Annotated in this window: 35 protein-coding genes, 2 tRNA genes and 1 pseudogene (1 of these 38 running past the window's edge); 28 read left to right on the top strand and 10 right to left on the bottom strand. The window is 42.4% G+C overall.

Going from position 1 to position 48,132, the window contains the following annotated elements; all coding sequences use genetic code 11:
* The 5 genes and pseudogenes from BSAG_RS01385 to BSAG_RS01400 all read left to right on the top strand — a co-directional run.
* Window positions 1-224, top strand: a 224-nt coding sequence (locus BSAG_RS01385) for an ISL3 family transposase (RefSeq protein WP_008997767.1), incomplete at its 5' end; no start/stop codon positions are given.
* A gap of 22 nt (window positions 225-246) precedes the next feature.
* Window positions 247-384, top strand: a pseudogene (locus BSAG_RS25085) (type II toxin-antitoxin system RelE/ParE family toxin); the annotation flags it as partial.
* The gene (locus BSAG_RS01390; protein ID WP_004302297.1) at window positions 350-652 is read left to right on the top strand and encodes a helix-turn-helix domain-containing protein; all 303 of its coding nucleotides are present in this window, start codon (window positions 350-352) and stop codon (window positions 650-652) included. The pseudogene BSAG_RS25085 and the gene BSAG_RS01390, both read left to right, overlap by 35 nt.
* Before the next feature lie 97 nt (window positions 653-749).
* The gene (locus BSAG_RS01395) at window positions 750-1,043 is read left to right on the top strand and encodes a type II toxin-antitoxin system HigB family toxin (protein WP_004316673.1); all 294 of its coding nucleotides are present in this window, start codon (window positions 750-752) and stop codon (window positions 1,041-1,043) included.
* Between the two features lie 4 nt (window positions 1,044-1,047).
* A complete protein-coding gene (locus BSAG_RS01400) occupies window positions 1,048-1,413 on the top strand; it encodes a type II toxin-antitoxin system HigA family antitoxin (RefSeq protein ID WP_004305829.1) in 366 nt (121 codons plus the stop codon).
* A 242-nt stretch (window positions 1,414-1,655) separates the two neighbouring features.
* Here BSAG_RS01400 and BSAG_RS01405 read toward each other — a convergent pair whose 3' ends face one another.
* Window positions 1,656-3,773: a BT4734/BF3469 family protein gene (locus tag BSAG_RS01405; RefSeq protein WP_004316671.1), complete on the bottom strand. Its 2,118-nt coding sequence runs from the start codon at window positions 3,771-3,773 to the stop codon at window positions 1,656-1,658.
* 87 nt (window positions 3,774-3,860) lie between these two features.
* The gene (locus tag BSAG_RS01410; RefSeq protein WP_004305834.1) at window positions 3,861-4,091 is read right to left on the bottom strand and encodes a DUF4248 domain-containing protein; all 231 of its coding nucleotides are present in this window, start codon (window positions 4,089-4,091) and stop codon (window positions 3,861-3,863) included.
* Window positions 4,092-4,284: 193 nt separating this feature from the next.
* On the opposite strand from BSAG_RS01410, the gene BSAG_RS01415 reads away from it, so the two are divergent.
* From BSAG_RS01415 to BSAG_RS01425, 3 genes are read left to right on the top strand one after another with little or no spacing between them, the layout of a single operon-like run.
* Window positions 4,285-4,788, top strand: a complete 504-nt coding sequence (locus BSAG_RS01415) for an HU family DNA-binding protein (protein WP_004305836.1) — start codon at window positions 4,285-4,287, stop codon at window positions 4,786-4,788.
* On the top strand, window positions 4,785-4,976 hold the full coding sequence (locus BSAG_RS01420) for a hypothetical protein (protein WP_004302306.1): 192 nt from the start codon (window positions 4,785-4,787) through the stop codon (window positions 4,974-4,976). The genes BSAG_RS01415 and BSAG_RS01420 overlap by 4 nt, the downstream gene beginning before the upstream one ends.
* On the top strand, window positions 4,963-5,406 hold the full coding sequence (locus BSAG_RS01425) for an N-acetylmuramoyl-L-alanine amidase (RefSeq protein ID WP_004308787.1): 444 nt from the start codon (window positions 4,963-4,965) through the stop codon (window positions 5,404-5,406). Before BSAG_RS01420 ends, BSAG_RS01425 begins: the two co-directional genes overlap by 14 nt.
* 27 nt (window positions 5,407-5,433) lie before the next feature.
* On the opposite strand, the gene pflA is transcribed toward BSAG_RS01425, so the two are convergent.
* Together pflA and pflB are read right to left on the bottom strand one after the other, a co-directional pair.
* Window positions 5,434-6,162 (bottom strand): pyruvate formate-lyase-activating protein, encoded by a 729-nt coding sequence (gene pflA, locus BSAG_RS01430; RefSeq protein WP_004308786.1) that lies wholly within the window; start codon window positions 6,160-6,162, stop codon window positions 5,434-5,436.
* 15 nt (window positions 6,163-6,177) lie between these two features.
* A complete protein-coding gene (pflB, locus tag BSAG_RS01435; RefSeq protein WP_004308785.1) occupies window positions 6,178-8,406 on the bottom strand; it encodes a formate C-acetyltransferase in 2,229 nt (742 codons plus the stop codon).
* 241 nt (window positions 8,407-8,647) lie between these two features.
* Between pflB and BSAG_RS01440 the strand changes: the two genes are divergently transcribed.
* Both BSAG_RS01440 and BSAG_RS01445 read left to right on the top strand, forming a co-directional pair.
* A tRNA-Ser gene (locus BSAG_RS01440) sits at window positions 8,648-8,732 on the top strand.
* Window positions 8,733-8,798: 66 nt separating this feature from the next.
* Window positions 8,799-8,886: transfer RNA gene (locus BSAG_RS01445), tRNA-Ser, on the top strand.
* A gap of 87 nt (window positions 8,887-8,973) precedes the next feature.
* Here the strand turns inward: BSAG_RS01445 and nuoE are convergent.
* From nuoE to nuoF, 3 genes are read right to left on the bottom strand one after another with little or no spacing between them, the layout of a single operon-like run.
* Window positions 8,974-9,450 (bottom strand): NADH-quinone oxidoreductase subunit NuoE, encoded by a 477-nt coding sequence (gene nuoE, locus BSAG_RS01450; protein WP_004316059.1) that lies wholly within the window; start codon window positions 9,448-9,450, stop codon window positions 8,974-8,976.
* Window positions 9,451-9,469: 19 nt separating this feature from the next.
* Window positions 9,470-11,236, bottom strand: a complete 1,767-nt coding sequence (locus tag BSAG_RS01455) for an NADH-dependent [FeFe] hydrogenase, group A6 (protein ID WP_004316058.1) — start codon at window positions 11,234-11,236, stop codon at window positions 9,470-9,472.
* 13 nt (window positions 11,237-11,249) lie between these two features.
* Window positions 11,250-13,157: an NADH-quinone oxidoreductase subunit NuoF gene (nuoF, locus tag BSAG_RS01460; RefSeq protein ID WP_004310195.1), complete on the bottom strand. Its 1,908-nt coding sequence runs from the start codon at window positions 13,155-13,157 to the stop codon at window positions 11,250-11,252.
* A gap of 162 nt (window positions 13,158-13,319) precedes the next feature.
* On the opposite strand from nuoF, the gene BSAG_RS01465 reads away from it, so the two are divergent.
* From BSAG_RS01465 to BSAG_RS01545, 17 genes are all read left to right on the top strand, one after another.
* Complete coding sequence (locus BSAG_RS01465) at window positions 13,320-16,073, top strand: heparinase II/III family protein (RefSeq protein ID WP_004310196.1); 2,754 nt, start codon at window positions 13,320-13,322, stop codon at window positions 16,071-16,073.
* A 240-nt stretch (window positions 16,074-16,313) separates the two neighbouring features.
* Complete coding sequence (locus tag BSAG_RS01470; RefSeq protein WP_004305849.1) at window positions 16,314-16,859, top strand: DUF3575 domain-containing protein; 546 nt, start codon at window positions 16,314-16,316, stop codon at window positions 16,857-16,859.
* A 26-nt stretch (window positions 16,860-16,885) separates the two neighbouring features.
* Window positions 16,886-18,919: a tetratricopeptide repeat protein gene (locus tag BSAG_RS01475; RefSeq protein ID WP_004310198.1), complete on the top strand. Its 2,034-nt coding sequence runs from the start codon at window positions 16,886-16,888 to the stop codon at window positions 18,917-18,919.
* A 24-nt stretch (window positions 18,920-18,943) separates the two neighbouring features.
* On the top strand, window positions 18,944-21,310 hold the full coding sequence (locus tag BSAG_RS01480; RefSeq protein ID WP_004316053.1) for a hypothetical protein: 2,367 nt from the start codon (window positions 18,944-18,946) through the stop codon (window positions 21,308-21,310).
* 219 nt (window positions 21,311-21,529) lie between these two features.
* Entirely contained in the window at window positions 21,530-22,900 is a 1,371-nt protein-coding gene (locus BSAG_RS01485; protein ID WP_004316051.1) for a DUF5690 family protein, read from the top strand.
* Between the two features lie 13 nt (window positions 22,901-22,913).
* The gene (locus BSAG_RS01490; RefSeq protein ID WP_004302334.1) at window positions 22,914-24,059 is read left to right on the top strand and encodes an OprO/OprP family phosphate-selective porin; all 1,146 of its coding nucleotides are present in this window, start codon (window positions 22,914-22,916) and stop codon (window positions 24,057-24,059) included.
* 336 nt (window positions 24,060-24,395) lie between these two features.
* Window positions 24,396-25,808, top strand: coding sequence for a glycosyl hydrolase family 28 protein (locus BSAG_RS01495; protein WP_004325484.1), 1,413 nt, complete (start codon window positions 24,396-24,398; stop codon window positions 25,806-25,808).
* Window positions 25,809-26,255: 447 nt separating this feature from the next.
* The gene (locus BSAG_RS01500) at window positions 26,256-28,169 is read left to right on the top strand and encodes an alginate lyase family protein (RefSeq protein WP_004316050.1); all 1,914 of its coding nucleotides are present in this window, start codon (window positions 26,256-26,258) and stop codon (window positions 28,167-28,169) included.
* A gap of 59 nt (window positions 28,170-28,228) precedes the next feature.
* Window positions 28,229-32,305, top strand: a complete 4,077-nt coding sequence (locus tag BSAG_RS01505; protein WP_008770871.1) for a hybrid sensor histidine kinase/response regulator transcription factor — start codon at window positions 28,229-28,231, stop codon at window positions 32,303-32,305.
* A 114-nt stretch (window positions 32,306-32,419) separates the two neighbouring features.
* Window positions 32,420-32,794 carry a hypothetical protein gene (locus BSAG_RS01510; RefSeq protein ID WP_008770872.1) on the top strand — a complete coding sequence of 125 codons (375 nt, stop codon included), beginning with the start codon at window positions 32,420-32,422 and terminating at the stop codon, window positions 32,792-32,794.
* A gap of 237 nt (window positions 32,795-33,031) precedes the next feature.
* Window positions 33,032-33,562: a sigma-70 family RNA polymerase sigma factor gene (locus tag BSAG_RS01515; protein WP_004302348.1), complete on the top strand. Its 531-nt coding sequence runs from the start codon at window positions 33,032-33,034 to the stop codon at window positions 33,560-33,562.
* A gap of 49 nt (window positions 33,563-33,611) precedes the next feature.
* Window positions 33,612-36,860, top strand: coding sequence for a SusC/RagA family TonB-linked outer membrane protein (locus BSAG_RS01520; protein WP_004316048.1), 3,249 nt, complete (start codon window positions 33,612-33,614; stop codon window positions 36,858-36,860).
* A 33-nt stretch (window positions 36,861-36,893) separates the two neighbouring features.
* Window positions 36,894-38,690, top strand: a complete 1,797-nt coding sequence (locus BSAG_RS01525; protein WP_004316047.1) for a RagB/SusD family nutrient uptake outer membrane protein — start codon at window positions 36,894-36,896, stop codon at window positions 38,688-38,690.
* Between the two features lie 36 nt (window positions 38,691-38,726).
* Window positions 38,727-39,920 carry a DUF5013 domain-containing protein gene (locus tag BSAG_RS01530; protein WP_004302353.1) on the top strand — a complete coding sequence of 398 codons (1,194 nt, stop codon included), beginning with the start codon at window positions 38,727-38,729 and terminating at the stop codon, window positions 39,918-39,920.
* Between the two features lie 49 nt (window positions 39,921-39,969).
* Window positions 39,970-42,009 (top strand): IPT/TIG domain-containing protein, encoded by a 2,040-nt coding sequence (locus BSAG_RS01535; RefSeq protein ID WP_008997765.1) that lies wholly within the window; start codon window positions 39,970-39,972, stop codon window positions 42,007-42,009.
* A 58-nt stretch (window positions 42,010-42,067) separates the two neighbouring features.
* Window positions 42,068-43,366 carry an alginate lyase family protein gene (locus BSAG_RS01540; protein ID WP_004316044.1) on the top strand — a complete coding sequence of 433 codons (1,299 nt, stop codon included), beginning with the start codon at window positions 42,068-42,070 and terminating at the stop codon, window positions 43,364-43,366.
* Between the two features lie 115 nt (window positions 43,367-43,481).
* On the top strand, window positions 43,482-44,888 hold the full coding sequence (locus BSAG_RS01545; protein ID WP_008020328.1) for a glycosyl hydrolase family 28 protein: 1,407 nt from the start codon (window positions 43,482-43,484) through the stop codon (window positions 44,886-44,888).
* Between the two features lie 84 nt (window positions 44,889-44,972).
* Here BSAG_RS01545 and BSAG_RS01550 read toward each other — a convergent pair whose 3' ends face one another.
* From BSAG_RS01550 to BSAG_RS01560, 3 genes are all read right to left on the bottom strand, one after another.
* Entirely contained in the window at window positions 44,973-45,818 is an 846-nt protein-coding gene (locus BSAG_RS01550; RefSeq protein WP_008997763.1) for a hypothetical protein, read from the bottom strand.
* 77 nt (window positions 45,819-45,895) lie between these two features.
* Window positions 45,896-47,083 carry a mannonate dehydratase gene (uxuA, locus tag BSAG_RS01555; RefSeq protein ID WP_004316041.1) on the bottom strand — a complete coding sequence of 396 codons (1,188 nt, stop codon included), beginning with the start codon at window positions 47,081-47,083 and terminating at the stop codon, window positions 45,896-45,898.
* Between the two features lie 29 nt (window positions 47,084-47,112).
* Window positions 47,113-47,928 (bottom strand): SDR family oxidoreductase, encoded by an 816-nt coding sequence (locus tag BSAG_RS01560; protein ID WP_008020332.1) that lies wholly within the window; start codon window positions 47,926-47,928, stop codon window positions 47,113-47,115.
* Window positions 47,929-48,048: 120 nt separating this feature from the next.
* On the opposite strand from BSAG_RS01560, the gene BSAG_RS01565 reads away from it, so the two are divergent.
* Window positions 48,049-48,132 carry the beginning of an AraC family transcriptional regulator gene (locus BSAG_RS01565; RefSeq protein WP_008020334.1) on the top strand. 798 nt of this gene lie beyond the right edge of the window, so the window shows 84 of its 882 coding nt (coding positions 1-84); it begins with the start codon at window positions 48,049-48,051; its stop codon lies off the right edge, out of view.

Raw genomic sequence — 48,132 nt, 5'->3', positions numbered from 1 at the left:
TTAAGAAGTGGATTGAAAAAGCGAAGGCAACACGGAATATGGCACTGACGAACTTTGCATATGGTATTGAAAAAGACTGGGAGGCAGTACAGGCAGCTATTGATATCCCCTTCAGTAACGGATTACTGGAGGGGACAGTGAATAAAATTAAAGCGGTAAAAAGGCAGATGTACAATAGGGCAGGAAGCAAACTACTGAGAGCCAAGATTCTTTATTCACAATAGAAGAAGTACCACCAAATTTGACGAAGAACCAAATATTGTAGTGTTGTTTAATGGCTTTCAAAAGAAGGCGCAAAAAACACCGGGTAGTGAAATAGATAAAGCATTAAAAATAAAGGAGGAATATTATGCAGATAAACAATCATCAAATAGTAGATTATGACGCTGTTCTTGATGCGAAATTTGGAGCAGAAGGTACTCCCGAACGTGCGGAAGCAGAAGAAAAAGCGTATGCTTTCTACACCGGGCAAATTATCGAAGACGCAAGGAAAAAGGCTAAGATTACTCAAGCAGAGTTAGCCCGGCGTATCGGTTCCGACCGTTCTTATATTTCAAGAGTGGAAAGTGGTCAGACAGAACCTAAGGTTTCTACTTTCTATCGCATCATGAATGCGTTAGGTTGTAGGATCGAATTTTCGATGTCTTTATAAGAAGCGAATCTTTTTATCCATAATTACAAATATCGGAATATAATTTTGAAAATTGGAATTATATTCTTATTTTTGTTGCATGATAAGTGAGTAACTAATGAGAATATTTACAGAACAAGCGTTAAAAGAATATGCAGAGGAGCATCCCGATTCAAAAGTTGCTTTGCAAGAATGGGTTACTATAGTAAAGAAAAGTGAATGGGCTTGTTTCGCTGATATAAAGAAGACCTTTAATAGTGCCGATAGTGTAGGTAACCAGCATTATGTTTTCAATGTTAAAGGGAATAATTATCGCTTGGTAGTAGTGGTGAAGTTCACTGTAAAGTTTGTATATATTCGCTTTATTGGTACTCATAAAGAATATGATAAAATAGATTGTGCTAATATTTGAAAATATGACAAAGATAGAAAACCAAACCCAGTATGAATGGGCTGTAAAGAGAGTGGAGGATCTTCTTCCGTTAGTGAAGGATGATACTCCTTTGAATGACCCTAACAGCATCGAGTTGGAACTTCTTTCTAATCTTGTTGCCGATTATTCAGAGGAACACTTTTCTTTGGGAGAACCTTCGCTTGTGGATGTTCTGAAGCTTCGTATGTACGAAATGGGGCTCAATCAGAAATCACTATCACAACTGATAGGAGTTAGTCCTTCGCGTCTTAGTGACTACATTTCCGGAAAATGTGAGCCGACATTGAAAGTGGCTCGTGAAATAAGTAAAAAACTGAATATTGATGCTAGTATTGTGCTAGGAGTATAACTTCGATTCAGATTAAAAAAACATGGTGGGAAATTTGAAAAAGATAACTGTCTTTTTCAAATTTCCCACCGTTTTTTTGAGGAAGAAAAAGGAAAAGGTGAGGGTAGGTGAGGGTAAATTTCTAACATTCGTATTTTTTTTTAGAAGAAAATAGAAGAATAGAAATAAGAAATATAAAAATGAAAAGTTGCAAAAGTACCCTCACCAACCCTCACCTTTTTGCGTGCGAAGGAGATGAAATCTTATTCATATAGCCTGTTTGATTTCACCTGTTCCGTATCAATAATGAATACAGTGTATCTTCTCCCGTTTTTTCCCTTATGAAATTCGAAGCCGTGTTTGGACATCACTTTTCCTAGTTGGGCTTTGGTTCCGTGAGAATATTGATACCCCGTCCGTTCGCGAATCAATTCCGCAATTTCAGTGACCGTCAGATAATGCACCTTTTCGAAACGTTCCGGTTTGCGGATATGTGTCAACACCAGTTCTTCTTCCGGTGAGTGGAAAATGAAATCCTCGTTGTTTTCTTCAATCCGTGAGTTTTCCGACTGGGTGAACCAATACTGATACCCCGGCTTGTTGAGCAGATACTTGATTTGTGCATACAACTGCGCGTAGTTTATTTTGATAAACTCCATCGAGTTGACATGAAAGCAGAGAAAACGGCGGTTACCTGTGGTGTCGTGAAGCACTTCCTGATAATTGCATGTGCCGGCAAAAGAAGCCGTGTGAGGAAAGTTCTGCGAACGCCGCGCGTATGGCAGGCGGATGCTGATTACTTTGCGGGTAACTAAATCCTTGAAGATATTCAGTTCCCGTCCGTTCATCCCTTCAAACTCATCCAGATTGATAAGCATTGCCTGCGCTATTTTGGCTAGATCATCCTTGTTGCTCGGGTTGATAAGACCGGTAGAAAGATAGGCGCGCAATTCGGGCGGCAGCAGGTTGTTGATAAACGTAGTCTTTCCGATGTTCTGTATTTCGCTGCAAAGCAACAAAACAGTGTGGTTCACCACATCATCTTGTGTGGCGGCAGCGCACATTCCCACCAGATAACGTTCCAGACATTCTACCCAAAATTTCTGGTGACTAGTATGCACGCTGTTGGCAAGGATACCGATATAATCCGTTCCGTCCCATTCAGGCAGCGAGTCTAAATACTCGCGAATAGGATGGTAGGTGATGCTGAAGTCGGAGTAGATCAGATTCTGAATCGTCTTGACGGTGCACGAATAGCCCAGTTCGTTCATCTCCATCCAAATGCTGTTTTCCATCATTTCGTCGAGAATATGGAAAGGTTCCGGTTGCTCCGTGTCCGTTTTCCTTCTGCGATATTCCATGATATGAAGCACTTCGTTGTAGCGTGTATCGTAATTTTCTTTGATATGTTGCTCAATCTGTAATATTCGCTTCTGCGTACTATTCAGCTTGCGGGTGTCGAATTCCTCATTGTGTCCGTAAGCACTCCCGATCAGTGCGTCCATTTCATCCGCGGGAAGATCGGTGAACTGGCTCTTGATAAAAGCTGCCGCCTCTTCCTGGGGGACGCCGTAGCGATTGTACATACAAGCCAGGCAATGCAGGTAGTTGTTCCGGTTGCCGGTGACGTACTTTTCGGATTTATTGTGATAATAGTTCAGAGTCACCATTAAGGAAGCGTGCGAGGAATGGTAGTTGAGGGCCACTTGTTCGGTGAGGGGATTGTTGTCTGGTGCTGTCGTCTTTTTCTTTTTGCCGGATGCCCTTTTCTTCTTTTGAGACTTGAAGAACATCGGTGGCTGTTCCACGATGACAGCTGTGGCATCGGGATTGAAATAAATATCCGGATCGTAAGAGAACAGGCAAGTGCGGCTAACATCCTGCCCGGAAGTGTCGACCTCAACTCCGCAGAGCTGGGCATAAAAGGAAGCGATTTTGTGATAAGCAGCATGATGGAAATCTTCAATTTCCTGAATTGTTTCGGGCAATGTCCCGTCTGTCCGGCATACACGTACCACGATTTTCAGTCCCATTCCTTTGGGGCTGATGAAAGCGATGCGGGTGTGGGCACACTTTTTTGCCAGTGCGAGGATGCGTGCCAATGCTTCCTGTGTCTGATGGTCGATGTCTACCACGATGTATCCCAGATACTTGACGAGAGTTGCGTTTGAACGTCCTCCCCGGTAGTTGGCTGAAAAGGTGATTTCCGGTAGTTCTATTTTCTTTTCGTTGGCTGCTTTCTCGCCTTGTTCCGCGAAGATTCGGCGCACGTCCTCCACCGTTTCCCGGTATGTGCCGTTGCTGATGGCCGATACGATTTCTTCTTCTGTCATTTCGGCTATGACGCGGTAAAAGTCTTGAAAGATGGTAAAATGATCCATGTTGGTTTGTTCTTTTTAATTTGCGGTTGCAAAGAAATTTGTTTGTAAAATAATAGAATGGAACTTTTCGTTTTTTTGATTAAGTTCCTAGGGTTCTCCCAAATAGCGTATGATCGTTGCCACTTGCCGGGGAGAGAGAAGGCGGTTGCGGGCACGATAGCCTTCTTGTTCGAGTTCTTGCAGGAGCGGAAGGTTGTAGACAATCCAACGACGTAGTATTTGTAAGGCTACTTTGAGACATACATTGGGGTTGTAAAGATGAGCTAGTTCCGACTTTTTATAAGTGCGGATATGAAACGGCTGATCCGGATAATACATGATGAATGATATTTGGTTTATGCTATAAAGTTACTGAAAATTAATGGTTTATTAAAAGAATAACGTCATTATTATTCATAGAATATCAGGAAACTTCGTTGGGGAATCCGGAGGGTGAAAAATGTGTTATCTTTATGTCGTTAACAAATAAGGAACGCGTTCGAAATGTGTGAAATCTTAAAATTATTTTATTATGGCAATGACAGTAACTTATTCAGTAGTGCCGCGCAAGAATCCTGCCAAAAAGGATGAGTCGGCAAAGTATTACGCGCAGGCACAGGCTTCGGGAGAGTTGGATTTTGAAGAGTTGTGCGAGGGAATCACGAGTCGGTCTACCTGTACGGAGACAGATGTGCGTGCCGCCATTTCGGGTATTCTTTATGAGGCGAAGCGTGCGTTGAAAGCGGGAAGAATAGTCCGGCTGGGTGATTTGGGCAGTTTGCAGATCGGGTTGAACAGTGAAGGAGCTGTGTCGGTCAAGGAGTTTTCAAGTTCGCTGATTACGGCTGCCCATATTATTTTCCGTCCCGGAAAGACGTTGGCGGACATCACGAAGATTCTTAGCTACCAACAGGTAACGACGCGTGCGGTGGCCCAAACGGGCGGTAGCGGCAATGAAGGAGAAGACGATGACAAAGGTTCCGGTGGCGGTTCAGACGGTGGTGGAAGCGGAGAAGCTCCGGATCCGGCAGCATGATAACTTTAATATTAGATCAAATGAAAGAAATTGTAACTAAGATTTTGGATGTAATCATGTTCCTTGTGCCTTTCTTCGGAAAAAGAAAGCGGAACAGAATTGTGAGAGAGGTGCGCTTCAATGCTACCCATAAGGAAGTGTGTAATGTGAAAACAACGGAAAGGGAAAAGGACGATGAGAAAGATTAGTCTGATTGTGATTCACTGCTCTGCTACCCGTGCTGATCGCGACTTCACGGCGAAGGATGTGGACACTGCCCATCGCTTTCGGGGCTTTTCTTGTTGGGGGTATCATTATTATATCCGCAAGTCGGGACAGATAGAGCCGATGAGGGATGAAGATACGGTGGGTGCTCATGCACGCGGTTTTAATGCGATTAGTTTAGGAGTGTGCTATGAAGGCGGGCTGGATGAGAACGGAAAGGCAGCAGATACGCGTACTTCCCGCCAGAAAGAGGCGATGCATCGTCTGGTAAACGAGTTGTTGCAGCGTTATCCGGATGCAAAGGTGGTCGGTCATCGGGACTTGAGTCCTGACACCAATTATAATGGAATTGTTGACCCTTGGGAGCGGATCAAAGAGTGTCCCTGTTTCGAGGTGAAAGCAGAGACATGGTGATTTTTATCCTATTTATTACTGTGGTGGTTAATTGACCACCACAGTAGTGAAATACTCTTTAAATACCTCCGCGGCTTTTTCAAGTTGTTCGGGGGTATTTTCTTTTACGTCTTTCAGCTTGTATTCCTGCTCCATCGCTTCATACTTATGTACGCCTAATGTATGATAAGGCAGGATTTCCACTCGTTGCACCATCTTATATTTTCCCAGAGCCTCTCCCAAGCGGCGGATATCCTCTTCGAAATCGCTGTATCCGGGCACTAATACATAACGCAGCCAGAAAGGTTTCTCGTTTTCTTCCAGCCATGCTGCCGTGCGGATGGTTTGCTCGTTACTTCTTCCGGTCAGTGCTTGATGGCGTGCCGGATTGAACTCTTTAATATCCAGCAATACAAGATCCGTCAGTTTGAAAAGTTCTTCTACTTCTTCGTTCCAGATACCGCCGTTGCTGTCTATGCATACATGTATTCCCTTTTCTTTCAGTTCACGCACTAAAGGGACTAGTGCTTTGGCCTGAAACGTAGGTTCTCCTCCGGAGAAAGTGACTCCTCCGCGTTTCCCGAAAAAAGGACGTTGGCTCATAGCCATGCGGACGATTTCTTCCGGTGGGGTAGGTGTGCCTCCTTTTCCGGCTATCGTGTCGGGGTTGGCACAATACAGGCAGCGGAAATTGCATCCTTGAAGAAAAACGACGAGCCGTAAGCCCGGCCCGTCGAATGTTCCCATACTTTCGTATGAATGTACGTTTATCGTCATATTGAGTAGATCTGATTACATACGTTCGTGGAAGCTACGGCTGATAACTTCCAATTGATGTTCGCGGCTCAACTTCACGAAGTTTACGGCATAACCGGAAACACGGATGGTGAGTTGCGGATATTTTTCCGGATGTTCCATGGCATCGTAAAGCATTTCACGGTTCAGTACGTTCACGTTCAGGTGGTGAGCGCCTTTGGTGAAATAGCCATCCATCATTGTCACCAGATTTTCTACGCGATCCTCTTCAGTAGCTCCCAGTGATTTGGGGACGATGGAGAAAGTGTTGCTGATACCGTCCTGTGAGTCGCGGTAACGTAATTTCGCTACGGAACTCAAAGAGGCGATGGCACCGTTCTTGTCACGTCCGTGCATAGGGTTGGCTCCCGGAGCAAAAGCGACACCTTTGGCGCGTCCGTCGGGAGTAGCACCTGTCTTCTTGCCATACATCACGTTGGAAGTGATGGTGAGCAAAGATAAAGTAGGACGGGCATTTTTGTAAACCGGAAGTTTCTTCAATTCTTCGCTGAAGAAATAGACCAGGTCAACACCCAGGTGGTCTACCTTGTCGTTGTCATTACCGAAGCAAGGGAATTCGCCTTGAATATCGAAACCTTCTGTCAGACCGATGTCGTTGCGGCGTGCGGTCACTTTGGCATATTTGATGGCCGACAGTGAATCGAGGGCGATAGAAAGTCCGGCTACACCATAAGCAAGGTTGATGCGTGGGTTGGTATCTACAAGAGCCATTTGGGCTTTTTCGTAGTAATACTTATCATGCATATAATGGATGATGTTCATCGCTTCGTTGTAAACACGGGCGATTTCTGTCAATACCTTCTTGTAGTTGCTCATTACTTCTTCGAAGTTCAGTGTGTCGCTGGTTAGTACGGGGATATTTTTCACCATTACCGTACCGGTGTTTTCGCAACGTCCGCCGTTGATGGCAAGCAACAGGGCTTTTGCCAGGTTGCAACGTGCGCCGAAGAATTGGATTTGTTTTCCGATTTCCTGATAAGATACGCAGCATGCGATTCCGTAATCGTCAGACTGGCGCACTTCACGCATCAGGTCGTCGTTTTCATATTGGATGGAAGAAGTGTCGATAGATACTTTTGCGCAGAATTCTTTGAATCCTTCCGGCAGTTCCGGGCTCCACAATACAGTCAGGTTCGGTTCCGGTGAAGGGCCGAGGTTGTAGAGTGTTTGCAGAAAGCGGAAAGAAGTCTTTGTCACCTTGGTACGTCCGTCGTTGAGGCGTCCACCCAGGGATTCGGTTACCCATGTCGGGTCGCCGGCGAAGATGTCGTTGTAAGATTGCATACGCAGGTGACGCACCATACGCAGTTTGATGACAAACTGGTCGATCAGCTCCTGTGCGAAAGATTCTGTGATGGTTCCTTTGCTCAATTCATATTCCATATAAATGTCGAGGAACGAAGAGACGTTACCTAGTGACATAGCAGCACCGTCTTGTTCTTTTACGGCAGCAAGGTAAGCCATGTATACCCATTGTACTGCTTCTTGTGCGGTGTAGGCAGGACGGCTCAAGTCGAGTCCGTAGTATTCGCCCATTACTTTCATGTCTTTCAATGCCTTGATTTGCTCTGCCACTTCTTCGCGCAGGCGGATGCGGGCTTCGGTCATCGGACCGGTAAGGTTACGCAAGTCTTCTTTTTTTGCCTCAATCAGTCGGTCGATACCATAGAGAGCCATACGGCGGTAGTCGCCGATGATACGTCCACGGGCATAGTTGTCAGGAAGTCCGGTGAGGAATCCCAGAGAACGGAACGAACGGATTTCTTCGGTATATACGTCAAATACTCCGTCGTTGTGCGTCTTGCGGTAGTGAGTGAATATATCTTTTACACGGTCGTCCACTTCCACGCCGTTTTCGTGGCAGGCTTTGCTCACTACGTTGATACCTCCGAAAGGCTTGATGGCACGTTTCAGAAGTTCGTCTGTCTGCAGACCGACGATCAGTTCATTTTCTTTGTCGATATATCCGGCTTTATGAGAAGTGATGGTTGAGACGGTGACATTATCCAGTGAGCGTACGCCGTTATTGGCTCTTTCTTCTGCCAGTGCTTCGAGGCAGCGGTTCCATACAGCTTTTGTGCGTTCGGTAGGTCCTTCGAGGAAAGAAGCATCTCCATAATACGGAGTGATGTTGTGACTAACGAAATCTCTTACGTTGATTTCTGTGCTCCAAAGACCGTCTTTAAAGATCTTATTTAATTCCATAAATGATAAAATTAGAGGTTGTAGTTATCCTTTTCTTTAGAGCGCACAAAGTTACAACGTTTTTTCATATAATCAGCATAAATATGCTCTATTTTATGCTTTTCAACATAAAATACCTAGATATTGCTATTCTTTGGAAATGATGTTCGTGATTTTTTTTTGTGAAAACTCTTGTAAGTTTAAAATATATTCGTACCTTTGCACCGCTTTTAACGAAAAGCACTTCTGATAAAGAAGTTTTGGAGAGGTGGCAGAGTGGTCGATTGCGGCGGTCTTGAAAACCGTTGTACTGCGAGGTACCCGGGGTTCGAATCCCTGTCTCTCCGCTAGAAAGCAGCTTTTTGCTGCTTTCTGTTTTTATGGAGAGTTTTTTCTCTAGTTGGTAATTGTAAGGAGAGGTGCTCGAGTGGTTGAAGAGGCACGCCTGGAAAGCGTGTATACCCCTAAAGGGTATCACGAGTTCGAATCTCGTTCTCTCCGCATCATTTTTTACATTTTAATATTAATGAACGGCTGTTTTGACTTATCAAGGCAGCCGTTTGTTTTATATTGTTTTCGGGAATTCGGTTATTCCAATTCTTCAATAATCTTCTTTACATCTACCGGTTGTAATCGACCATATACCTTCTCGCCGATCATCACTACCGGAGCCAGTCCGCAGGCGCCTACACAACGCAGACAGTCTAATGAGAACTTTCCGTCCGGGGTAGTGTCACCGACTTCGATACCTAATACACGTTTGAACTCTTCCAGTAGTTTTTCTGAACCACGTACATAACAAGCTGTACCCATGCAAACAGAGATGGGATGTTTTCCTTTGGGAGTCATGGTAAAGAAAGTATAGAAAGTGACGACACCATACACTTTCGATACGGGAATTCCAAGTTTGGAAGCGATAATCCGTTGCGTTTCCTCGGGTAGATACCCTTGCAAATGCTGTGCCTCATGCAAAATATTGATAAGTTCGCCCGGTTTGTTTCCATGCTTGTCGCAGATCGTTTTGATTTGCTCTGTCATGTCACAGGCTAGTTTGATATCTGACATAATACTCTTCATTTAAAAGTTAATCAATCGCTTTGTTGAAATAATGCGTATGCAGGAGAGTTTCCGATTTCTCACCTAGCGGTTTGCCGAGATAATCCTCGTATAATGTCTTGATATACGGATTCTCGTGCGATTTGCGCAAAGGTTTGTTGGCGTCTTCACGGTAAAGTGCGTTGGCGCGTGCATAGAGTATTTCCGAGTTGCCGTGATGCAAAGGCTGCCCGCCGCCACCGATACAGCCTCCGGGGCAAGCCATAATTTCGATTACATGATATTCGTTGTGCCCGTTCCGTATATCTTCCAGTAGATGACGAGCGTTGCCTAGTCCGTGTGCAATGCCTACTTTTAATTCAAATCCGTTTAGGTTAATGGTAGCACGACGGACGCCATTTAGTCCGCGTACCTGTTCGAAATTTACATTTTTCAAAGGTTCTCCGGTATAGATTTCATAGACAGAACGGAGGGCGGCTTCCATTACACCACCTGTTGTTCCGAAAATGACACCGGCACCTGTCGATTCACCCATCGGGTTGTCGAATGGGCTGTCCAGTACGAGAGGGAACCCGATATTGGCACGTTTAATTAGTCGTGCCAGTTCACGGGTAGAGATAGAATAATCCACATCGGGGATACCGTTCACTTTGAATTCATCACGTGCACATTCGTACTTTTTAGCCAGACAAGGCATGATAGATACGACAACCAGTTTTTCTCTGGGTATGCCCATTTTCTCCGCCCAATAGGATTTGGCAATGGAACCGAACATCTGTTGTGGGGAGCGGGCGGTGGACGGAATGTTCAGCATGTCCGGGAAATGATGTTCGAAGAAGTTGACCCATGCCGGACAGCAGGAAGTCAGGATAGGTAATCGTACGGATTTATCTCCGTTGAGATAACGTGTCAGGCGGTTCAGAATTTCAGAACCCTCTTCCATAATGGTAAGGTCGGCTGCAAAATCAGTATCGAATACATAGTCGAATCCCAGTTCGCGAAGTGCATACACCATTTTTCCGGTTACCAGAGTGCCGGGAGGAAATCCGAATTCTTCACCTAGGGCCGCCCGTACGGCAGGTGCGGTCTGCACAATCACTACTTTGTCCGGATTAGCCAGATCGTCGAGCAGACGGTTGGTGTAGTCACGTTCTGTTAATGCGCCTACGGGACAGACAGCCACGCACTGACCGCAGTAAGTACATTCACTTTCCGTCATCATTCGGTCAAAGGCAGGAGCGATGGTTGTATTGAATCCGCGACGGATGGCACCCAATGCTCCGACCGTCTGTACATCATTGCAAACACTTTCACAACGGCGACAGAAAATGCATTTATCCATATTACGGACGATAGAAGCGGTAATTTCCCGTTTGCGGGGGGACAGCTCACCGCCATTGAAAGGCATTTCGCGAATGTTGAAACGCAGTGCTAACGTTTGGAGCTCGCAGTTGCCGCATTTAGGGCAAGTGAGGCAGTCATTGGGGTGATCCGAAAGGATCAGTTCAGCCACCACTTTGCGAGCGTTCATTACGCGCAGGGTACTGGTTTTTACTACCATGCCCTCCGTGCAACGGGTAGCGCAGGCAGGAGCCAGGTTGCGCCGTCCCATCACTTCAACCACACAAATACGGCAGGAAGCCGGATTATTTTTTATACAGGTTCCTTTCAGGTCGATATGACACAGCGTAGGTATATTGATACCGATTTTGATAGCGGCTTCAAGAATAGTGCTTCCCTCGGGCACAGTGATGAAATGACCGTCTATCTGGAGAGTAATTTGTTTTTCTTCCATAGTAAATAAGATTTTAGCAGACAAGAATAGCGTTGAATTTGCAGCGTGCCATGCACATGCCGCACTTGATACATTTATCAGGAGCAATGACATGTGGCTTGCGCACCAGCCCGCTGATAGCATCCGCCGGACAGTTTTTGGCGCATAGATGACAACCAATGCAACGTTCCGGACTGATGGTATATGTTAATAGTGATTTACATTGCTTGGAACGACAAGTCTTATCCCGTACGTGTTCCATATATTCATCGTAGAAGTTATCCAATGTGGATAAAACGGGATTCGGAGAGGTTTGTCCCAGTCCGCAGAGGGCCGTATCTTTGATGACTTGTCCCAAAGTGGCAAGTGTGTCCAGGTCTTTTTCTGTGCCTTTTCCTTCTGTAATCTTGTTCAGTAGTTCCAACAGACGTTTGTTTCCAATGCGGCAAGGTGTGCATTTCCCGCAGGACTCTTCCACTGTAAAATCCAGATAAAAGCGGGCTACGGATACCATGCAGTCGTCCTCATCCATGACAATCATCCCTCCTGAACCCATCATGGAACCGGCCGAGAGAAGGTTGTCAAAGTCAATGGGAGTGTCCAGATGTTTTTCTGTCAGACAGCCGCCTGACGGTCCTCCTGTTTGTACAGCTTTGAACTTCTTTCCGCCTTTGATGCCTCCTCCGATTTCGTAGATTACTTCCCGAAGAGTAGTTCCCATCGGCACTTCGATCAGTCCGACATTATTAATCTTTCCGGCAAGAGCAAACACTTTGGTTCCTTTGGAACGTTCTGTGCCAATCGTTGCAAACCAGTCGGCTCCTTTGGTTAGAATAATGGGAATATTGGCAAGCGTTTCCACATTATTTACATTGGTTGGTTTTCCCAGATAACCGGATTCGGCAGGGAAGGGAGGTTTCAGAGTCGGCTCTCCCCGTTTTCCTTCCATCGAATGAATAAGGGCAGTTTCTTCTCCGCAGACAAAAGCTCCGGCTCCGTATCGTATTTCTATGTCGAAACTGAAATCTGTTCCTAAGATATGATCTCCCAGTAATCCGTATTCGCGCGCCTGATTGATAGCTGTTTTCAGTCGGTTGATAGCTAACGGATATTCGGCACGGATATATACTAATCCTTTGGTGGACCCGATGGAATAACCGCAGACACACATCGCTTCTACAATCGAATGTGGGTCGCCCTCCATAATGGAACGGTCCATGAATGCACCGGGATCTCCTTCGTCGGCGTTACAAACCACGTATTTGACATCTGACTGTTGCTTGTTGGCAAATTCCCATTTCAGTCCCGTCGGGAAACCGCCACCACCACGTCCGCGAAGTCCCGAACGTTTGATAATATCAATAACGTCCGTCGGCTGTTTGTTAAGCAGGCAATCGGCCAATGCAAAGTATCCTTCACGGGCGATATACTCTTCAATATTTTCGGGATCGATAAAACCACAGTTACGCAATGCGATGCGGAGTTGTTTCCGGTAGAAATCCATGTGCTTGGAGTCGCTGACGGTATGTTCCGTTTTGGGATCTACATACAGCAACCGTTCGATTCTTCGTCCTCCGATGATATGCTCGTTGATGATTTCTTCCGCATCTTCGGGAGTGACTTGGGTGTAAAAGGTATTATCGGGGATAATTTTCACGATAGGACCTTTTTCACAGAAGCCGAAACAGCCTACGGTGATGACTTCTACTTTATCGGTGATTTCGTTCTTTTTGATGGCTTTTAGAAGATTGTCTGTAATACCCTGGCTGGAAGATGCCTTACAGCCTGTACCACCGCAGATCAGAATCTGAAGATGTTGCGCACCGGATGCCAGTCCGTAACACTTTTCAGTCACCTTTTCATTACTTTCTTCGCGCAATGAAAGATTGTGCTCTGCTCTCTTCCTGATTGTTGCCAAATCATGGATAGATAAAATTTTCATAAGTATCAGAATTGTTAGTCGGTTTTTTGCAAATATAATTCTTTGTTTGAAATAACAGCGTAGTCTCGTACAAATAAAATTGTTCTTTGACGGAGGATTTAGGTAAATAAATCTCTATCTTCGTATTTAATAGGTATCAAACCTAAAAAATATAACTGAAGTATGAGACGAATTTTACTTGGACTATGTTTTCTATCCTTTCTGAACAGCGCATCCGGACAAGAGATTCCTTTGCCGGAAAAGATGCCGCAGACACATCCGCGGGTACTGACTACTCCGGCGGGAAAGCAGGAAACATGGAAGCTGATTAAAAAAGAAGAATGGGCGAAAGATGTTTTCAATAAATTGAAGGAACGGACGGAAGTATATACGAACCTGACGGATGCTCAACCGGCGTGGTTGCTGTCTCGTTTGGCAATGTACTGGAAGTCTCATGCCACGGAAGTATATGTGAAAGGTGAAACGTTCGACCATGCAGGTGGTGAAAGAGCTCCTTATCCCACTGTGCGCTACACGGGAACCCGTGGCACAGCTGCCACCCACGGCCGTCCCAAATTGGCGGATGTCGTTCCTTATGATGATGAGGATGGGAATGTCACTTTCTGCAATAATGCACTTCCCGACCGTCCTATGGAGAGTGTACACCCATCCAAAACAGGCCGGAATATTGAAAGCCTGAACTGCGAAATCCTGGGAATTGCCCGTGATGCCGCTTTCCTTTATTGGATGACGGATGAAGAGAAATTCGCTAAACTTGCCGCAGGGGTCTTTGATACATATATGACGGGTATTTATTATAGAAACGTGCCCATCGACCTGAATCACGGCCATCAGCAAACATTGGTAGGATTGACTTCTTTCGAAGTCATCCATGAAGACGCACTCCATATCGCTGTCCCTTTATACGATTTTCTATATAATTATCTAAAGGCCAATTACCCGGATAAAATGGAAATCTACGCCGGAGCTTTTAAGAAATGGGCGGATAATATCATAGCGAACGGTGTACCTCATAACAACTGGAATTTGCTACAGGCACGGTTTATTATGAATGTCGGATTGGTATTGGAAGACAATAAAGAATATGCCGACGGAAAAGGACGTGAATATTATATCGACTATGTGATGAACCGTTCCAGCATCCGCCAGTGGAGTCTGACGCGATTGGCAGATTATGGTTTCGATATAAATACGGGAATTTGGGCAGAATGTCCGGGATATAGCAGTGTGGTAATCAATGATTATGCCAATTTCGTGAATCAGTTTGATACGAATCTGCAATATGATTTGGTGAAAGCAATGCCTGTATTGTCGAAAGCGGTAGCAACCACTCCCCAATATCTGTTTCCCAACCGTATGATTTGTGGCTTTGGAGATACGCATCCGGGATATTTGAGTACGAATTTCTTTATCCGTATGATACAGAATGCACAGGCGAACGGGAAGAAAGAACAGGAAAACTATTTCACGGCTTTATTGAAATGCCTGAACCCGGATTTGGGAAATGATAAAACAGAAAAGAAGAATGTGCGTGTATCTGTCAATTCTTTCTTTGAAGATAAACCGCTGACGCTAAATCCCAAAGTGCAGCCGGGAAAGATAGAAGATTATGTTTCTCCTTTGTTTTATGCTCCCAATGTGTCATGGCTGGTACAGCGTAACGGTATGCATCCGCGCAACAGTTTGATGATTTCGTTGAATGGCAGTGAAGGGAACCACATGCATGCTAACGGCATTTCGATGGAACTTTATGGAAAAGGATACGTATTGGGTCCGGATGCAGGTATCGGGCTTTTCCTGTATAGCGGACTGGATTATGCGGAATATTATTCTCAATTCCCCAGTCATAATACAGTTTGTGTGGATGGAATATCGAGCTATCCGGTGATGAAAAGTAACCATTCTTTTGATTTGCTTTCCTGTTTCCCGGCATCAGCGGAACCGGGCAAAGCATTTACGTCCGTTACTTACAGTAACCTTTATTTTCGTGAACCGGAAAGCAGGGCGGATCAGACCCGTATGATGAGTATTGTCACTACTGGGGCGGAGACGGGGTATTATGTCGATGTATTCCGCAGCCGGAAAGAGAAAGGAGGCGATAAGATGCACGATTACTTCTATCACAACCTTGGGCAGACTTTGACATTGACGGCAGCAGATGGCAGCGACCTGAATCTCCAGCCTACGGAAGAACTCGCCTTTGCAGGCGCACATCTTTACGCTTATTCCTATTTATATGATAAGAAAGTGGCTGCGACCAATAAGGATGTCAAGGCAACTTTCACCATAGATATGAAAGATAAGGACGGCGATGATATATACATGAATCTTTGGATGAAAGGCGAACCGGATCGTGAAGTCTTTACGGCTTTGGCGCCAATGACCGAAGGGCTAAGCCGTACACCGAATATGCCCTATAATATAAAGGAGCAGCCGACGCTGACATTTGTTGCCCGTCAGCATGGAGAAGCTTGGAATCGTCCTTTTGTCTCGATATATGAACCGAGTACGAAAAAGGAACCGTCTGCTATTCAGTCTGTTTCTTATTTTGATGCAGAAGGAGCAGGTTTGGAAGACTTTGCCGGTATCTGTGTGAAAAGCAAAAACGGACGTATAGATCATATCTTCTCTCTATCTGATGCTGCACAAACCGCTACTTATCAAGGAATGAAAGTGAAAGCGGATTATGCTGTTATCAGCAATGAATATGCAGGAAACCGGACGTTGTTTTTAGGGAATGGAACCCAATTGGTTGCACCCGGGGTAATGATTCAGACCGACAATGCCGCTAATGTATTGCTCGAAAAGAAAGAAGGGAAATGGTATATTATTTCTTCTGCTCCCTGTACGGTTGTTATCGGCGATAAGAAGATAAAATCCGATGCTGCGTCGGAGCCTATGTTGTTGCGTATCTGATGTTTCATTGGTAATAAAGAAAAATTGTATATCTTATCCGTAGTATGGTATATTATGGCCTAAGATGGAAATTGTTGCAATAAAAAACAAAAAAAGCGTGTTTAAACGTTTTTAATACTATATTTTTTCTAATTTTGTGGCTTTCTGTCCAAGTAGTATATAAAATGGACAGTAAGCCCTTTTTTGTGGGTAAATATTTAGTGGGAAATATTTAGTGGGAAATAAATGATGGTATATGTGATGAGAAATGGTCGCAGGGTAATAGCTGCGTTATCATTTCTGTTATTATGTTGTGGTGTACATGTGCACGCACAACGGGTGGCTGTAAAGACAAATGCATTGGGTTGGCTGACCGCCAGTCCGAATGTAGAAGCAGAATTTGTATTGGGTAGTCATGTCTCCTTGAACATGGGGATTGCTGCGAACCCAATCAGTACAGACAACTTTAAAACGACTTTCACGCATTTTCAGCCTGAAGTTCGTTACTGGCTAAATCGTCCGATGGTGAGTCATTTTCTTGGAATCACCGCTTTCGTGAATAATTTTGATATGATGGTAAAAGATGTGCATCACAAAGGCGATGCATACGCCGCTGGTTTGACCTATGGATACGCATGGGTGCTGGGCGATCATTGGAACATCGAAGCAACTGCCGGAGTGGGTGTGTTGCGCTACCGTCAGTTTAAGTATGATAAGGGTACTCCGAAACCGGGTGCGGTCAACGATAGTAAGACCACCATTGCACCTGTCAAACTGGGGGTATCCTTTGTTTATATTATTCGATAACGAACATTAGCTAGTCAGAAAAGAGAATGAAAATCAATTTGAAACGTGATAGATTAACAGGTATACTTCTCGTGGCGATGATGTTCGTCGGTATGAATGTATCCGCCCAACGGATCCGCGTGCAGGGGCATATCACAAACCCGCAGGGAAAAAGTGTTCCGAATGTAAATGTGTTGAATCCGGTCAATGACGAACGTATAGAAATGTCCGACGAGGATGGTCGTTACAGTGTCTTGGTTGAGAAAAACGGCTCGTTGAAGTTTACATGTGTCGGTTATGAAGACAAAACAGTGAAGGTGGCAGGAAAGCAGATTCTGAATGTAGTATTGAAAGATGCCGTCATCGAACTGGACGAAGTTACGATTACTTCCAAAGTGAAGGACAAAGTGATTCCGGAACCTACGGACATCGAAATCAAAGGTAATTATTTTCATCTGAAAACCCGTGTCCCGGTGCCTAAGGAGATGTTTAACTCACATCGTCGCTTGGTATTGCAGCCTTCCATTTATGATGTGACACTGAAAAAGCGTCTGTTGATGCGTCCTGTTGTATTCGACGGGGATACTTATAATACAACGCAAAATCGAATGTACGATTATGATATGGATAAAGATCCTTTGCACGATTACATCCGTGTGAAAACTACTTCTTCACGCAAGGGGGATATTATTGCTTACCATGATTCTATCTATATAGAATATCTGCAACATGACTACCGTGCAGATGTGCATCTGGCGATGGAAAATTACCGGAATATCATTTATCGTGACTCTTTCTCCATTGCACGCGGAACGGTCAACCCGCTTCGTTTCTTGGAGTATAAATTCTCCGCTTTCAGCCTGACGGACGAGAAATATCTTCCGAAACCCGTGATGCAGTTGCGGGATACGAAAGGTGAGGTAAACTTAACCTTCCTGGTAGGTAAAGCCGACCTGGATGATAAGAATCCACAAAATCAGGTGGAACTGAACCGATTGAATCAGGAATTACGTGCTATTGAGACGAACCCGGATGCCTCTTTGAAGAGTTTTCATATTACGGGGGTGGCTTCGCCGGACGGTTCTTACGCGACGAATCTTCGTCTGGCAAAATTGCGTACGGATAAGGCCCTGGAACGTATACTGGCACAACTGGACCCGGAAACACGTAAACTGTTGGAGGTGAAATCGGATGCATCGGTTGCCTCCTGGAAGGAGGTAGCTGAATTGCTGAAAAAAAACTCCAAGCCGGAACTGGCTAAAGAAGTAGAGGACTTAATCAAACAATATGCAGCTACTCCTTACCGGTTGAATGGGGTCTTGAAATCGAAACCTTTCTACAAGGAACTTGCGGCTACTTATCTGCCTAAATTGAGAAAGGTGCAATATACCTATGGTTATTCAATCTTCCGTTCTTTGACGGACGACGAGATTAGAGAACTTTACAGAAAGAATCCGAAGCAACTGACCCGTTTCGAATATTACCGTATGATTACGACAGCAAAAACTCCCGACGAAAGGGAAAAGTATTGCAGGGAAGCTCTTGAACTTTATGATAACTTTACGTATGCAGCCAATGAACTGGCAGTGGCAACGATACAGAAAGATACTCCGGATTCACGTATTCTCGAACCGTTTGTCAGTAAATCGGCACCGGCGGAGTTATTGTCCAATCAGGCTATTGCCTTGCTGCATGAAGGGAAATATACAAAAGCAGATTCAGTCTTGACCTTGGTTCCCGAAGAAGCGGTTTCTGAAGATTTGCAGGCCATTGTTCAGGCATTGGCCGGTTATTATAATGATGCTTTCGAAAAGGTGGCGGCTACCAGCCCTTTCAATGAGGTGGTGATGCTGCTGGCAATGAAGAAGAATCAGGAAGCATGGGATAAGATTTCTACCATGGATGTAGAGACCGCCCGCGAATATTATATAAAAGCGATTGCCGCCAACCGCCTGGAGAAAATAGGTGATGCGATTATGAGCATTGAGAAGGCCCTTGAACTTGATCCTTCCTTATTGGAAGTAGCGAAGGTGGACGGTGATATTATTGACTTGCTGCCGGAAGAGCAGAAAATTAAATAATGATATATACAACAAGAGTAAACGATGAATATCTTCAGAATCAACAATAAATATGTAGCAGTGGCAATCTTCCTGATGCTTGCTGTTACCTTACAGGCACAGGATTATGGTGCATTGCAATATATGTTACAGAAACGGCCTGCAAATGAAAAGTTCGAGAGCAATAAATTCAATGAACATCTCTTTTTCTCTGCCGGAATAGGGCCATACAGCTTGTTAACAAGTGGAGATAGTCAGGATGGAATGGGAATGACCGCCCATCTCTTTATGGGAAAGTGGATTACTCCGGTTCATGGACTTCGGATAGGGGTGAATTTAGGTTATCTGCCGTCGAGTATCTACGATTCTAAAATAAAAATGGGTGGCGGCAGCCTGGACTATCTGTTGAATATGTCCTCCCTGGCATACGGATACAATGCAAACCGTTGTTTTGAGTTAGTAGGGATTGCAGGTATAGAAGCCGGTTATTCTAAGGTGGGCGACAATAGCGATCGTTCCGAAAAGTATCCGGATTTGAAAGGCGGCGGTCAGCTTTATTACGGCGCTCATCTCGGTTTACAGGGAAATGTACGTCTTTCTTCTACATTGGATTTGTTTGTAGAACCGCGGATCGGATGGTATAATGACGGTTTTGCGTATACGGAAAGTTGGAGAAACTATAAAATGGCTGGTTCGGTTCTGGTAGGTCTGACCTATATGCCTGCTGCTCCGATGGGAACTAAGATTCATTTCGATGATTTCGATAAAAGTTCCTTCCTGAATCATATGTTTATCTCTTTATCCGGTGGTATCAGTACACTGAAAGTTCCGGGAATCAAGAATACGATTAAAGGATTAGGTCCCCAGTTCTCTGCCGGAATCGGTAAATGGTTCAGTCCTTCTTCCGGTCTGCGTTTGTCCGGGACGGTTGGACTTTCAGACACCCCTTCGGGCAGTGCAAGCGGCTACTTTAAACATGTCGATCTGCATGCGGACTATCTGTTGAATATCAATAATGTTCTTTGGGGATATGATGAAGACAGAATATTTAGTCTGATCGGTATTGCCGGAGTTAACCTGGCAGGTACGAAAGGAGTGGATAAAACCGCCAAGTATGCTCCGGGAATAGGAGTCGGTGTGCAAGGAAGTTTCCGTATCAACCGTTCTGTGGATTTATTTATAGAACCTCGCCTCAATGTGTATAATAAGAGATATGCAGGAGGTCGCGGAGTAGGTGGCAATACGGATCAGCTCGGAGAGTTGAATTTTGGTTTGACTTATCATACGATTGACCGTGCGGCACGTCCGAAGAACGGATTCTCAAGCAATCACATCGCAGACAATCTGTTTATGACTTCGGGAATCGGTGTGCAAATGTTCCTGAATAAGACGAATCTTGAAAACCTTGGTTCTTTAGGTCCGCAGGCTTCTGTCTCTATCGGTAAGTGGTTGAGCCCTTATTCCGGTTTGCGCCTGGTGGGTACGGGTGGATTCTTTACGAACTATGTAGTTCCGGGAAGTGTTAAAGCGGGCAAACTTAGACATGCCAGCGTCAGTGGTGGTCTTGATTACTTGTGGAACATAACGTCTACCATGAGTGGATATAATCCCGATCGTATCTTTGATTTAATAGGTTCGGTAGGTGTCAACCTTGCTTATACTTCCAAATCAGACCATAAGTTCCAACCGGGTATTAATGCAGGCATACAGGGATTATGGCATGTGAATGATTTTCTCGGTTTGTACATTGAACCGCAGATTCGCTTGTATGGAGATAAATTCATTGAAGGTAATCTGGGCTTTATGCAGAAAGACGTAATGGTAGGAGTCAATGCAGGTTTCCACTATCGCTTTGTTCCTTATTCAAAAGCAGCCAATCGCAGCGTGTTTGGTCAGGATGACAAGCGTTACTTCATCTCCGGTGCACTTGGATTGGGTAGCTTGCTCGTAGCCAACAAAGATTTGGTGAAGAATGCAGGTGTAGAAGCAAAAGGAAGCATAGGTAAATGGTACACTCCGTTATCTGCATGGCGGGTAAATGGAACAATTATGTACAAGGCCAAAACGTCGTCGAAGATGAATCTTCATTATGCCGGTTTGGGTATGGATTATATGATGAGTCTGGCCACATTGGCAAAAGGATACAGCCCCGACCATGTGATAGATGTTGTTCCTTTTGTGGGAGTTACGGCCGGACTGGTACGCCGTTACGGTAAGTTCCGAGCAGTGCCGGGACTGGATGCCGGTGTGCAGGTAAAGCTGAAAGTGGCTTCTTCTTTGTATCTGTATGCCGAACCTAAAGTCGGTATCCGTACCGATACATACGATGGCTCCGAACAGGGAAGACCTGACCGCGTAGCTTCCATGGTAGGTGGATTATTGTACAGATTCAAGATGCCTACTTTCCAATAAGAAGAAAAATAAGAAATCGAATAAAAAGGGTTGCGCAATACCGGATTAGTGATTGTGCAACCCTTTTTGTATTCCATTTCCAAGAAATTACGGTTACATAAACGTTACATTAATATTACTTCCATTTCTACCTGATAATGAATAAAATGAATCTTTAGAATTCATTTTCTCCCTTGCTATTCTCCTCTACTTTTGCTCCAGAAATTAAAACGAAAACGTATGAAAACGATTACTGAAGCAATATCGAAACAAAGTTCAAACAGAAGATTAGCCGATTTCCTCTTTATTCTATGGGCAGGTGGAGCAGCCCTTCTTTCTTACTCACTGGTTTATACATTGCGCAAACCTTTCACAGCTGCTACTTTTGACGGGATAGAAGCATTCGGCTTTGATTATAAAGTACTGGTTACTATCATTCAGATAGCAGGTTATCTGATAGCCAAGTTTATAGGTATCAAGTTGATTTCCGAATTGAAGAGAGAGAATCGCCTGAAGTTTATACTCGTTTCCATTGCCGTAGCGGAATTGTCATTGGTTGCGTTCGGAGCACTTCCCACTCCTTATAATATGTTTGCCATGTTCTTCAATGGATTGTCATTGGGCTGTATGTGGGGAGTTATTTTCAGTTTTATCGAAGGTCGCCGCACTACGGATATTTTGGCCAGTCTTTTAGGAATCAGTATTGTTATCAGTTCGGGAACGGCAAAATCCATCGGATTGTTCGTTATGAATACATTGAACGTCAGCGAATTTTGGATGCCGGCACTTATCGGTGCTTTTGCACTTCCTTTATTGGCTCTTTTGGGATATAGCTTAACCCGTTTGCCACAACCTACGGCACAAGATATAGAACAAAAGAGTAGTCGTGTAACTCTGAATGGCAAGCAACGGAAAGAACTGTTCATCGACTTTATGCCATTTCTTGTATTATTGTTTGTAGCTAACCTAATGTTGGTAGTGCTTAGAGATATTAAGGAAGATTTCCTGGTGAAGATTATTGATATGAACGGACAGTCCTCATGGATGTTTGCGCAGGTAGATACAGTCGTTACATTAATAATTCTGGCGTTATTCGGAGCGATGGTCTTTGTGAAAAGTAACATAAAAGTTTTGGTTGCCCTGCTGGGATTGGTCGTACTTGGGACAGCCACCATGAGTTTTATATCTTTCAATTATGATTCTCTGCAATTGGATGCAATCACCTGGCTGTTTGTCCAAAGTCTCTGTCTGTATATTGCCTACCTCTGTTTTCAAAGCATTTTTTTCGACCGCTTCATCGCTTGTTTCAAGATAAAAGGAAATGTCGGTTTCTTCATTGTGACCATTGATTTTATCGGATATACGGGAACTGTACTTGTCTTGATGTTCAAAGAATTTGCCCATGTAGACATAAACTGGTTGGAATTTTATAATATATTATCCGGTTACGTAGGACTGATCTGTACGGTTGCTTTCACCTGCTCCATGATTTACCTGATACAGCGCTATAAAAAAGAGAAACAGCTGAAGAAAGCGAAAGAAGCCGAAATGAGCAACGGGATAAAATTTACGGGAGAAGGTATGGAGCCAACTACTTTTTCACAAATTTGATAAAAGGTGGACGATGAAAATAATAGGACTATATTTGAAATTCTCCTTCCTTCTATCTCTAATACTAACGACTTCCCGGATAACGGCACAGAATCTGCCCGATGGCATACAATATAAAATCACCGGGCGTCTATTAATGGATGGAGGAGTGTATCTGAAGAATCCGAATAACTTTGGCAACGGCACGGAATTTAATGACCTTCGCATCGGTGTAAAAGCTACCTATCAGAACTGGGGAATGAAACTGGAAATGGGATATGCCGGAAACAAAGTAGCCATCAAAGATGCTTTTGCCACCTATTCCTATAAGAATAGTTCCATTCAGATAGGACAATTCTATGAGCCATTCAGTCTCGATATGATTTGTAGTACATTTGATCTTCGCTTCAACCAATCTCCGGGAGCTGTGCTGGCATTGACAAATAGCCGACGTATGGGAGTAGCCTATTCCTATCGTACCCAATATTACTATCTGTGTGGCGGATTCTTTACCGATAATGATTTGAGCAACCTGAAAAACGCATCGCAAGGATATGCCATTGACGGACGTTTGGTTTACCGTCCACTTTATGAGCAAGCGAAACTGATACATATAGGATTAGCAGCTATCCATCGTACACCGGACGGCACGCTTCCCGAAGATGAGAACAGGAATACGTTTACTTATAAATCTCCGGGCGTGAGCACGATTGATAATCGTACATTAATACAAGCAGATGTAGATCATGCAGCATCCCAATTTAAAATAGGAACCGAACTGCTAATTTACTATCATAAATTCTTTCTTCAGGGTGAATACATCCGCGCCCATGTAAAACGGGAAAAGGGTTTTGAGAACTATACGGCACAAGGAGCTTATCTGCAATGTTCCTGGCTATTGTTGGGACAGAATTATCTGTATGACGAAGAAGTAGCCTGTCCCGGAAGACCGGAAGGAAAAGCACTTGAACTATGTGCCCGTTTCAATTATCTCTCTCTGAATGATGCCGGAATAAAAGGCGGAACACAGAAAGACCTCTCCTTCGGATTGAATTACTATATCAATAAACACATTGCTGTCAAATTGAATTATAGCTACTTCATCCCCGGCTCGCATATCAAAGAGATCGAAAGCACAAACTTTAGTGTAGTACAGGGACGTTTTCAATTCATATTCTAGTACTTGGCAGTTCCGTTCGAATAAAGCTATAATAAAGAATAGGAAGGTGTATTGTATACTAGTTTTACTAAATGTTTCAAAGACATATCGAGAGCACTGCCGACTCAATATGCAGAACCGTATGTAAAAAGTAAAAAATAAGAAGACAGAAAAAACTGGAATGTTCTAGGTAAATCTCCTTTATTGTTCGTAATAGACAATAAAGGAGATTTTTTGCATTGGTTATTTTTTCTATAGTTTCTGTTACCAGTTTGCCAACCTGGGTGGAATAGAAAGTATAGTTTTAGAAAGAACTTCAATAAACAGAATAATTAAAATATAACATAGTTTAGTGATATGAATATAGTAGGAGTTTTATCAGGTAAAAGAAAATGTTTGTTAGCAATAGCTATTGCATTTTCGACATTCGGGAATGCCCAATTAGTAACCTATCCGGAAGGATTGAACACTGGTATGCCACATAATGATGATTATACAGTCAAAGTACGTGAAGCAGGCGGTGAATGGAAAGATGTATTCGAATATGAAGTCCAAGTAGATATGGATCGGGTACAATCTGCTTCAATGGTACAGTTTGATATAGGCAGTCCCGTAGAAGTGATGGTGAAAAAGAACAATGGCACCATTCAGGATGTGAAAATCCGTCCGTTAGCAATAGGTATACAACATACGGTAAACCACAATGCTATCTTTTTTACACTCACTAGACCTCAATGCCTGTCGATTGAGTTTAACGGTGATCGTTTGCATAATCTTCATTTGTTTGCTAATCCTTTGGAAACAGAAACTTATACTGAAAGCAGTGACAAAGTAATGTATTTCGGACCGGGTGTCCATCGTCCGAAAGATTTGCCGAACACACAGATACAGATTCCTTCCAATACTACTGTTTATTTAGCTCCCGGAGCTGTTGTAAAAGCTAAATTATTGATTGACAAAGCTGAAAATGTACGCATTGTCGGGCGTGGTATTCTCGACCATCCGATCCGTGGAATAGAAGTTACTCATTCTAAAAATATATGGATTGACGGTATTACAGTTATAAATCCAGATCACTATACAGTATTTGGTGGTGAGTCTACAGGGTTGACCATCAATAATTTAAAGTCTTTTAGTTGTAAAGGATGGAGTGATGGCATAGATCTGATGTGTTGCAGTGACGTATTAATAGACAATGTTTTTATGCGGAACAGTGATGATTGTATTGCCATCTATGCCCATCGCTGGAACTATTACGGAGGAAGTCGTAACGTGACTTTACAGAATTCAATCCTTTGGGCGGATATTGCTCATCCGATCAACATTGGAGGACACGGTAACCCGGACGATAAGGCTGGAGAGATTCTTGAGAATATAACTGTCCGTAATGTCGATATTCTGGAACATGATGAAGATGATCTTCTTTATCAGGGCTGTATGGCAGTGGATTGCGGTGATAAAAACTTGGTACGCAAGGCATTATTTGAGGATATCCGTGTAGAGAATATCCAGGAGGGAAGATTGTTTCATATTAATGTTCGTTTCAATTCAAAGTATGATAAGCAACCCGGCCGGGGAATTGAAGATATTATTTTTCGGAATATCATTTATAATGGAGTAGGGGAGAATCCATCTCTATTGAAAGGGTTTGATAAAGAACGTTCCGTCAAGAATATCATCTTCGATAATGTGATTATCAACGGCATGAAGATGAAAAATATAGATGATTTTATCACGAATGAATACATAAAGAATATCACAGTCAAATAGCATAATCTGGTATATGAAGTATGAATGGAAAAATCTCTTTGTATTAGGTGCAAACTTCTTTTCTTCTAATATCAAACTTTCTTTAGGTTAAACATAAACTATAAATGCAAGTTTCATTTATATAATTAGAACTTGCAATTATATAAATGAAACTTTCGTTTTTATAATCAAAGCTTGCAATTATAGATTTCTATTAGATAAGAGTAACTTTAGTATTAGAAGGAAAGAACTTTGCAATAGGAAGATAATAACTTATCTATTAATAGATGAGAGCAAAGCTGCACTGGAATCAGAATTAAGGAGTCTGGAAGAGAACCATGAGTATAAATACAAGAGTTTTATTCCCGGGTTTATGCTAATCAAAGTAAATGTTTCATTCACTTTGAACTCCTTTTTATTACTAAATACTATCTTTGCTTATCACTTGTATAAAAAACGAATCGCACTATGATTAACAAAATTATATGGATTATTGGGATTGTATGGATTGGGAATATTCAAAATGGAGTGCAAGCGCAACGACGTAACTTTATCCATCCCGGAATCACCTATACCCAAGGTGATTTAGACCGGATGAAAGCTATGGTCAAGGCGAAACATGAGCCTTATTATTCTACTTTTCTGAAATTAAAGGAATCTCCCTATTCTTCACTCAATACGCAAGTTATCAATCGGGGAAAACAAATCAGAGAAGGACGTTTTAATGCTACTATCGGAGTAGATGGCAGGCGGGCACATGACTTAGCATTGCTTTGGCATCTGACGGGCGATGAGGCTTATGCCCGTAAAGCGGTCGAATATCTGAATGCTAATTCTTATTATACCAATACAAGTAGTCGTGGAACAGGACCATTAGATAACGGAAAGATTTACCTTTTAATTGATGCCGCCGAATTAATGCGTGATTATTCCGGTTGGAAAGTAGAAGGCCAGCAACGTTTTAAAAATATGTTGGTCTATCCTGGATATAGCAATACGGAAGATTTCTCTTCCAAATATGCAAATTACTGGGATGATTCAAAGAACGGAGTTACATTCTATTGGAATATTTTTAATTTCGATGCCGCAAGGTTTGGTAATCAAGGACTTTTCGCTGCTCGTGGAATGATGGCAATGGGGATTTACTTAGATAACGAAGTAATGTATGACCGTGCTTACCGTTATTTATTGGGAATGAAGCATCGACCGGATGATTTACCTTATCCTTCAGGACCGACGGTCACTAGCAAAGAACCGATTAAGAAATCACCAACCATGCTTGATTATAAATTGGAAGGAAGAGAAAACAAGATTTCAGATTATGGATACGATGAACAGCTACAGTATTATATCTATCCAAACGGTCAATGTCAGGAGTCGAGTCGCGACCAGGGACATGTATTGGCAGGTATCCACAATTATGTAGCTATCGCAGAAATGGCATGGAATCAGGGAGATTCTTTGTATAATTGTCTCAATAACCGTTTGCTTCTTGGTTTGGAATGGAACTATCGTTATAACCTCTCTAAAGTCCAGACCTATGAAGAGCAAAAAGAGCCTTGGGAACCGACAAGTTATAGTAAGAATTCAAATGAAGTTACCTTTGAGAACGGAAAATTTCTCCAGATAAAAAGCCGTAGTGGACGTTGGGAATCCGTAGCCGTATCTCCTCACGGACGTGGAGACGTAGCAGGTAGTGGCGGAACTCGTGAAATGGCATTGGCGCATTATGCAGTACGTGCTGGATTGCCGGAGAACAACTATACCTGGTTGAAACGTTACCGTGATTATATGATAGAACATCACGGTTGCGAAAACTGGGGGATAGCACCCAACTGGTTTTATGAATGGACTGACTGGGGAACATTGACCAAGCGATTGACTCCCTGGATGGCAGGCGATCCCGTTTCTTTCTCTACGGGAAAGCGTGTATCAGGAATTCATTTGCTACCTAGTGAAATATCGGCTGCCGATTACGATTATTATTGTCTTGCGGAAGATCCCGAAGGGCATACCTATCACAATGTAGGAAAGAAACGTGGCAACGAATACAGACCTGACGGAGCAGTAGAGCTACGAAAAGAAGAAGATAATTACGTCGTTACCCAAATAGAAGATGGAGAATGGATGAATTATACTGTAAGTATTCCTACCGATGGAGATTATACCGTTTATCTTGTTTATCAATCAAAAGGAAATTCTTTATTGTCCGTAGCTTCTGATTCAGAAGTAAAGACAGAACCCATGCAATTACCCAGTTCTATACAATGGACGGAAAGAGAAATAGGAAAACTCACTCTTCCCGCAGGAGCTTGTGTACTTCGTTTACAGATAGAGCAAGCCGGAGATAAACTCGAAATTCAGAAAATAATAGTAAAGTAGGATAAGGGGATTTGATTCTTCGTTCGTACTTAATAATAGTACTACAAAAAAAGATGGCCATGAAAATTCGAATATGTTTGTTAATCATACTAATGGGATTATTGTATCCGGGTTATATTAGCTCGCAAGAATCCCCTTATGTATTCCGCCAGATTGGAGTTGTCGAAGGATTACCGGATAACTATGTAAAAAGCGTTTTCCCCATTCCCGACGGACGTATCGGTGTGCGAAGTACTGTGTTATTAAGCCTGTATGATGGTGCGAACTATTCAAATTTCCCTTTCAATATTCATGGCGAATATTCGATAGCATATAACCATATTATTCCCGAACAATATATTGATGCCGACAAACGTTTGTGGATGAAAGAACGCAAGAGCCTACGCGTCTTCGATTTGACTACCGAACAGTACATCTATAACGTAGATTCTTTATTTCAACAATTCGGCTTAAAGGATAAAGTGGCGGACCTGATTATTGATTCAGAGAAACATTGTTGGTTTCTGACGCCGGGTTCCTCTGTCTATATGTACGATGCAGAGACAAAATCAATCGAACAGGTTTGTAGGAATGATGAGTTTATGGAATACTATGGAGGATTACTCGGAGTAGAAAGTCATGGAAAATACAGTTGGATGGTTCATCAGAAAGGGGCTATCCGTTGCTACGATTTAGAAAAGAAACGTTTCGTGCATCAACTTGATTTCCTGAAAGACCAACTGAAACCGGATGACCGTGTGGTTTTGAAGATACTCGATAATGGTGACTTTTGGTTGATGTGGGATCGTGGAGTAGGCTATTATGATGTCTATAATAAAAAATGGAACCAAATTTCAGGTATCCAACTCGGACACTATTCATGGTTTACTTCTATGGATGTGGATAAAGGTGGAAATGCATGGGTAGGAACCGTTATCGATGGATTCTATGTCATTGATATGCACAATTTCTCTGTAACCCGGACACTGGATATTCCTTTATTATCAGGTAATACAGTACGAAACGGTATTCAAAGCATCTATTGCGACCGGGAAAATAATTCCGTTTGGATAGGACTTTATAATCAGGGAATGTGTTATTATCATCCCAGCATGAATAAAATAGTGCTGTACAATAAGAAGATGATAAATGGCGACTGGAAAGGAGAGGAAATCCGCTGTATGCTCGAAACATCTAAAGGAGAAATTCTGATGGGTACTACGCAGGGTGTCTATCGCTATGAACCGGAGACTAAAAGCATGAACAGATTCTATCATGAATTCAGTCAGAAGAATTGCCGTGTACTTTATGAGGACAGCAAGAAGCGTGTTTGGGTCGGAACATACCACGATGGGCTCTACTGCATAGATCATGGAAAGGTACAATCTTACGATTATCCCGATACGGATTATCAGAATGAATTGGATTTCAGTAATATCCGTGTCATGGTCGAAGATTCTTCCGGTCGATTGTGGGTAAGTATATATGGTGGTGTAGGATTATTCAATCCTGAAAACGGGCAAATAAACTTATTGTCCGAACAGTTTCCTGAACTCAAAAAATATAAAGTAGCGAATGCATTGGCCATAGATAATCAATCCCGGTTGGTCGTAGGCAGTGATAACGGACTCTACATTTACGATCCTGCAACGAATAAAATATGGATACCGGAGGAAGACGGCCAGGCTAATTCTATTTTCAATCAGGGAAGTATCAAGTATAATCAGATACTCAAAGACCATGAGGGAACTTTATGGTTTGCTACACAATATGGCTTGAGCGTTTTGACTTACAATGGGCAAAGCTACACATTAGGGAAAGAAGAAGGTCTGTCTAAAGCTATCCTGAACGTAGTGGAAGATAAGAACCATGATATATGGATTTCGACAGTCACTTCTATTTATAAGATAAAAGTAGACAGAAGAGCAGATAAATACAGCTTTCATGTAATCAGCTGTCTGTCGGAAGATGAAATCCGTCAGGATGATTTATATAGTTTCCCTTCGTTAATGACCAGGGACAATCAGCTTTTCCTGGGGCTGATGAACGGCTTTATTGCTTTCTCACCAGAAAACATGATAGATAATCAGTGCCTCAATCGTCCTCTGTTTACCTCATTCCGCTTGTTTAATGTTCCGGTTGTTTCGGGCGAAATATATAACGGACGTGTCTTATTTGATAAAGCATTAAGTTATTCGGACGAAGTACAATTAAAATATGATGAGAACTATATCACACTTGAGTTTTCTGGTCTGAACTTCCCTAATCCTTCTCAAACCTCTTTCCGTTACCAACTGGAAGGATTTGACAAAGAATGGACGGAAACCCTTTTTGAGAATGGACAAGGACGTGTGGTCTATAATAATCTCCCTTCGGGCGAATACATCTTCCGTGTGTCCGCTGCCGGAAACGACCGGATATGGGGACCGGAGTCTGCATTCAAAATTGTAATTCATCCCCCATTCTGGGATACACTGGCCGCTCGTATTTTCTATGCAATTTTAGTTATTCTCTTAATCTTCGGGCTGATCTACGTAATAAACCGCCGCAACCGGCAGAAGATGATTCGTATGCAAGAAGAGGAAGCGTTGAAGCAGAAAGAAGAACTGGATCAGATGAAATTCCGCTTCTTCACAAATATAAGCCATGAACTCCGCACTCCGCTGACATTGATTATCACGCCATTAGACATGGTGATACGTCGATTGACAGACGATGCGATGAAAAAGCAACTGAATACCATCTATAAGAATGCTCAAAACCTATTGTCATTGGTGAATCAGCTACTCGATTTCCGCAAACTGGAAATGAAAGGAGAGAGGTTGCATCTGATGAACGGCGATATGGAGGAATTTATTGTTTCTGCCTATAACAACTTCATGCCAATGGCAGTAGAGAAGCACCTTAACTTTGTGAACCAATCTGAACATAGAGCGCTTTATATGTTCTTCGACCGGGATAAGGTACATAAGATTATGAATAATCTCTTGTCCAACGCCTTCAAATATACACCGCAGGGAGGCACAGTGAACTTACAGCTCGCGACAGAAGAGATAGAAGAAAGAAACTACGTGAGAATATCCGTATCTGATACTGGAATCGGAATATCCGAATCAGACCTTCCTTATATCTTTGACCGTTTCTATCAGGTAGGAAATGAAGGGGACGAAAAAATAGGCAGTGGCATCGGACTTCATTTGGTAAGGGAATATGTAAATATACATGGTGGCCGTATTAAAGTGGACAGTCAGATAGATCGTGGATCAGTATTCACCGTTTGGTTGCCGATGGACCTGAAACCGGAACCGAACGAACTGCCGGAAGAAATCATCGGAACGGAAACACCAGACATTAAAGAGAAAGAAACCACTACATCTACAGTCGATGATAACCTGAAGAAACTGTTGTTAGTGGAGGACAATCAGGAATTCCGTACTTTCCTGAAAGAACAGTTAGAAGATTTTTATCAAATCATTGAAGCGGCAGACGGCGGGGAAGGAGAGCGAAAAGCGATAGAGGAAAATCCGAACCTGATTATCAGCGATATTATGATGCCGAAAGTAGACGGTATCGAACTTTGCCGTCGGATCAAGACGAACGTGCAGACCTCCCATATACCTGTGATATTATTGACAGCCCGTACTGCCGATGATATCAAGATTAACAGCTATGAAGTAGGAGCAGACTCTTATATGTCGAAACCTTTCAACTTTGATATGCTGATGGTACGCATTGAAAAGCTGATAGAGCAGCAGGAAAAGAGAAAACAGGAATTCCGTAAAAACATAGAAGTAAATCCGAGTGCTATCACCATTACTTCAGTAGACGAACAGCTCATACAGAAGTGTCTGGAATACATAGAAAAGAACATGGACAATCCGGAATATGGCGTAGAAGAATTGAGTGGCGATTTGGGTATGGTGCGTATGAGCCTTTACCGCAAGCTGCAATCCATCACCGGACACACACCGACAGACTTTATTCGCAGCATCCGTTTGAAACGGGCGGCACAATTATTACAAGGAAGTCAGTTGCCGATTGTTGAAATAGCGAACCGGGTAGGATTCAGTTCACCCAGCTATTTCTCGAAGTGTTTTAGAGAAATGTTCGGGATGCTTCCCAAGCAATATGCCGAGGAATCGGGAAGAAAAGAATGACATTGTGTTTGTGTTTGTAGTTTAATTATTACATTTGCGCTCAATAAGTGAGATAATTGTAAGATCTTGTTCACATTGGAGCAGAAAAAGTTTTATTTTATAATATATGTTGATATGAAAGTATTAGTTTTAATTTCATTGGTAGGAGGTTTGATGTTATCTTCTTGCGGAGGTAGCAGTTCAAAAAATAATGCAAATGTTAAGGAGGTAAATCCTGCAGATACCATCTATTTGGGAGACTTACGTGAAAAATTTGCAAATGATAGTGTTTTCTTTAAAATAGTGGCACCGGATTTGATGTTGATGGATTATCAGTATCTTTGGGCAGTAACAGAATCGGAAGCAGTAGAGAAAGGACTGACAAAAGAATACTATAAACGTGTGAAGAAAGAAATCAGCGATACGAATGAAGCGATCAAAAGAGGTGTGATGAAAGGTGCGAACGTAAAACGTATACCGGATTTCCAGGCATCACAGGAAAATAAATAATGAATCCTTCCGGATGAAAGCTTTCATCCATGCAAATATAAGAACAGGGGAGTCGTCAAATGTAACGACATCCCCTTTTTTATTGGTGTAACGGTTAGATTTATCCCGATGAAATGGGAAGTTTTTGCAAAAATACACGCTTGTTACGATAGTTTTGTTATCTGTTACTTTTGTGGTATTTGAATTTGAAACTTGTTCCTACTTTTGTATCATCGTTAAACGGATAAATTTAATGCCATGAATAAACAGCAAGCTACATTTGACGACTTCTTCTCTGAATGCTATCTTAAATATAAGGAGTATATCAAGAACTATATCGCTATCCGCATTTGCCATCCGCATGAAGCGGAAGATTTGGCACAGGATGTCTTTGTCCGCTTATGGGAACACAGGGCATTCGTGAACAAAGATACAGTCTGGTCTTTGCTTTTTACCATCGCTCGCAATATAGTAACCGATAAAATCCGTCGTTATTATAAACAGGAAGATTTCGTCGCCTACATATATAATAGGATGGAAGACACCAGTCGGAATACCACAGAAGATACCATTCATTTTCGTGAACTAAAGAAGATGCATGACCAGGTTATGGAAGCTCTTCCTGTTAAACGCCGTCAGATTTATGAACTTAGTTTCAATCATGAACTCTCTTGTCCTGCCATTGCAGGAAAGCTGTCCTTATCTCCCCGTACAGTAGAATGTCAATTATTACTGGCTCGTAAAACGGTTCGTACTTATTTGAAAAATGAATTCTCCAAAGTCGGTTAAATACCAGATTCGGAAAAACACATATTAACTTTAACAATTTAATAGTATTATGGAAATTAAATCCAAATTCTTATGTTCAAAAGGAGTCGCATTGGCTTTCGCCATGCTGCTGGGTGGTTCGCCCGGTGTATTGCTCTATGCAAATGATTCTGTAGAAGAGAGTTTGATGGTAGTCCAGACGGGCCGCATCATCAAAGGACTTGTGACAGATGCGAATGGTGAACCACTGATTGGTTGTAATGTAGTGGTCATAGGAAGCAATGCAGGAGTAATTACCGATATTGACGGTCGGTTTACGCTGAATATTCCTGCTGATGCCAAACAGATAAAAGTTAGCTATATCGGATATGTAGATCAGATTATTAACCTTCATGGCCGCTCTGATTTTAAAGTGGTATTAAAGGAAGATAATAATGCACTGGACGAGGTTGTTGTAGTGGGTTATGGCACGCAGAAAAAAGCGACGTTGACAGGGGCGGTAGAACAAATTGGTAGCCAGGTATTGGAAAGTCGTGCCATTACCAATGTCGGTGCTGCTCTGCAAGGAGCCACTCCGGGTTTGGTAGTCACTCGTTCTTCCTCACGTCCGGGTAATGAAGGTTTAAATTTCCAGATTCGTGGTCTGACATCTGTCAATGGCGGTAGTCCGTTGATTATTGTGGATGGAGTACCCGTATTGAATTCAGAGTCATTCCAAAATCTAAACTCGGATGATATTGAGAATATTAGTGTATTGAAAGACGGTTCAGCTTCCATTTATGGGGCGAAAGCAGCTAATGGCGTTATCTTGGTTACTACCAAAAAAGGTAAAGGCAAGACAACGGTTGATTATGGCTTCAATATGCGTTTCACTACCAATGGTATTATGGCTTTCTCTCCCAGTATGCAGGAATATGCTTCCATGTGGCTGGAAGCCAATAAAGAAATGCCGGAACATGACTGGTGGGGCTGGGGAGAAGAAAACCTGAAGAAGATGGCTCAAGGCATTGAAGGTATTTATGAGTCGACTGTAGCCGATTGGGGTACGATGTTCGTTGGTAATGCCAATCGCCTGGATGAATTGTTTGCCCGCCGTTATTCTTACCAGCATAACTTGAGTGTAGCAGGTTCTACGGATAAATCCGATTACCGCATTTCATTAGCTTATGCTGATAACCAGGCTAATCTGGCTACAGCCTATGACGGACAGAAACAGTTGAACTTGCGCTTAAACTACGGCATCAAATTGACTGATTGGTTCAAACTGGAGACTTTAGCCAGTATGATTAAAACAAATACCGAAACACCCACACATGGTATCGACCGTACACTTTACGGAAACGATGCTCCGTTTTTCCCGGCAAAAAATCCCTATGGACAATGGTACGCTAACTTCGGTAATGTAGGTGATCGCAATGCGGCAGCAGCTACAACGGATGGTGGACGTGACGAGAGAGAGAAGTTGACTACTCGTGTCGATTTTAAAGCATTGGTGGATATTTGGAAAGGAATCACTTTCGAGGGTACTGCTTCATTTCAAAATGAGGAATATCGCAGAGAACGCTATTCGCTTCCGGTACAGTGTTACAATTGGTTCGGCGAGCAGACGGCGAAGTTAGTATATGAAACAACACAAACCCTTAGTACTCCGCAAGATGTGCTGAATTTTAAAGATTCCCATCAGCCGGGATATTTGGTACAGGCAAATAATGCCCGGTATCAGTACTATTCAGGGTTATTGAAATATAAGCGTACATTTGCCGAAGTACATAATATAGATGCTATGTTCGGCATCAATGCCGAGAAATGGGTGACTAAGAAAGTTGTTACCGCCCGTGAGAAGTTTGAGGATGCCGGAATTTACGATTTGAATTTGGCTACGGGTACACAGGGTAACGGTGGAGGAAAGACTCATAATGGTACCTATTCATATATTGCCCGTTTGAATTATAACTATGCGGAAAAATATATGGTTGAATTGATGGGGCGTCGTGACGGAAATTCCAAGTTTGCTCCCGGTTATCGTTTTAAGAGCTTCGGTTCCGTTTCTTTGGGCTGGGCGTTCTCGGAAGAACAATTTGTAGAATTTCTAAAGCCAGTTCTTTCTTTTGGTAAGCTGCGTTTAAGTTATGGTAGCTCAGGTAATGATGTTGGGCTGGGCGATTACGATTATGTATCTACTGTTTCTCTTGGGACGGCCGGTTTTGGAACTATACCTGCCAACCAGGTATCTTCAGGTTTTGGCGGTTTAATTTCTTATGACCGTACTTGGGAGAAAGTTTCACAAAAAAACTTCGGTATCGATCTTAACTTTTTCGATAATCGTTTGAAAGCTACATTCGATTATTTTATAAAAGATAATACCGGTATGTTGGTGAATGTCACCTATCCGGGCGTATTAGGAGGTAAATCTCCTAAAACGAATAGTGGTCATTTGAATGTAAAAGGTTGGGAATTCACTATTGGATGGCGCGATCAGATTAAAGACTTTTCTTACTATGCCAACTTTAATATTGGTGATACAAAGAGTCTGTTGAAAGAGATGGAAGGAGCAGATTCTTATGGGGCTGGTTGGAATGCAGCTGTGAATGGGTATCCATTGAATTCGTACTTCCTTTATCGCACAGATGGTTACTTTAAAGATCAGGCAGAAGTAGACCGCTATTATGCACTCTATGGAGAGGGTAAAGAAGATTTGACTGGTGTAGGAGCAGGAAGTGCAAGCCGGTTGCGTCCGGGTGATACCAAACGTTTGGATTTGAATGGTGATTATAAGATTTCCGGTGCAGGGAATGAGAATAGCGATTTGCAATATCTTGGTGACTCCAATCCACATTTTGTTTTCGGTTTCACATTGGGAGGAGCATGGAAAGGTTTTGATGTGAACGCGATGTTCCAAGGTGTCGGCAAGCAGTATGTTATCCGTAATGACTGGATGGCTTATCCTTTTCAAACACGTACTGCCAATCAGAACCCGACATATTTGGGAAAAACATGGACAGAGAGCAATCCGAATGCGGAATTTCCTCGTCTGACTACTAATGCGAATCTTGCACGCTGGAATTATCAGAATAACGACTTTATGATGCAGAATAACCGCTATATCCGTTTGAAAACATTAATAGTCGGCTACACATTGCCGCAGATATGGACTCGCAAAGTAAAACTGGAAAAAGTACGTGTTTATTTCTCTGGTAATGATTTATGGGAAGCTACCAGTATTCGAGACGGTTTCGACCCGGAAATGGGAGCAGCCTCCAACAACAGTGGATACCCGTTTGCACGTACTTGGTCGTTCGGTCTGAACATCACTTTATAGTAGCTATGGAAAATTAAATACAGAACAGAAGATATGAAAAAGATAACGAACTATATATTAATTTGTACCTGCGCATTGGGATTTTCTTCATGCGTAAATACGTTCCTCGATTTGGAACCACTGGATGCCAAGACAGATGTAATTTATTTCAAGACACCGGAACATTTTCGCGAATATGCTAACGGGCTTTACGGGCAATTATTGGGATGGCAGTCTTCCTATGGAAGTATATTCGATCACATGGATGCAGCCTCCGATCTTTCTACTTGTTTCAGATATTCGTATGGTGTGGGAACCGGTGTGATGGGAATTCCTAATGACGATAGTCGTTGGAATAATTGCTATAGTAATATTCGTGCCACTAATCACATGTTTGAAAGAGCTGTTTCTTCCTATACAGGTAATTTGGCGGATATTAAAAAAGAATTAGCCGAAGGGCATTTCTTCCGTGCCTATAACTATTTTTACTTATTGAAGTTTTTTGGTGGAGTGCCTGTCGTTACGAAGGTTCTCGACGTGACTTCACCGGAGCTATATGGAAAACGTAACAGCCGTTATGAAGTTATCAACTTGATTCTCTCCGATTTGGATGAGGCTATTGCAGGGTTGCCGTTGGAACAGAATATCACTTCTGCCGACAAAGGCAAAATTAGCAAACAGGCTGCACAAGCTTTTAAAGCTCGTGTGTTACTTTATGAAGCTACATGGCGGAAGTACAATGGCACTTCTACTGATTTTGAAGGTTCTGCCGGTCCGGCTTCCGATCAGGTAAATGCTTTTCTGGAAGAATCCGTTCAATTATCCGAAACAGTGATGGGAGATGCTGCTTATTCCCTTTGGAATTATAACAATGTAGCAGCTATGAGAAATATGAGCAATCGTTACCTGTTTAATATTGAAGAAGAAGCTAGTAATCCTGCCGGTGCCGGAAGAGCGACGAACAAGGAATTTATCATCGCTTCTGTATATAGTCAGGAAACGCGTAAAGGACAGGTAGATTTGAATCAGGTGATTTATACGGATATGCGTCCCAGCCGGAAATTGATTGATATGTTTTTATGCACTGACGGGCTTCCGGTTAGTATGTCTGATAAGTTCCAGGGATATAAGAATCCGGGGGACGAATTTCAGAATCGTGATTTCCGTTTGACTTCTTATGTAGGTTCGTATGCTACGAGCCTGACAGTTGAGAATTGTGGGTATGGCGTTTCTAAGTTTGCAATTACTGATATTCAACGTCAAAGTAAAGATGAGTCGGCCAATTATCCGGTACTTCGGTTAGCAGAAGTATACTTGAACTATGCCGAAGCTGTGATGGAACGCTATGGTGAAATATCAGATGACCAGTTGAATAAGTCGATAAATAAAATCCGTGCCCGTGCGGGAATTGCCAACCTAACAAATGCATTGGCAAAGCGAATTCAGGAAGGAGTGCCGGCAAATGCGACTAAGACAGTTAATCAGGTAATGTTGGATGAGATCCGTCGTGAACGTGCATTGGAACTCTATATGGAAGGTTTCCGTTGTGACGACCTGAAACGTTGGGGCATTGCGGAAGAGAATCTGAATGAGTCTCGTTGCGGTGCGGTGGTAGGTAATGCCAGCTATCCTACAGCATTTGTAGACGAAAACGGGAATGCTACCAGTGCTTTCAATCCGGCTATTTTTACGAAAGGAACGGAAGTTGTAGAAACAGGTAAAGGAAAATTACCTTGTGTAGTGCTCCTCAAATCATCTGACTGTGCATTTACTAAAGGAGATTATTTGTGGGCGATTCCAAGAAATCAAATCAATCTGAATTCGAATCTGGTACAAAATCCGGGATATTAATCATTCAATTGTTTAACGTATAATACCATAGATTATATGAAGTTTTTATTCAAATATACATTTCACTTGGCAATACTTGCTTGCGTTTCCGCACTTTTCTCCGGTTGTGAGCAAGACCCCAAGTATAGAGTTTATGATTATCCTGTGCCGGTAGTGGAGAGTATATATCCCACAGATGGATATGTCACTACGCAGGTTGTTATTACAGGAACTAATTTCGGTGATCGTGCTGAAGCAGTGAAAGTTTTCTTCGGTGAAGCCCAATCCAATAAAGTGCTCGACTGCAAGAACAACCGTTTGGTAGTGGAGGTGCCGGAAACGGCAGTAACAGGCAATCTGTCTTTACAGATTTATAATAAAAAGGTGGAGAATATCGGTCATTATACAGTACTACCTACACCACGTGTCATTACAGTGACTTCTGATAGTGAAGACGGTGAAGGGGTAGCTGATACGGGAGACAAGGTTACTATAACAGGTGAAAATTTTGGTACGGATCCATCCGATATTTCTGTTAGTTTCAATGGAACGCCGGCCGAATTTGAGCTGGTGGATGAGTCTACTATTGTTGCGACAACTCCTGCTGATTATCAGACAGGTAGTGTGACTGTGACTATTCACGGATATACAATGACAGGTGGTGCAATGTTCAATCCTAATTCGAAGGGTGATGTGACAGTGCTTTATCTTCAAAACTATAAGCAGCCGTTTGCCAAGGCAAATGATGAAAGTTGGAAGAACGGTGAATGGTGGACTCCGGCAGTGTGGAATCAAAATGCAGCATCGTTCAATGCGAAAGGCAATACGACTGTTTCCGGAATGCAATATAAATCAGAAGAAGGCTTAACGTTAGCATTCCAGAATGGATGGGATAAAGAAGCTTATACGAATGGGAAAATGTGGCAGGTTGCTACGCTCCGTCCTGGTAAATACAGACTGGAAGTCACTTATGCATATACATTGGTAGTTACTGATGCGGGGAACTTTATTTCCGTATTGATAGCTAAAGGAGATAGTGAAAGTGATATACCGAATGTCGCTGATCTTGAACAATTAAATGGAGTTTATGTGGCCTATGATAAAATGGGAACAGCGAATGATTCGGGTACGTTGGTTACACCTTCATTTGAAGTAACGGAGACAACGGACGTTGTTATTGGATTCCTGACTTCACTGGCAAAGGGTAATTCATACTTTAAGGTGACAGAATTGAAATTGATTCTTGAATAATGTGGAAAAAGAAAAAAGAGTAATTCATCGTGATAATATAATTAAGATTATGAAGAAAATATATAGCTATCTGTTTCCCGTTTTTCTCTCGTTTTTCGCATTAGCTGCTTGTGACGAGGACAATGAAGAAATTGTTCCAATGAGTTACACTGATCCTGTGGCGACCGTAACAAAGATAGAACCCGTCGAAGGATATGTTGGGAATGAATTTACCATTAATGGTGATGATTTTGGAATCAGAACTGAAGATGTAAAAGTGTTTATCGGTTCCCAGGAGGCAGTAGTAGTCTCCTGTGCCGATGATGCTATCCTTGCGAAAGTGCCGGAATCGGCAACAAACGGAAAGATAACCGTTGAGGTTTTCGGGCAACGTGTGGAGACTGATCTAGTTTATCGTGTACTTGGTAAGCCGGGTGTCAGCGTAGTGAAACCTTCTTATGGTTTTCCGGGTGCCAGTATTGTTTTCGAAGGACAAGAATTTGTTTCTTCTAAAACACTGTATACTTTGACTTTCGGGACTTCTACAGACAAGGCAGAGATTGTGGGTACACCTACTGATACCGAATTTACGGCCAAAATTCCCGAGACAGCTGTCAGTGGAGTTATGACACTTATTATGGCAGAACAAACGATTGATTTGGCTTCTTATCCTTTCACTGTGTTGAAGCATGCAACGCTTGATATTCCTAAGGAAGACGAACCGGTTCCATCAGGTTTTGCTGGCAGTAAATTTGCAATAACAGGAACCAATCTTGTGCAAGAATTGCTGGATAAGTCTGTTGAAGGGTTGGAGCCTTTGAAAGTAACTTTCTCTAAAGCTGGCGGAGAACCTGTAGAAGCTGTAATAGATACAGATAATTTGATGGATAAGAGTATTCCACTCACTGTACCTGCTTCGTTGGAAGCCGGAGATTATACAATTACTGTCATTACTCCGTTTGAAACTATCGGGACACAGTTGAAATATACGGTATTACCGATGCCTACAGTAACAGGCATTTCAACGAAAGCCGGATATATTAATGCGGAAGTAACGATCATTGGTCAGAACTTTGGTACGAAAGCTGAAAATATTCAGGTCTTTTTCGGAGAAACAGTTTGTGATAAAGTGACACTGAATGATAAAGGTAATATCGTAGTGAATGTTCCCAAAGGAGTTTCATCTGAAGCTCCGGTGAAGATTAAACTGATAATTCAGGGTAAGGAAATAGAGATGGGCGAATCGGGCACATTTGAGGTTTGGGAAACTCCAGAAATCACTTCTGTTGAAACACCGTATATTTATCCTTATGGTACATTAGTAAAAGCCGGACAGGAAATAACATTTACAGGAAAAGGTTTTGGAACGGATAAGAATTCTGTTACAGTTACTTTTGAGGGAATATCCGTACCCGTTACGGTTAAAGAGATTACTACGACTTCTATTACTGTAACGGTTCCGCAAGGTTTCAATGGCGGAAGAGTAACAATGGTGTTTGAAGGTATTGCACAACCCGTAGAGAGTGATATGTTGCAACCTCTGCCGGTGGATGGAGATATTTCTCAATATGTACTCATGAACTATAAACAGCCTTTTGAATATGTAAAAAAAGGTGGGGATAAAGGATTCCATAAAAAAGGAGAGTGGGCAAAAGCTGCTTATTGGATAGTTCAGAACTCTAACTTGACTGCTGGTGAAGGAGGTGCTGCTGTTGATTTGGCATTTAAAACGAAATATGGTGATGGAAGTGATGCAGGTTTAGCTTTACAAACAGATTGGGGATTTGACAATCCTAAAAATGATGGTAAGGTATATCAGACTTCTCATCTTCAAAAAGGAAAATATAAGTTGACGGCACACGTTTATGAATATGACGGCAGAGGTTTTACCGGTTATGTTGCGGTTTGTAAAGGTAATGAGATGGCAAATACGAGTGATATACCAAGTAAGAGTCTGGCAAACGCTTCTATTTCGGGTACGGGTGATGTAGTAGTTGATATTCTTGTTGAAGAGCCTACCGATGTTGTCATTGGTTTTGTATGTACGATTACAGTAAAACAAGGACGGGCTAAGATAGATAATTTCAAATTAGAGTTAGTAGAGCAATAAACTATAATTGGGTGCACTGTAATCAATGGTAGATACGGTGTACCATTAAACCCAAAATATGATGAAAAAGATATATTATATAACCGCAGTATTTGTTACCCTGTTTTTGACAGGATGTGGGGACGGCATTGACCTTCCGGGTGTCAATGTGGAAACTGATTTGAATAAAATTCCTCTTCCTGATAATAATGTAAATTTGGAACAGGTTGAACTTAAACCGTCAACGGAACCCATGCTGCATGAAGGGTTGCATACAGAGGAAGACTTCCAGCGTATCCGGGATAAAAAAGCTGCCGGAGAAGAGCCTTGGGTTAGCGCTTATCAATTATTAGTAGAAAGTCAGTTTTCGCAGAAGACGGCAGATACTTATCCTACGGAATGGATTAAACGTGGAGTTTCCGGTGATGAAAATTATATGAATGCAGCCAGAGGGGCCACTATTGCATATCAGCAGGCGCTTCGTTGGAAGATTGAACAAGATGATGAATATGCAGCAAAAGCGGTGGAGAATCTGAATAAGTGGGTACAGACTTGTGTAGGTGTAACAGGTAATACGAATTTATCGCTTGCCGCAGGACTTTATGGTTATGAATTTGCTATTGCCGGTGAATTATTAAGGGATTATGAAGGATGGGATCGTGCGGACTTCGCAGCATTCCAGAATTGGTTGCTTAAAGTGTTCTATCCTGCTAATGATGATTTTTTGAAACGTCATCACGATACCAATCCGTTACACTATTGGGCTAACTGGTGTCTTTGTAATATTGCAGCTAAAATGGCTATCGGCATTGTAACCGATCGTCGTGATATTTATAATGAAGGTATCGGCCATTTGCAGACAGGTGATACAAACGGACGTTTACGTCGTGCTATCTATCACGATTATGCACCGGACTATAACTTTGCTCAATGGCAGGAAAGTGGACGTGACCAAGGACACACGTTGATGTGTGTCGGATTGATGGGAATTATTTGTCAGTTGGCATGGAGTCAGGGAGACGATTTCTTTGCTTATGATGACAATCTGTTCATGCGGGCTTGTGAATATGCTGCTTGTTGTAATTACACTAATGAGACTGTACCATATACTACTTATATATGGCAAAAACAGAGTCAATGGGGATATCCGATTCCGGAAGAGCAAACAACACTTGGTGGCGGTAAATGGATCAAACGTGCAATATGGGCGTTGCCTTACTATCATTACAAAGGGGTAAAAGACATCTCGGATGATAATCTCAAATATACTAAGATAGCTACGGAATATGTAGGAATAGAAGGAGGAGGTGGGTATTATGACGCTAACTCCGGTGGCTATGACGTACTTGGGCTCGGTACGCTGATGTATGCAAGATAAAATGAATAAAATGTGTTAGACTTCGCCACAGATTCGGATATGCCAGTGTGGATGGATTATTTGTTTCAATCTGTGGTGAATTCCAGGACATTAACGGTATTAGTAAAAACTTGAAATGAATAAACTAATAAGAATAGCGCTCACATTTTTACTTGTAATGACCACAGGAGTCATACAAGCAGAAATAGTCATCTATCCGGTACCTCAAGGCATCTATTATGCCCGTCACAATGATGACTATACGGTAAAAGTACGGCAAGTGGGAGAAAAAGACTGGGTAGACCTTTATGAGTATAACGTAAAGGTGGATATGGATACGAAGTCCGATGCCACGATGGTTCAGTTCGACTTTTCAGGGAAAGTGGAAGTATTGGTACAAAAGAACAGTGGGGAGATCCGTTCGGCAGTGGTGCGTCCTTTATCCAAAGGTATCCAACCGGAGATTGATGGTAACTTTCTATTGTTTACGATAGATAAACCACAAAAGTTGTCGGTCGAGTTTAATGGAGATCGCCTGAATAATTTGCATGTATTTGCCAATCCTATCATCAAAAATGTGCCGGATAAGAATGATCCGAACGTGATTTATTTTGAAGCTGGAATACATGAACCGACTGATACGGCTGGAAAATGCTTCCGTATTCCCAGTAATACGACGGTTTATTTAGAAGGTGGTGCCGTTTTGAAAGGTTGTCTCACTTGCGACAGTGTAGAGAATGTGAAAATATTGGGACATGGCATGTTGCTTGAACCGCAACAGGGAATTTCGGTTACCTACTCCCGGAATGTACTGATTGATGGAGTTACGGTGGTAAATCCACGGCATTATACTGTCTCTGGGGGACAATCTACCGGAATTACTATCAAAAATCTGAAATCATTCAGCTATCAGGGTTGGAGTGATGGGCTGGATTTTATGTCCTGCTCGGATGTGATGATTGATGATGTGTTTCTTCGTAATTCGGATGATTGTATAGCTCTTTATACGCATCGTTGGAATTATTATGGCGACTGTCGCAATATTCATGTACTTAATTCTACTCTATGGGCAGATATTGCGCATCCTATCAATATCGGTACACATGGAAATACGGAAACGGGAGATGAAGTTTTGGAAGATATAGTATTCAGGAATATTGATATATTGGAGCATGATGAGGATGATCGTGATTACCAAGGCTGTATGACTATCAATGTAGGGGATCACAACCTAGCACAAAACATTACTTTTGAGGACATTCGTGTGGAACATATTCAGGAAGGACAGTTATTTCATCTTCGGGTGATGTATAACCAAAAATACAATACAGGTCCCGGCAGAGGTGTCAAGAACATAACATTCCGTAATATTTCATGTACCGGGAAATATATCAATTCTTCTTTAATAGAAGGTTATGATAAAAATAGGAAGATTGAGAATATTTTGTTCGAAAACATTGTGTTGAACGGTAGGCGGATCACTTCTTTGGAAGAATTGAATATAGATAAAAAAGATTTTGTAGAGAAGATACGGATAAAGTAGCTAATAACTAAAAGATGAAAGATGCGACAAAAAACAGTTTTTCGTGCTTTTTGCCGCATCTATTTTATAGAAAGAGGAATAAACTTATCGTAAAGGAGTGAATGAACCTATATAAATGCGTTCTATTTTCAGGGAGGTGGCATTTATTCCGAATAGGTCGGTCACATCTGATTTATAATCTTCAGTCACATCTTCCACTAACCAATAAGGAATCGGGCCAAGGTCTCGTGTGGTGATACTCTTTGAAGTATCGGGACGTTCGGGAAGTTTAAATTTGCAGTCATACTCTTTACCATTGATTGTAATTTGGAATGTAGTGCCTGACTCTGATGTGGAGCGGGAGAAGCTTCCTTCTATTTTCGGAGCATTATCTTTACTAGTAACAATTGTCACTTTACCACTACTTTTTTGGTCATAAGAGAAAGCTATTCCTCCTGTAGCTTGTATACCCGCTTCATCCTTTATCTTTTTTATGACCGCTTCTAGTTTTTCTTTTTGTTGTTCATCCAACAGACTTTCATCTATTCCTGTGATTCTTGCTTCCACAGAATTCACTGAAAAAGATTGTTTGCCGTTGACGACCTTTAGCCCTATTTTTATGATTCTCCCATCAGCGTCTTTTACCATCAATGACGTGCTGCCCAGTTTTATAGAGCTGATTTGAATATCATTGTTTTCGTCTATATAAGCTGTTGCTATTTGCCCATCGGCTATTTCAGCAGTATAGGGAGCTATGCCACCCTTAATTCCCAACTTTGTACCTCCTGTAATTGGTAAACTGGTTTCACTAATGGGAGGTTCCGGGTCGAGCATCACTTCCCAATATTCATATAGGTAAAAAACGTCAGCTTCGTCGCTGCATGAATAAAATACGGGAAGGGAGCATAATAGAATAAATAGTAGACAGAGCTTCGTCATTTTTGCTTTCATAATATTCTTCTTTTTTATTTCTTCACAAAAGTAAAGCTCCTTTCCTGTATTTCAAAGTATATTGATGAAAAATAAGATTAAAACTCTATCTTATGTTGTTTCTCATCATCCACCACAGTCATCATTCCTTCTACTTGTGCTAAAGCCAGCATACGTCCGTGGAAAGAATAACCGGCATTGTAGCCTTTATCCTCATCTCCGAGCATCATTCGTCCATGATCTACGCGCATGGGAAGTCCCGGATTCTCATTTTCAAAAATACGAATGAGATCAATCAGATGTCCTCTTCCTGATAGATGAGAACTTTCGATGAAGTTTCCACCCGGCATGGCCTCTGTACTGCGTAGATGAACGAAATGGGTTCTTCCTGCAAACTTCTTTGCCAATTCACGAGTATCATTATGTGCGCCTGCGCTAAGAGAACCTGCACAGAAAGTCAGCCCATTATGCGGATTGTCTACGGCATTCAGAAACCAGGCTATATCTTCTTCATTGGTGACAATACGGGGTAGGCCGAGAACCTGGAATGGAGGATCATCCGGGTGTACGCACATATTGATACCATATTCATCGCATACAGGCATAATTGCTGAAAGGAAGTAACACATATTCTCTCGTAAAGCATCCCGGTCTATGTCTTTATATAAACCTAACAGACGTTTGAATATAGCAACCGGGTTTTTATCTCCTTCTTTGATATTACCGTTCACAAATCCTTGTGTCTTGACGATAATAGTATCAATCAAATTGTCCTTTTCGGTATCTGTAATCACTTTGTCCAGTTCGGCAACTTTATGCAGTTCTTCTTCTGTATAGTCTTTTTCAGCTCCTTCACGTTCCAGTATTTTGATGTCGAAGTAAGCGAAACGAATACGGTCGTAGTAAAGCGAACTGGTACCGTCCGGCCAAGGGTACTGTAAATCCGTACGTATCCAGTCGATTACCGGCATGAAGTTGTAACAGACTGTTTTCACTCCGCATTTACCCAGGTTGGCAAGACTTACTTTATAATTTTCGATCAACTGTTCACGTTCCGTACCCGCATACTTGATTGCCTCACAAACCGGAAGGCTTTCCACGACCGACCAGCGCAACCCATACGATTCAATATACGATTTTAAATCGTTGATGGCTTCTACTGTCCAAATCTCTCCGTTTGGTACCTCGTGTAATGCAGTGACGATTCCTTCAACACCTATCTGACGGAGCATTGGCAAGGTGATTTTATCTTTCTTGCCGAACCATCTCCATGTTTTTTCCATCATAACGTTTGAATAAATTAAAAGATTAAATATTAAACGCCGCTGAATGCACTGAAACCACCATCGATAGGCAACATAGCTCCCGTTACGAAACTAGCGGCTTCACTGCACAGGAATTGTACAGCACCGTTCAATTCTTTGATATCGCCGAAACGATTCATCGGAGTTTTGGCTAATACCTTTTTACTTCTGTCGGTCAATGAACCATCCGGGTTGATAAGTACACGACGGTTTTGGTCACCGATAAAGAATCCCGGAGCGATAGCATTTACACGGATACCATCACCGTATTTCAGTGCCATTTCGCTTGCCAGCCATTGGGTGAAGTTGGCTACTGCCGTTTTAGCGGCCGAGTAACCCGGTACACGGGTGATAGCACTATAAGCAGCCATAGAAGATACATTGATGATGCATCCTTTCTTCTGTTTTGCCATTACCTTACCGAATATCATAGACGGATAAACTGTACCGTTCATATTCAGGTTAGTCACTTTTTCCCAGCAAGAGATGTCCATATCATAGAAGTGCTGATCCGGTTCGAGAGTGGCTCCCGGCATATTTCCACCGGCGATGTTCAATAGAATATCGATCTGTCCCCATTTGGCAACGACTTCTTCGGCTACTTTCTCCAGGCTGGCGATGTCAAGTACATTACCGATGATGCCGATTACATCGTTACCGTATTGCTTAAGTTCAGCCACACGGTTGTCCAGTTGCTCCTGACGAATGTCAATAGCTACAACTTTTGCTCCCTGCTGTACAAAGTGTTGGGCAATATTTCCGCCCAGTACACCACCTGCTCCAGTAATAACAGCAACTTTACCGGCAATACTAAATAATTCGTTCATGGTTTCTATCAAATGTTTTTATGAATGGATGCAAAAATAGCGGTTTTTTATACATGCTATGATGCGTATTTTTGCAAGATATTTACCTATCTTTGCAAAAGCAGTTTAGAAAGGAGATTTATGAAGAAGATAATGAATGAGAAGTTGACTATTACGACTTCCAATCCCGTCCGTGCCCGCTTTTATGAATATCCACGTTTCACG

Source organism: Bacteroides sp. D1 (assembly GCF_000157095.2).
GTDB classification, from domain to species: Bacteria; Bacteroidota; Bacteroidia; order Bacteroidales; family Bacteroidaceae; genus Bacteroides; species Bacteroides xylanisolvens.
Note: the sequence above shows the minus strand (reverse complement) of the source record. Positions and strands in the feature narration are given on the sequence as shown.

What these genes read in the sequence shown, in the direction of transcription:
- BSAG_RS01550 (WP_008997763.1), bottom strand. Translation starts at nt 45,818, where the DNA reads ATGAAAGCAAAAATGACGAAGCTCTGTCTACTATTTATTCTATTATGC.
- BSAG_RS01500 (WP_004316050.1), top strand. Translation starts at nt 26,256, where the DNA reads ATGATTAACAAAATTATATGGATTATTGGGATTGTATGGATTGGGAAT.
- BSAG_RS01485 (WP_004316051.1), top strand. Translation starts at nt 21,530, where the DNA reads ATGAAAACGATTACTGAAGCAATATCGAAACAAAGTTCAAACAGAAGA.
- BSAG_RS01405 (WP_004316671.1), bottom strand. Translation starts at nt 3,773, where the DNA reads ATGGATCATTTTACCATCTTTCAAGACTTTTACCGCGTCATAGCCGAA.
- BSAG_RS01525 (WP_004316047.1), top strand. Translation starts at nt 36,894, where the DNA reads ATGAAAAAGATAACGAACTATATATTAATTTGTACCTGCGCATTGGGA.
- BSAG_RS01535 (WP_008997765.1), top strand. Translation starts at nt 39,970, where the DNA reads ATGAAGAAAATATATAGCTATCTGTTTCCCGTTTTTCTCTCGTTTTTC.
- BSAG_RS01540 (WP_004316044.1), top strand. Translation starts at nt 42,068, where the DNA reads ATGATGAAAAAGATATATTATATAACCGCAGTATTTGTTACCCTGTTT.
- BSAG_RS01520 (WP_004316048.1), top strand. Translation starts at nt 33,612, where the DNA reads ATGGAAATTAAATCCAAATTCTTATGTTCAAAAGGAGTCGCATTGGCT.
- BSAG_RS01515 (WP_004302348.1), top strand. Translation starts at nt 33,032, where the DNA reads ATGAATAAACAGCAAGCTACATTTGACGACTTCTTCTCTGAATGCTAT.
- BSAG_RS01395 (WP_004316673.1), top strand. Translation starts at nt 750, where the DNA reads ATGAGAATATTTACAGAACAAGCGTTAAAAGAATATGCAGAGGAGCAT.
- BSAG_RS01475 (WP_004310198.1), top strand. Translation starts at nt 16,886, where the DNA reads ATGAAAATCAATTTGAAACGTGATAGATTAACAGGTATACTTCTCGTG.
- BSAG_RS01410 (WP_004305834.1), bottom strand. Translation starts at nt 4,091, where the DNA reads ATGTATTATCCGGATCAGCCGTTTCATATCCGCACTTATAAAAAGTCG.
- pflA (WP_004308786.1), bottom strand. Translation starts at nt 6,162, where the DNA reads ATGACGATAAACGTACATTCATACGAAAGTATGGGAACATTCGACGGG.
- pflB (WP_004308785.1), bottom strand. Translation starts at nt 8,406, where the DNA reads ATGGAATTAAATAAGATCTTTAAAGACGGTCTTTGGAGCACAGAAATC.
- BSAG_RS01455 (WP_004316058.1), bottom strand. Translation starts at nt 11,236, where the DNA reads ATGGAAGAAAAACAAATTACTCTCCAGATAGACGGTCATTTCATCACT.
- BSAG_RS01545 (WP_008020328.1), top strand. Translation starts at nt 43,482, where the DNA reads ATGAATAAACTAATAAGAATAGCGCTCACATTTTTACTTGTAATGACC.
- BSAG_RS01400 (WP_004305829.1), top strand. Translation starts at nt 1,048, where the DNA reads ATGACAAAGATAGAAAACCAAACCCAGTATGAATGGGCTGTAAAGAGA.
- BSAG_RS01425 (WP_004308787.1), top strand. Translation starts at nt 4,963, where the DNA reads ATGAGAAAGATTAGTCTGATTGTGATTCACTGCTCTGCTACCCGTGCT.
- BSAG_RS01510 (WP_008770872.1), top strand. Translation starts at nt 32,420, where the DNA reads ATGAAAGTATTAGTTTTAATTTCATTGGTAGGAGGTTTGATGTTATCT.
- nuoF (WP_004310195.1), bottom strand. Translation starts at nt 13,157, where the DNA reads ATGAAAATTTTATCTATCCATGATTTGGCAACAATCAGGAAGAGAGCA.
- BSAG_RS01390 (WP_004302297.1), top strand. Translation starts at nt 350, where the DNA reads ATGCAGATAAACAATCATCAAATAGTAGATTATGACGCTGTTCTTGAT.
- BSAG_RS01420 (WP_004302306.1), top strand. Translation starts at nt 4,785, where the DNA reads ATGATAACTTTAATATTAGATCAAATGAAAGAAATTGTAACTAAGATT.
- BSAG_RS01465 (WP_004310196.1), top strand. Translation starts at nt 13,320, where the DNA reads ATGAGACGAATTTTACTTGGACTATGTTTTCTATCCTTTCTGAACAGC.
- BSAG_RS01490 (WP_004302334.1), top strand. Translation starts at nt 22,914, where the DNA reads ATGAAAATAATAGGACTATATTTGAAATTCTCCTTCCTTCTATCTCTA.
- BSAG_RS01530 (WP_004302353.1), top strand. Translation starts at nt 38,727, where the DNA reads ATGAAGTTTTTATTCAAATATACATTTCACTTGGCAATACTTGCTTGC.
- BSAG_RS01415 (WP_004305836.1), top strand. Translation starts at nt 4,285, where the DNA reads ATGGCAATGACAGTAACTTATTCAGTAGTGCCGCGCAAGAATCCTGCC.
- BSAG_RS01505 (WP_008770871.1), top strand. Translation starts at nt 28,229, where the DNA reads ATGAAAATTCGAATATGTTTGTTAATCATACTAATGGGATTATTGTAT.
- uxuA (WP_004316041.1), bottom strand. Translation starts at nt 47,083, where the DNA reads ATGATGGAAAAAACATGGAGATGGTTCGGCAAGAAAGATAAAATCACC.
- nuoE (WP_004316059.1), bottom strand. Translation starts at nt 9,450, where the DNA reads ATGTCAGATATCAAACTAGCCTGTGACATGACAGAGCAAATCAAAACG.
- BSAG_RS01470 (WP_004305849.1), top strand. Translation starts at nt 16,314, where the DNA reads ATGAGAAATGGTCGCAGGGTAATAGCTGCGTTATCATTTCTGTTATTA.
- BSAG_RS01560 (WP_008020332.1), bottom strand. Translation starts at nt 47,928, where the DNA reads ATGAACGAATTATTTAGTATTGCCGGTAAAGTTGCTGTTATTACTGGA.
- BSAG_RS01480 (WP_004316053.1), top strand. Translation starts at nt 18,944, where the DNA reads ATGAATATCTTCAGAATCAACAATAAATATGTAGCAGTGGCAATCTTC.
- BSAG_RS01495 (WP_004325484.1), top strand. Translation starts at nt 24,396, where the DNA reads ATGAATATAGTAGGAGTTTTATCAGGTAAAAGAAAATGTTTGTTAGCA.